Annotated in this window: 48 protein-coding genes, 1 other RNA gene and 3 pseudogenes; 26 read left to right on the top strand and 26 right to left on the bottom strand. The window is 57.2% G+C overall.

Translation table 11 applies throughout. The features are described 5' to 3' along the window. Window positions 1-55: 55 nt before the first annotated feature. Complete coding sequence (locus HA43_RS04000) at window positions 56-1,987, bottom strand: bifunctional 2',3'-cyclic-nucleotide 2'-phosphodiesterase/3'-nucleotidase (protein ID WP_425298522.1); 1,932 nt, start codon at window positions 1,985-1,987, stop codon at window positions 56-58. A 293-nt stretch (window positions 1,988-2,280) separates the two neighbouring features. On the opposite strand from HA43_RS04000, the gene cysQ reads away from it, so the two are divergent. Next, window positions 2,281-3,027 (top strand): 3'(2'),5'-bisphosphate nucleotidase CysQ, encoded by a 747-nt coding sequence (gene cysQ, locus HA43_RS03995; RefSeq protein ID WP_094111030.1) that lies wholly within the window; start codon window positions 2,281-2,283, stop codon window positions 3,025-3,027. A gap of 29 nt (window positions 3,028-3,056) precedes the next feature. Here cysQ and HA43_RS03990 read toward each other — a convergent pair whose 3' ends face one another. Beyond that, window positions 3,057-3,614, bottom strand: a complete 558-nt coding sequence (locus HA43_RS03990; protein WP_094111029.1) for a YtfJ family protein — start codon at window positions 3,612-3,614, stop codon at window positions 3,057-3,059. A 311-nt stretch (window positions 3,615-3,925) separates the two neighbouring features. Here HA43_RS03990 and HA43_RS03985 point away from each other — a divergent pair, with 311 nt between their 5' ends. Next, window positions 3,926-4,132 carry a DUF1107 domain-containing protein gene (locus HA43_RS03985; protein ID WP_039380586.1) on the top strand — a complete coding sequence of 69 codons (207 nt, stop codon included), beginning with the start codon at window positions 3,926-3,928 and terminating at the stop codon, window positions 4,130-4,132. Between the two features lie 98 nt (window positions 4,133-4,230). Here the strand turns inward: HA43_RS03985 and paeA are convergent, their stop codons facing one another. Continuing rightward, the gene (paeA, locus tag HA43_RS03980; protein WP_039380584.1) at window positions 4,231-5,568 is read right to left on the bottom strand and encodes a polyamine export protein PaeA; all 1,338 of its coding nucleotides are present in this window, start codon (window positions 5,566-5,568) and stop codon (window positions 4,231-4,233) included. A 451-nt stretch (window positions 5,569-6,019) separates the two neighbouring features. Between paeA and tamA the strand changes: the two genes are divergently transcribed. Genes tamA through HA43_RS03965 form a run of 3 tightly spaced genes read left to right on the top strand, consistent with a single transcriptional unit; the run spans window position 6,020 to window position 11,879 of the window. Next, the gene (gene tamA, locus HA43_RS03975; protein ID WP_094111028.1) at window positions 6,020-7,759 is read left to right on the top strand and encodes an autotransporter assembly complex protein TamA; all 1,740 of its coding nucleotides are present in this window, start codon (window positions 6,020-6,022) and stop codon (window positions 7,757-7,759) included. After that, window positions 7,756-11,523, top strand: coding sequence for an autotransporter assembly complex protein TamB (gene tamB / locus HA43_RS03970; protein ID WP_094111027.1), 3,768 nt, complete (start codon window positions 7,756-7,758; stop codon window positions 11,521-11,523). Before tamA ends, tamB begins: the two co-directional genes overlap by 4 nt. A gap of 2 nt (window positions 11,524-11,525) precedes the next feature. Further along, on the top strand, window positions 11,526-11,879 hold the full coding sequence (locus tag HA43_RS03965) for a gamma-glutamylcyclotransferase family protein (protein ID WP_039380578.1): 354 nt from the start codon (window positions 11,526-11,528) through the stop codon (window positions 11,877-11,879). A gap of 72 nt (window positions 11,880-11,951) precedes the next feature. On the opposite strand, the gene ppa is transcribed toward HA43_RS03965, so the two are convergent. Both ppa and HA43_RS03955 read right to left on the bottom strand, forming a co-directional pair. Beyond that, the gene (gene ppa, locus HA43_RS03960; RefSeq protein WP_039380576.1) at window positions 11,952-12,482 is read right to left on the bottom strand and encodes an inorganic diphosphatase; all 531 of its coding nucleotides are present in this window, start codon (window positions 12,480-12,482) and stop codon (window positions 11,952-11,954) included. A 101-nt stretch (window positions 12,483-12,583) separates the two neighbouring features. After that, window positions 12,584-13,033, bottom strand: a complete 450-nt coding sequence (locus HA43_RS03955; RefSeq protein ID WP_039380575.1) for a DUF441 domain-containing protein — start codon at window positions 13,031-13,033, stop codon at window positions 12,584-12,586. Between the two features lie 260 nt (window positions 13,034-13,293). Between HA43_RS03955 and HA43_RS03950 the strand changes: the two genes are divergently transcribed. Further along, on the top strand, window positions 13,294-14,853 hold the full coding sequence (locus HA43_RS03950; RefSeq protein ID WP_094111035.1) for a methyl-accepting chemotaxis protein: 1,560 nt from the start codon (window positions 13,294-13,296) through the stop codon (window positions 14,851-14,853). Window positions 14,854-14,908: 55 nt separating this feature from the next. Here the strand turns inward: HA43_RS03950 and fbp are convergent, their stop codons facing one another. Beyond that, window positions 14,909-15,916, bottom strand: coding sequence for a class 1 fructose-bisphosphatase (fbp, locus tag HA43_RS03945; RefSeq protein ID WP_039380574.1), 1,008 nt, complete (start codon window positions 15,914-15,916; stop codon window positions 14,909-14,911). A gap of 168 nt (window positions 15,917-16,084) precedes the next feature. Here fbp and mpl point away from each other — a divergent pair, with 168 nt between their 5' ends. Further along, complete coding sequence (gene mpl, locus HA43_RS03940; protein ID WP_039380571.1) at window positions 16,085-17,440, top strand: UDP-N-acetylmuramate:L-alanyl-gamma-D-glutamyl-meso-diaminopimelate ligase; 1,356 nt, start codon at window positions 16,085-16,087, stop codon at window positions 17,438-17,440. 55 nt (window positions 17,441-17,495) lie between these two features. Here mpl and yjgA read toward each other — a convergent pair whose 3' ends face one another. Then, window positions 17,496-18,038 (bottom strand): ribosome biogenesis factor YjgA, encoded by a 543-nt coding sequence (gene yjgA / locus HA43_RS03935; RefSeq protein WP_065648113.1) that lies wholly within the window; start codon window positions 18,036-18,038, stop codon window positions 17,496-17,498. Window positions 18,039-18,153: 115 nt separating this feature from the next. Between yjgA and pmbA the strand changes: the two genes are divergently transcribed. From pmbA to HA43_RS03880, 11 genes and pseudogenes are all read left to right on the top strand, one after another. Next, window positions 18,154-19,494 (top strand): metalloprotease PmbA, encoded by a 1,341-nt coding sequence (gene pmbA / locus HA43_RS03930; RefSeq protein ID WP_094111026.1) that lies wholly within the window; start codon window positions 18,154-18,156, stop codon window positions 19,492-19,494. A 71-nt stretch (window positions 19,495-19,565) separates the two neighbouring features. Further along, the gene (cybC, locus tag HA43_RS03925; RefSeq protein ID WP_071669184.1) at window positions 19,566-19,952 is read left to right on the top strand and encodes a cytochrome b562; all 387 of its coding nucleotides are present in this window, start codon (window positions 19,566-19,568) and stop codon (window positions 19,950-19,952) included. Between the two features lie 254 nt (window positions 19,953-20,206). Then, complete coding sequence (locus tag HA43_RS03920; RefSeq protein ID WP_071669185.1) at window positions 20,207-20,536, top strand: glycine dehydrogenase; 330 nt, start codon at window positions 20,207-20,209, stop codon at window positions 20,534-20,536. A 17-nt stretch (window positions 20,537-20,553) separates the two neighbouring features. Continuing rightward, window positions 20,554-20,910 carry an SFCGS family glycine-rich protein gene (locus HA43_RS03915; protein WP_039380562.1) on the top strand — a complete coding sequence of 119 codons (357 nt, stop codon included), beginning with the start codon at window positions 20,554-20,556 and terminating at the stop codon, window positions 20,908-20,910. A 3-nt stretch (window positions 20,911-20,913) separates the two neighbouring features. Further along, window positions 20,914-21,212 (top strand): annotated as a pseudogene (locus tag HA43_RS03910) (DUF4312 family protein). Window positions 21,213-21,289: 77 nt separating this feature from the next. After that, entirely contained in the window at window positions 21,290-22,066 is a 777-nt protein-coding gene (locus HA43_RS03905) for a DUF4311 domain-containing protein (RefSeq protein WP_071669187.1), read from the top strand. 10 nt (window positions 22,067-22,076) lie between these two features. Continuing rightward, window positions 22,077-22,724: a DUF4310 family protein gene (locus tag HA43_RS03900; RefSeq protein ID WP_039380556.1), complete on the top strand. Its 648-nt coding sequence runs from the start codon at window positions 22,077-22,079 to the stop codon at window positions 22,722-22,724. 90 nt (window positions 22,725-22,814) lie between these two features. After that, complete coding sequence (locus HA43_RS03895; RefSeq protein ID WP_094111025.1) at window positions 22,815-23,948, top strand: amidohydrolase/deacetylase family metallohydrolase; 1,134 nt, start codon at window positions 22,815-22,817, stop codon at window positions 23,946-23,948. Continuing rightward, a complete protein-coding gene (locus HA43_RS03890; RefSeq protein ID WP_094111024.1) occupies window positions 23,932-25,053 on the top strand; it encodes a DgaE family pyridoxal phosphate-dependent ammonia lyase in 1,122 nt (373 codons plus the stop codon). Before HA43_RS03895 ends, HA43_RS03890 begins: the two co-directional genes overlap by 17 nt. Beyond that, a pseudogene (gene dagF / locus HA43_RS03885) lies at window positions 25,050-25,789 on the top strand (2-dehydro-3-deoxy-phosphogluconate aldolase). Before HA43_RS03890 ends, dagF begins: the two are co-directional and overlap by 4 nt. 21 nt (window positions 25,790-25,810) lie before the next feature. Continuing rightward, the gene (locus tag HA43_RS03880) at window positions 25,811-27,721 is read left to right on the top strand and encodes a BglG family transcription antiterminator (RefSeq protein ID WP_071669189.1); all 1,911 of its coding nucleotides are present in this window, start codon (window positions 25,811-25,813) and stop codon (window positions 27,719-27,721) included. On the opposite strand, the gene HA43_RS03875 is transcribed toward HA43_RS03880, so the two are convergent. Continuing rightward, complete coding sequence (locus tag HA43_RS03875) at window positions 27,722-28,627, bottom strand: LysR family transcriptional regulator (RefSeq protein ID WP_039380543.1); 906 nt, start codon at window positions 28,625-28,627, stop codon at window positions 27,722-27,724. It lies immediately after the preceding gene. A 129-nt stretch (window positions 28,628-28,756) separates the two neighbouring features. Between HA43_RS03875 and HA43_RS03870 the strand changes: the two genes are divergently transcribed. After that, the gene (locus HA43_RS03870) at window positions 28,757-29,458 is read left to right on the top strand and encodes a pirin family protein (protein WP_094111023.1); all 702 of its coding nucleotides are present in this window, start codon (window positions 28,757-28,759) and stop codon (window positions 29,456-29,458) included. 40 nt (window positions 29,459-29,498) lie between these two features. Here HA43_RS03870 and dolP read toward each other — a convergent pair whose 3' ends face one another. Genes dolP through HA43_RS03850 form a run of 4 tightly spaced genes read right to left on the bottom strand, consistent with a single transcriptional unit; the run spans window position 29,499 to window position 33,071 of the window. Further along, on the bottom strand, window positions 29,499-30,071 hold the full coding sequence (gene dolP / locus HA43_RS03865; RefSeq protein WP_039380536.1) for a division/outer membrane stress-associated lipid-binding lipoprotein: 573 nt from the start codon (window positions 30,069-30,071) through the stop codon (window positions 29,499-29,501). Between the two features lie 14 nt (window positions 30,072-30,085). Beyond that, window positions 30,086-30,673, bottom strand: coding sequence for a DnaA initiator-associating protein DiaA (diaA, locus tag HA43_RS03860; RefSeq protein WP_039380533.1), 588 nt, complete (start codon window positions 30,671-30,673; stop codon window positions 30,086-30,088). Window positions 30,674-30,687: 14 nt separating this feature from the next. Continuing rightward, the gene (locus HA43_RS03855; RefSeq protein ID WP_071669191.1) at window positions 30,688-31,083 is read right to left on the bottom strand and encodes a YraN family protein; all 396 of its coding nucleotides are present in this window, start codon (window positions 31,081-31,083) and stop codon (window positions 30,688-30,690) included. Further along, the gene (locus HA43_RS03850) at window positions 31,041-33,071 is read right to left on the bottom strand and encodes a penicillin-binding protein activator (protein WP_094111022.1); all 2,031 of its coding nucleotides are present in this window, start codon (window positions 33,069-33,071) and stop codon (window positions 31,041-31,043) included. Before HA43_RS03850 ends, HA43_RS03855 begins: the two co-directional genes overlap by 43 nt. A gap of 62 nt (window positions 33,072-33,133) precedes the next feature. Between HA43_RS03850 and rsmI the strand changes: the two genes are divergently transcribed. Together rsmI and rnpB are read left to right on the top strand one after the other, a co-directional pair. Then, window positions 33,134-33,997, top strand: a complete 864-nt coding sequence (rsmI, locus tag HA43_RS03845; protein ID WP_039380525.1) for a 16S rRNA (cytidine(1402)-2'-O)-methyltransferase — start codon at window positions 33,134-33,136, stop codon at window positions 33,995-33,997. A 33-nt stretch (window positions 33,998-34,030) separates the two neighbouring features. Next, an RNA gene (rnpB, locus tag HA43_RS03840) (RNase P RNA component class A) lies at window positions 34,031-34,407 on the top strand. A 271-nt stretch (window positions 34,408-34,678) separates the two neighbouring features. On the opposite strand, the gene HA43_RS03835 is transcribed toward rnpB, so the two are convergent. The 11 genes from HA43_RS03835 to HA43_RS03785 form a co-directional block, all read right to left on the bottom strand. Continuing rightward, window positions 34,679-35,653, bottom strand: a complete 975-nt coding sequence (locus HA43_RS03835) for a glutathione S-transferase family protein (RefSeq protein ID WP_094111021.1) — start codon at window positions 35,651-35,653, stop codon at window positions 34,679-34,681. A gap of 79 nt (window positions 35,654-35,732) precedes the next feature. After that, window positions 35,733-36,143, bottom strand: coding sequence for a DoxX family protein (locus tag HA43_RS03830; RefSeq protein ID WP_039380520.1), 411 nt, complete (start codon window positions 36,141-36,143; stop codon window positions 35,733-35,735). Between the two features lie 203 nt (window positions 36,144-36,346). After that, window positions 36,347-36,634, bottom strand: a complete 288-nt coding sequence (locus tag HA43_RS03825; RefSeq protein ID WP_039380518.1) for a YqjK-like family protein — start codon at window positions 36,632-36,634, stop codon at window positions 36,347-36,349. After that, window positions 36,631-37,029 (bottom strand): phage holin family protein, encoded by a 399-nt coding sequence (locus HA43_RS03820; protein ID WP_039380515.1) that lies wholly within the window; start codon window positions 37,027-37,029, stop codon window positions 36,631-36,633. The genes HA43_RS03825 and HA43_RS03820 overlap by 4 nt, the downstream gene beginning before the upstream one ends. A 1-nt stretch (window position 37,030) precedes the next feature. Then, window positions 37,031-37,336, bottom strand: a complete 306-nt coding sequence (locus tag HA43_RS03815) for an ElaB/YgaM/YqjD family protein (RefSeq protein ID WP_039380513.1) — start codon at window positions 37,334-37,336, stop codon at window positions 37,031-37,033. A 35-nt stretch (window positions 37,337-37,371) separates the two neighbouring features. Next, complete coding sequence (locus HA43_RS03810) at window positions 37,372-37,743, bottom strand: DUF1090 domain-containing protein (protein WP_139239686.1); 372 nt, start codon at window positions 37,741-37,743, stop codon at window positions 37,372-37,374. A gap of 171 nt (window positions 37,744-37,914) precedes the next feature. Continuing rightward, window positions 37,915-38,283, bottom strand: coding sequence for an EnvZ/OmpR regulon moderator MzrA (gene mzrA / locus HA43_RS03805; RefSeq protein WP_094111020.1), 369 nt, complete (start codon window positions 38,281-38,283; stop codon window positions 37,915-37,917). Beyond that, window positions 38,283-38,957 carry a DedA family protein gene (locus tag HA43_RS03800; protein WP_039380506.1) on the bottom strand — a complete coding sequence of 225 codons (675 nt, stop codon included), beginning with the start codon at window positions 38,955-38,957 and terminating at the stop codon, window positions 38,283-38,285. Before HA43_RS03800 ends, mzrA begins: the two co-directional genes overlap by 1 nt. Window positions 38,958-39,515: 558 nt before the next feature. Then, window positions 39,516-40,751 (bottom strand): serine/threonine transporter SstT, encoded by a 1,236-nt coding sequence (gene sstT / locus HA43_RS03795; protein ID WP_094111019.1) that lies wholly within the window; start codon window positions 40,749-40,751, stop codon window positions 39,516-39,518. Between the two features lie 229 nt (window positions 40,752-40,980). After that, window positions 40,981-41,949: a TerC family protein gene (locus HA43_RS03790; RefSeq protein ID WP_094111034.1), complete on the bottom strand. Its 969-nt coding sequence runs from the start codon at window positions 41,947-41,949 to the stop codon at window positions 40,981-40,983. 256 nt (window positions 41,950-42,205) lie between these two features. Next, window positions 42,206-43,192 (bottom strand): Gfo/Idh/MocA family protein, encoded by a 987-nt coding sequence (locus HA43_RS03785; protein ID WP_039380502.1) that lies wholly within the window; start codon window positions 43,190-43,192, stop codon window positions 42,206-42,208. Window positions 43,193-43,329: 137 nt separating this feature from the next. Between HA43_RS03785 and HA43_RS03780 the strand changes: the two genes are divergently transcribed. Beyond that, the gene (locus tag HA43_RS03780; protein ID WP_094111018.1) at window positions 43,330-45,018 is read left to right on the top strand and encodes a chloride channel protein; all 1,689 of its coding nucleotides are present in this window, start codon (window positions 43,330-43,332) and stop codon (window positions 45,016-45,018) included. On the opposite strand, the gene HA43_RS03775 is transcribed toward HA43_RS03780, so the two are convergent. Further along, a complete protein-coding gene (locus tag HA43_RS03775; RefSeq protein WP_039380498.1) occupies window positions 45,015-45,515 on the bottom strand; it encodes a M48 family metallopeptidase in 501 nt (166 codons plus the stop codon). The genes HA43_RS03780 and HA43_RS03775 overlap by 4 nt on opposite strands. Before the next feature lie 82 nt (window positions 45,516-45,597). Between HA43_RS03775 and rlmG the strand changes: the two genes are divergently transcribed. Continuing rightward, a complete protein-coding gene (gene rlmG / locus HA43_RS03770) occupies window positions 45,598-46,716 on the top strand; it encodes a 23S rRNA (guanine(1835)-N(2))-methyltransferase RlmG (protein WP_094111017.1) in 1,119 nt (372 codons plus the stop codon). On the opposite strand, the gene HA43_RS03765 is transcribed toward rlmG, so the two are convergent. Further along, window positions 46,717-48,714 carry an NADPH-dependent 2,4-dienoyl-CoA reductase gene (locus HA43_RS03765; RefSeq protein ID WP_094111016.1) on the bottom strand — a complete coding sequence of 666 codons (1,998 nt, stop codon included), beginning with the start codon at window positions 48,712-48,714 and terminating at the stop codon, window positions 46,717-46,719. Between the two features lie 696 nt (window positions 48,715-49,410). Between HA43_RS03765 and HA43_RS03760 the strand changes: the two genes are divergently transcribed. The 3 genes and pseudogenes from HA43_RS03760 to idnO all read left to right on the top strand — a co-directional run bounded on the left by HA43_RS03760 (window position 49,411) and on the right by idnO (window position 52,073). Further along, window positions 49,411-50,109 carry a response regulator gene (locus HA43_RS03760; RefSeq protein ID WP_039380492.1) on the top strand — a complete coding sequence of 233 codons (699 nt, stop codon included), beginning with the start codon at window positions 49,411-49,413 and terminating at the stop codon, window positions 50,107-50,109. A 159-nt stretch (window positions 50,110-50,268) separates the two neighbouring features. Next, window positions 50,269-51,300 (top strand): L-idonate 5-dehydrogenase, encoded by a 1,032-nt coding sequence (gene idnD, locus HA43_RS03755; protein WP_094111015.1) that lies wholly within the window; start codon window positions 50,269-50,271, stop codon window positions 51,298-51,300. A gap of 9 nt (window positions 51,301-51,309) precedes the next feature. Further along, a pseudogene (idnO, locus tag HA43_RS03750) lies at window positions 51,310-52,073 on the top strand (gluconate 5-dehydrogenase). Between the two features lie 143 nt (window positions 52,074-52,216). On the opposite strand, the gene HA43_RS03745 reads toward idnO, so the two are convergent. Continuing rightward, window positions 52,217-52,930, bottom strand: coding sequence for a purine nucleoside phosphorylase YfiH/LACC1 family protein (locus HA43_RS03745; protein WP_094111014.1), 714 nt, complete (start codon window positions 52,928-52,930; stop codon window positions 52,217-52,219). Window positions 52,931-53,582: the final 652 nt, after the last annotated feature.

Here is a 53,582-nt window from a genome sequence, read left to right as displayed (position 1 = left end):
AGGCGGGTCGGTGTAGGGGCGCCATTAATGGCGCCCTGGTGACGGGCGGGCGGGGTCAGGGGTGCTGCAGGTTGACCTGCCAGATAGCAAAGCCCGTCTCGTCTGTGCTTACTGGCTTCATCGGATAGTCGGCATACTGGTTTATAAACTGCGTTGCTTTACTGCCCGGCGCTGTCTCAAAACGAATATCCAGCGGCGTCTCACTCTTAATGGGCGCTAAACGCCAGTTATGATCTGCCTGCGGCTGCACGGCGCCCTGTTGCTTACTTTGGCTGCTGATATAGGCTGCCACTACGGCGCGATTCTCATCCGGCGAGGCAAAGGCGACAAACCGGTCGCCGGTGCCGGCAAACTTACCGCCCCAGGCGCGATAATTATTGGTTGCCACAAGAAAGGTTGCTGCGGGATCAACCGGCTTGCCCTGCCACGTGAGCTCACGGATACGCGAGGCGTTTTGATTGATCAGGGCACATTCGCTGTCGTAGCGGGCTGGCTGCGTCACATCAATCTGATAATTCACGCCATCTATCACATCAAAATTGTAGGTGCGAAAATCCCAGTTAATCAGCGACTGCGGTTTGCTGCTGTGCGGGTCAATCTGATTGAACTGCGCAGCTGAACACTCCAGCCACTCTTTTACCTGAGCGCCGCTCACTTTCATCACAACCAGCGTATTGGGATAGAGGTAAAGATCGGCGGCGTTGCGAAACGTCAGCTCACCTTTCTCAACCTCCACGTAGCTTGCAGGATCGTTTTTGCGGCCGCCTGCTTTAAACGGAGCTGCTGCCGACAGCACCGGCAGGCGTCCCAGATCGGGATCGCCCTGAATAAAGCGTTCGGTATAGGCACGCTGCGCGTTATTCACAATCTGCACGGTGGGATCGTCCTGCACCAGCGCCAGATAGCTGTACATCACATCTGCTGCTTTGCCGATCGGTTTAGCGACAAACTCGCGCGTGGCGCGATGATCGTCTGCCAGTACCGCAACCAGTGCGGGATCCTCTGCCGCCAGCGATCGCTTCGCCGCTGCGTCATAAATCGGACGCGCAGCGGCAGTACCCTGCGTCACCTGCCACGATCCCCGATCGTTGCTCAGCACCAGATCGACCACGCCAAGATGATCGCCCCACATTCCTGGCATCACGGCGGGTATGCCGTTCAGCGTCCCCTGAGCAATATCAGCGCCTTTGATCGCAGCAAACTCTTTTGAGGGGAATACCGCATGCGCATGACCGAACATGATTGCGTTAATGCCCGGCACCTGGCTCAGATACCACACAGAGTTTTCCGCCATCGCATGATACGGCTCGCTGCTCAGGCCGGAGTGGGGAATCGCAACAATAACGTCAGCCCCTTTTGCACGCATTTCCGGTACATAACGCTTTGCTGTTTCAGTAATGTCCTCAACCCGTACTTTGCCCTGCAGATTATTACGGTCCCATACCATAATTTGCGGGGGCACAAAGCCGATATAGCCGATTTTCAATGTGTGCTGAGCGCCGCTGCGATCGGTAACCGTGGTCTCTTTAATCAGATAGGGCGTAAACAGCGGCTTACCGCTGGCTTCATCAATGATATTGGCATTCACATAGGGAAAGCGTGCACCTGCCAGCGCGCGCTGCAGATAAGGAAGGCCGTAGTTGAACTCGTGGTTGCCCAGGTTGCCGACCGCGTAATCCAGCGTGTTCAGCGCCTTATAAACCGGATGCACTTCGCCTGGCTGCAGCCCCTTTGCCGCCATATAATCGCCAAGCGGGCTGCCCTGAATGATATCGCCATTATCGACCAGCACGCTGTTTTTGCGCCCGGCGCGCGCCTGCTGAATCAGCGTGGCGGTACGCACCAGGCCAAACTTCTCCGTGGATTTATCTTTGTAATAATCAAAATCCATCATATTGCTGTGCAGATCGGTGGTTTCCAGAATACGCAGATCCACAGTCGCAGCCTGAGCGGTAGCGGCTGCCAGACACAGCGCCAGTAACGACATGTTCACTCTGAACACGGCTCTCTCCTTGTTTACCTAATAGGCTTCTCAAAATAATGTAAAACCGTGACAAATTATCAGTTCAATTTGTGATAGATATCGGGGTTTTGCTTTTTTTCCGCGACCGCAGGCGATTCAGCAATGCGCCATAGTTACCCTTTGCAATCTATGGTATTGATAATACGATCTATTATTGAATACGATGCCGGCAACAGACAGGCGGGGCTTTACCTGCCAGACTCTGAAGAGCAGCAGTCCGGGTCGGAAAGCGCATTTCTGCGAAAATGAGGTGAAGCATGTTAGATAAAATTTGCCAGCTGGCGCGCGACGCAGGCGATGCAATTATGCAGGTCTATGACGGCGCACAGCCGATGGACGTGACCCGTAAAGCGGATGATTCACCCGTTACCGCGGCGGATCTGGCCGCCCATGATGTGATCATACAGGGCTTAAAAGCGATCGCGCCCGATCTGCCGGTCCTGTCTGAAGAGGATCCGCCAGCCTGGGCGATCCGCCAGCAGTGGCAGCGCTACTGGCTGGTCGATCCGCTGGATGGCACCAAAGAGTTTATCAAGCGTAACGGCGAATTTACCGTCAACATTGCCCTGATCGATCAGGGTAAGCCGGTGATGGGCGTCGTTTATGCGCCGGCGCTGGGCGTGCTCTATTCAGCGGCAGAGGGTAAAGCGTGGAAAGAGGAGGCGGGGCAGACTACCCGCATTCACGTGCTGGATGCGCGGCCACCGCTGGTCGTCGTCAGCCGCTCGCACGCTGACAACGATCCGGAGCTGAAGGAGTACCTGACGCAGCTGGGCGAACACCAGACCACGGCTATCGGTTCATCGCTGAAGTTCTGCCTGGTGGCCGAAGGTAAAGCGCAGCTCTATCCGCGCTTCGGGCCTACCAATATCTGGGATACCGGTGCAGGCCATGCGGTTGCGCTGGCGGCGGGGGCCCATGTGCATGACTGGCAGGGGCGTACGCTTGACTATACGCCGCGCGAATCCTTCCTGAATCCCGGTTTCCGCGTTTCTCTGTTTTAATGCATCGGGAGGCGCACGCCTCCCGTTATTTACGGCTGCAGCAGAGAGTGAAGCAGCGTCATCACCTGTTTAACTTCATCCTGCGTCAGCGCTCCCTCTTTCGCAAAACGGATATGTGCCGTTTCATCCAGCACCACTACGGTCGACTCCCCTTTTCCCAGCTGCCAGGCTTTTCGCGCGCTGCCGTTGCTGTCGATAATGAACTGCGACCAGGGGAACTGCGCTTTGTTACTTTCAATGCTATTGCGCACAAACATGCCGGTCCCCGGAATGGCGTCATCGGTATCGACCAGCGTGGTGGTCTGATAGCGATCGTGTGGTAGCTGGGCTGCTTTGATCGCCTCAATCAGCGCCGCGTTTTGCTCTTTAGCTGAGATGCGTCCGGCGAGATGCAGGATCACCCGTACTTTGCCGCTAAGCTGAGCGCTGTTCCACGGCTGATAGCTGAACTTATCCTGCTGATACATCAGCTCGCCCCGATCGGCAACACCCACCGGCGGCACGCGTTCGCCGGTTTTAAAAGCGTGTGCTGCTGCCAGGCCAGGCAATAGCAGGGCGATCGCAAGCAGGGGAAGGGCCAGACGCATAGAGTGCTCCTTAGTGATCAGACCAGTTAGTCATATTTTTGTCATGGTAAGCGCGGATGATGCGCCTGTCGCGAAAACCTGGCAGCTTTGCAACCTGCGCCACAAATCTGTAACCAACAAAGGTTTATACTGGATTTTGTGAGCTGAATGACAGAGTTGTCTGTAATGATGTGTCAATTCAGTAAAAAATTCATGTTTCCGGAACCCGGATCAAAAATCCTGTTCTATATTTAGGCCTCATTTGCGCTTCATGAGTTCGTACCCATTTGGCAACGGCGAAGCGTATTACATCTGTTCAGGAGTTAAACAGCATGAAGATCTTCCAGCGATATAATCCGCTGCAAATTGCGAAATATGTGAAAACGCTATTTAAAGGAAGGTTGTATATCAAGGATGTTGGCGCGTTTGAGTTTGATAAAGGCAAAGTGATTTTGCCGCGCGTTAAAGATAAACAGCACCTCAGCGTAATGTCAGAAATCAATCGTCAGGTGCTGCGACTGCAGGCTGAGTATAACTAAGCGTTAAAATCAGGCAGTAAAAAGGGCGCCGCTGGCGCCCTTGATGTTTCTGCTGTTTCTGTTTTAGCGCTGTGGCTTCACGGCCATGCGCTTATCGATCAGGAGAGCGATGGATTTTCATCATCACTGGTTTTCACGCTGAGCGCCGGCGGGCGTTCATCAATACGCGTCACCAGCAGCTGATCGATACGGTAACTATCGATATCCACCACCTCAAACTTATAGCCGGAGAACTTCACGAAGTCGGTGCGTTTCGGGATTTTGCGCAGCATATACATCATAAAGCCGCCGATGGTCTCATAGTTGCCGGACTGCGGAAATTCATCGATATCCAGCACGCGCATAACATCATCAATCGGGGTGCCGCCTTCGACCAGCCAGGAGTTTTCGTCGCGCGCAACAATCTGTTCTTCCAGCCCCTGACCCACCAGGTCGCCCATCAGCGTGGTCATTACGTCATTCAGCGTGATGATACCTACCACCAGCGCATACTCATTCATGATCACGGCAAAGTCTTCGCCGGCGGTTTTAAAACTCTCCAGCGCTTCCGACAGCGTCAGCGTATCCGGCACAATCAGCGCCGAGCGGATCTGGACGCCGCTGTTAAGCGCCATGCTCTGATTACCCAGTACGCGCAGCAGCAGCTCTTTAGAGTCAACGTAGCCGACGATATGATCGATATCGCCGTCGCACACCAGGAACTTTGAGTGCGGGTGCTGGGCGATTTTGGTTTTCAGGCTCAGCTCATCTTCACGCAGATCGAACCAGACGATGTTCTCGCGCGAGGTCATGGAAGAGGGAACGGTGCGCGACTCCAGCTCAAACACATTCTCAATCAGCTCATGCTCCTGCTTGCGCAGCACGCCGGCCAGCGCACCCGCCTCTACCACCGCATAGATATCGTCAGAGGTAATATCATCTTTGCGTACCATCGGCAGCTTAAAGAGACGGAAAAAGACGTTGGCGAGGCCGTTGAACAGCCAGACCAGGGGCCGCATGACCAGCAGGCAAAAGCGCATCGGATTGATGATACGCAGCGCGACGGCTTCCGGGGCGATCATGCCGACGCGCTTGGGCGTCAGGTCAGCAAACAGAATGAACAGGCTGGTTACGATGGTAAAGGAGCAGATAAAGCTGAGCTTTTCCGCCAGCTCAGGCTCCACAAAGCGGTTGAACAGGCTGCTGAAAGCGGGGGAGAACGCTGCGTCACCAACGATACCGCCCAGAATCGCGACCGCGTTCAGGCCGATCTGCACCACGGTAAAAAACATGCCGGGCTGTTCCTGCATCTTCAGCACGCGCTGCGCGTTGATATTGCCTTCATCAGCCAGCAGTTTAAGTTTGATCTTGCGGGCGGCCGCCAGCGAGATCTCCGAAAGAGAAAAAAAGGAACTGATGACAATCAGTAAAAGTATGACAAGCAGGCTATCTAGCATAAAAGATCCGTTGAGTTAATCACTTGTCATTTTTGGCCTGGGCAGCGCGAAGAGGGGTACGTCCGGTACACACCAGTCTGACAGGGCTATCCGTGCCAAAAATGTCTGCGCCAGTTCGACAATAGAAAGTAACGTCGGGGCAGAATTGAATGCAGGCAGGGCCTGCTGGTCGGTGATTATAGCAGCAGCGCCTGTCATGCCGCCAGAGGCACGATCGGTGACATCAGATTTATCCGACAGCAGCGCAGCGGCGCACAGAAGCACGGCATCCCGGTTGTATCACCGCGATCAATTACCGACAATAGCGATCAATTTGGCTTAGTCGTGGGTTTAACGTAGCCGCTTGCCTTAAAAGATGGCTATGCTGATGGGTAAATGGGAGAAGTGAAACCCTGCCTGACTGATTAACGCCCCTGCGGAAGGGGGGCAGGCATTGATAACAGGAGTACGCGTGCCGCGATTTCATGCTTATTGTTTGGCCAGCCTGCTGCTTGCTGCGCCTGCCGTTGAGGCAGCGAAAGTGCGACTGCAGGTAGAAGGTCTTACCGGGGATTTAGAAAAAAATGTCAGGGCGCGCCTGTCCACTATTGGCAGTGATGAAGTCTCCAGTGACGGGCGCTTTCAGGCGCGCGTCTCAAATGCCATTAAAGAGGGACTGCGCGCGCTCGGCTACTATGAACCGCAGATTGACTTTGAATCGCGTCCGCCCCCGCCACAGGGTGGTCGTCCGGTTCTGATTGCCCATGTGACAGCCGGCGAACCGGTAAAAATCGGCGGCAGCACCATTGTGATCGAGGGCGAAGCGAAAGAGGATCCGGACTACCAGGCGTGGGTAAAGCAGGGCAGACCAAAAGTGGGATCGCAGCTGAACCACGGCACCTACGATAAATTCAAAAGCGGTTTCTCTAACCTGGCGCTGCGTAACGGCTATTTTGATGGTGATTTCAAAAAGAGCCAGCTCGGCGTCTCTGCAGAGCGGCGGCTGGCTTTCTGGGATATCGATTACGACAGCGGCCCGCGCTACCGCTTTGGCGACGTCAGCTTTGAAGGCTCGCAGATAGATGAAGCCTATCTTCATAATCTGGTGCCGTTTAAGAAAGGCGATCCCTACAGTTCACGCGAGCTGGCTGAGCTGAACCGCCGCCTTTCCGCCACCGGCTGGTTTAACTCTGTCGTGGTGGCCCCGGATTTTGATAAAGGGCGTAAAACCAAAGTGCTGCCGCTCAGCGCTGCACTTTCGCCGCGCGTGGAAAATACCATCGAAACCGGCGTAGGCTACTCTACCGACGTCGGCCCGCGCCTGAAAGGCACCTGGCGAAAACCCTGGGTTAACGATCGCGGCCACAGTCTTGCGGCCAGCGCCTATGTCTCCGCGCCGGAGCAGCAGCTCGATCTCAGCTACAAAGTGCCGCTGCTGAAAAGCCCGCTGGAGCAGTACTACACCTTTTCCGGCGGCCTGAAGCGTACCGATCTCAACGATACGAAATCGGATACCACAACGCTGGCGATGTCGCGTAACTGGGACAGCAGCTCCGGCTGGCAGAAAGCGGTTAACCTGCGCTGGAGTCTCGATCACTTTACCCAGGGTAACGTAACCAATACCACCATGCTGCTCTATCCGGGCCTGAGCCTGAACCGCACGCGGTCGCGCGGCGGGCTGATGCCCACGTGGGGCGATTCACAGCGCTATTCGGTCGACGTTTCTGATACCACCTGGGGTTCCGATGTCGACTTCCTGATCCTGCAGGCGCAGAACGTCTGGATCCGTACGCTGGCGGATAAACATCGCTTTGTCGCACGCGGCAACCTGGGCTGGATTGAAACCAATAATTTTGAAAAAGTGCCGCCCGACCTGCGTTTCTTTGCCGGCGGGGACCGCAGCATCCGCGGCTATAAATATAAAAATATTTCGCCGCGCGACGAAGAGGGCAAGCTGACCGGTGCCTCGAAACTGGCCACCGGATCGCTGGAGTATCAGTACAACGTCTCCGGCAAATGGTGGGGCGCGGTATTTATCGACTCCGGTGAAGCGGTTAACGATATTAAGCAGAGCAACTTCAAGACGGGTGCAGGCGTAGGCGTGCGCTGGTCTTCGCCGGTCGGGCCCATTAAGTTTGATATCGCCCGGCCTGTTGGCGATGACAAGGAGCATGGATTGCAATTTTATGTCGGACTGGGGCCGGAACTATGAAGCTGTGGAAAAAGGTCCTGATCGGCCTGATTATTTTTCTGGTCGTTCTGCTGGGCAGCGTGGCGCTGCTGGTTGGCACGACGCCGGGTCTGCATCTGCTGCTGAAAGGTGCTGATCGCTGGGTACCCGGCCTCTCAATTGGCAAGGTTGAGGGCGGCTGGCGCAATCTGACGCTGAATAATGTGAAATATGAGATGCCGGGCGTCAGCGTGGATGCCGGGCGCTTTCATCTCGCACTGGATCTCAACTGTCTGCTGCACTCGTCGGTCTGCGTTAACGCGCTCGCGCTGCAGGATGTCAGTGTGGTGGTCGACAGCAAAAAAATGACGCCGGCCAGCGAGCCGCCGCCGGAGGAGCCGGGCAGCGCTAATCTCAGTACGCCTTACCCGATCGCGCTGCGGAATGTCGCGCTGCACAATATCAACGTTAAAGTTGATGATACGGCGATTTCACTGCTCGATTTCAGCACCGGTCTGCAGTGGCAGGATCGGGCGCTGACGCTCTATCCTACCCGTATCCAGAGCCTGCTGATTGCGCTGCCAAAAGCGGCTCAGGTGGCGAATGAAGAGATTGTTCAGCCGAAAGTTCAGCAGCCGCAGCCGGACGAAAAACCGCTGGGCGAAACGCTGCAGGCGCTGTTTGCCAAACCGCTGCTGCCGGAGCTGCCTGACTTCCGTCTGCCGCTGGATATCACCGTCCAGTCGCTGCTCGGCGAGCAGCTGCGCATTACCGGGGATACGGATCTCACTCTCTCGCGCCTGCTGGTAAAAGCCAAAACGGCAGATACGCATCTGCAGCTGGAGACGTTTGATATCGATTCACCCCAGGGCCAGGTGAGCGCCCGCGGTGACGCGCAGCTGGCGGGCAACTGGCCGGTTAACTTCACGCTGAACGGCGCGCTGAATATCGATCCGGTAAAAGGCGAAAAAGTGAAGCTGACGCTGGGCGGTGAAATGCGCGACGAGCTGCAGCTGGGGCTGAACCTCTCCGGACCGGTGCGCGCGCAGCTTGCGGCGACGGCACAGCCTGCCGTCGCTGAACTGCCGCTGTCGCTGACGCTGACCAGCCCGCAGCTGCGCTGGCCGCTGACCGGACCGGTGCAGTACCAGGCAGATAATTTCGACTATCAGTTCAAAGGCAAAGCCACCGACTATGTGATGTCGCTGCGTACGGCGGTAAAAGGCGAGGCGATCCCACCGGCAACGATTACGCTCGATGGCAACGGCAACGAGCAGCAGTTTACGCTGGATAAACTGCGCGTCGCCGCGCTGCAGGGCAACATCGATCTCTCGGCGCTGGTGGACTGGCGCAAAGCGATTAGCTGGCGCGGCGAGCTGACGCTGGCCGGTATCAATACGGCGAAGCAGTATCCTGACTGGCCTGCGAAGCTGGATGGCAAAATCACCACGCGCGGCAGCCTTTACGGCGGCAGCTGGCAGCTGCGCGTACCGAAGCTGGAGCTTAACGGTAACGTGAAGCAGAATGCCGTACGCGCGCAAGGCTCCCTGAGCGGTAACAGCTACAACCAGTGGAAAATTCCGGGCCTGAATGTGGCGCTGGGACGTAACTATCTGGATGTAAAAGGCGAACTGGGCGATACGCTGAATCTGGATGCGATTGTGGATGCACCGCGTCTCGACAATGCGCTGCCGGGCCTTGGCGGCGTCGTCAAAGGGGCTATCAACGCGCGCGGCACGCTGCAGGCGCCGCAGCTGCTGGCCGATCTCACCGCTACCGGCCTGCGCTGGCAGCAGCTGCTGATCCGTCGCGCCACGCTGCAGAGCGACATTAAGTCGGGTGAGCAGGTGGCCGGCAAGCTGCAGCTGCGCGTGGAACAGCTGCAGCAGGAGGCGCTGAAAATCAACCTGCTGACGCTGAACGCCGACGGCAGCGAGAAGCAGCATCAGCTGAAACTCAATGTTCAGGGTGAGCCGGTTTCAGGTCAGCTGGCGCTGAACGGCAGCTTTGATCGCCAGGCTGGCCGCTGGCAGGGGTCGCTGAATAATACCCGGTTTGATACGCCGGTCGGCGAGTGGCGCCTGACGCGCGCCATGGCGATTGACTATCTCAACAGCAAGCAGAGCGCAACCATTGGCCCGCACTGCTGGCAGAACCCCAATGCACAGCTCTGCGTACCGGAACCGATAGAGGCGGGCGCGAGCGGCCGGGCGCACGTTGTGCTGAATCGCTTTGATCTGGCGATGGTGAAGCCGTTTCTGACCGATGCCACCCGGCTTAGCGGTCTGTTCAGCGGGGATGTGCGCGTTAACTGGAGCGCGGACGGCGCGCTGCCAACCGGCACCGTGGCGCTGAAAGGCAGTGGCGTAAAAGTCGTGCAGGATGTGCAGGGCAATGCGCTGCCGATAGCGTTCGATACGCTGAACCTCAACGCGGCACTGCGTGACGGACGCGCGCAGCTCGACTGGCTGATCCGTATTGCTAACAATGGCCAGCTTAACGGCAATGTGCAGATCAACGATCCGCAGAACCGGCGACAGCTCTCCGGCAACATCGGCATCAGCAACATCTCCCTGGCAATGCTGAATCCGGCGCTGTCGCAGGGCGAGAAAGTGCAGGGCAGGCTCAACAGCAATCTGCGGCTGGGCGGGACGCTGCAGCGTCCGCAGGTGTTTGGCCAGCTCGGCCTGAGCGATGTCAACGCCCAGGCAAGCTTTATGCCGGTGACGCTGACGTCGGCTAACCTGAACATGGTATTCAACGGCATGAGCTCTACGCTGAATGGTCTGATTCAGACGCAGCAGGGCAGCCTGAATCTGGGCGGAAATGCTGACTGGAGCCAGCTCGATAACTGGCGTGCGCGTGTCACGGCGCAGGGCAGCCGCATTCGCGTTACCGTGCCGCCGATGGTGCGCATGGATGTCTCGCCGGATCTGGTTTTTGAGGCGACGCCTGCCGCGTTCAGCCTGGACGGTAAAGTGGATGTGCCGTGGGCGCGTATCACCGTACAGGAGGTGCCGGCGAGCGCTACCGGCGTCTCATCGGATGAAGTGATGCTGGATGAGAACCTCAAACCTATAGCGCCAAAAACGGCTGCCATCCCGATTAACAGTAATCTGGTGATCCACGTCGGCAATGATGTGCGCCTCTCCGCGTTTGGCCTGAAAGCGCGCCTCAGCGGCGACCTGAAGCTGGTACAGGATAAAACCGGACTCGGCCTTAACGGGCAGATCAATATTCCGTCAGGCCGTTTCCACGCCTATGGGCAGGATCTGATCGTCCGCAAAGGTGAGCTGCAGTTTGCCGGCCCGCCGGATCAGCCGTATGTTAATCTGGAAGCGATCCGCAACCCGGATGCCACTGAAGATGATGTCACGGCGGGTCTGCGCGTGACCGGTCTGGCGGATGAGCCGAAAGTAGAAGTGTTCTCCGACCCGGCCATGTCGCAGCAGGAAGCGCTCTCTTACCTGTTACGCGGTCAGGGACTGAACAGCGACGGTGACAGTAATGCATTAACCTCCGCGCTGGTAGGTCTGGGGGTTGCACAAAGTGGGCAGGTTGTGGGTAAAATCGGTGAGACGTTTGGCGTCAGTAATCTTGCGCTTGATACCACAGGCGTAGGTGACAGCCAGCAGGTTCAGGTCAGCGGCTATGTGCTGCCGGGGCTGCAGGTGAAATATGGCGTAGGTATCTTTGACTCACTGGCGACGCTGACTCTGCGTTATCGCCTGATGCCAAAACTCTATTTGGAAGCTGTGTCTGGTCTCGATCAGGCGCTGGATTTGCTCTATCAGTTTGAGTTCTAGCAATGCGAATAATTGTCTACGGCAGTTTACGGCGCAAGCAGGGAAATAGTCACTGGATGACCAATGCGCAGTGGCTCGGCGAGCACCAGATTAAGGGGTTTGACCTCTATAATCTGGGGCTTTACCCGGGTGTGGTGGAGGGCGAAGGAACCGTCCTGGGTGAGGTATACCGCATTGATGCCAGCACGCTCGGTGAGCTGGATGCCCTGCGCTGCAAGAACGGCGAGTATAAGCGTCAGCTTATTCAGACGCCCTACGGCAGCGCCTGGCTGTACGTCTACCAGCGCTCAGTTGCGGGGCGACCGCACATTGCCAGCGGCGACTGGCTGCAACGCGATGACGCTGCAGATGCATAAATAAAAACACCGCCGTAAAGGCGGTGTTTTTATATCGGTAACGCGCATCTCAGCCGGTCTGCCCGGCAAAGATTATTTCTGCTGCGCGCGCTCGAAAGAGGTGATGATTTCAGCTTTGGCCGCTTCTGCGTTATCCCAGCCGTCAACCTTCACCCATTTGCCTTTTTCCAGATCTTTGTAGTGCTCAAAGAAGTGGGTGATCTGCGCTTTCAGCAGCTCTGGCAGGTCGTTCACATCTTTGATGTGATCGTACTCTTTGCTCAGTTTGGTATGCGGCACCGCCACCAGTTTGGCATCTTCGCCAGACTCATCGGTCATCTTCAGAACGCCAACCGGACGGCAGCGGATCACTGAACCCGGCACCAGCGGATAAGGGGTTGGCACCAGCACGTCAACCGGGTCACCATCCAGTGACAGCGTGTTGTTGATGTAGCCGTAGTTGCACGGATAGAACATGGCGGTAGACATAAAGCGGTCTACAAACAGGGCGCCAGACTCTTTATCCACTTCATATTTGATCGGATCGGCATTCGCCGGGATCTCAATAATTACATAGATATCTTCTGGCAGATCTTTACCTGCAGGCACCTGGTTCAGACTCATCTGGCTTTCCTTCATTAGTCGTATGTTGAGTGACGGCTATTATAGCCAACTGACTCTGAAAGTATGCCCCCTTTTTGGCGTTTCGGAATGCTCCAAGCCCGCTACTTCGCCGTCACAAATAGCGAGACAATGCCCGCCGCAATCAGCGGCCCTACCGGCACGCCGCGAAAGAACGCCACGCCAATCACGGTACCAATCAGCAGCCCGGCAACCACCGATGGCTGAATGCTCATAAAGCTGACGCCGCGCCCGCCGAGCCACGCAACAAATACGCCAACCAGAATTGCCACGATGGACTGCCAGCTGGCAAATGATTTCAGCAGGGCGCTCACCGGCAGGGTGCCGCTTGCCAGCGGGGCCATGACGGCGACGGTCAGAATAATAATTCCCATCTGAATACCCTGTTTCTCCACGTAAGGGAAAAACTGCGCCAGCGGCGTGAGCTTGATGGCCAGCAGGATCAGAATCGAAATCGTCACAGCGCTGTTATGAACAAAATAACTCAGTATGGCGAGACAGATAAGGATCAGCGTTGAGGCGTAGGGGGCCATGATTTCTCCATAAATAATCAGCAGGCTGACAATGAGCCGTGCAACGGTTTGTCTGCTGTCCTTTATCAACCATCAGAAAAAATGGCGCAACCGGCTTATGCATAATTATCTCTGCTGCAGTAAAGAAAATTCACAGCATGAGCGATCATCATTCGCCCGATCGTCAGGCACCGGTAAAGTTTCCGCACGTCACAGCCGATAATTTCTTCGTTTAGGGTCACTGGATTCTCCCTTTTTTACCACATACGGGAATTATCATGATTGCTCAGCTCTCGCTTCGCACTGCCTTACTTTCGCTGCTTATCTGCATGACGCTGCTGCTGCTGGCCGTCAGCGGCATGGGCATTTACGCCATCAATGCCGGTAATCAGTCGCTTAACGCCATCAATCGTATTCAGGGCATTGAACTGAACAGCCTTTATCAGAGCAACGCCGACCTGATGCGCGCACGCGCCAGCGCCGCGCTGGCGGTGCGCAAAATTGAGATTGGTCTGCTGGATGAGGGGACCGCCGTCACGAAGCAGGCCGCCGCGGACGTCGCCAGCTCGCAGCGGCATCTGCAGGCGTTTATCGACGCCGGCACCGTAACGGCTCACGGCAAAACGCTGGCGGAGGCGATCGCCGCCGCCTATAAAGCGTATCAGCAGGGTGCAGTTGCGCCGATGATGGCCGCGCTGGAAAAGCAGTATACCGATGAATATTACCAGGTACTGGAGGGCAATGTATCGCAGCTTGCGGCCCGCTATGCCGGTGCGGTTAACGCATTCAGCCTTTACGCCGATGAGGTCTCTGCCGCACGGCTGGCGCAGGCGGCGCACAATGAGTGGCAGATGAAAATCCTGATCGGCATTGCGGTGGCGCTCACCCTGCTGCTGACCGGCCTGGCCTGGCTGCTGCTGCGTCAGGCGCTGCTGCATCCGCTGGAGAGCGCCGTCCGGCATCTTGAGCAGGTGGCGGCAGGCGATCTGTCGCAGCCGCTGCCGGCTGCCGGTCACAATGAGATTGGCCGTCTGAATCAGGCGCTGGCCGTTATGCAGCGCGCGCTGCGCCACTCGGTGAGTCAGGTGCGCGAAGCGAGCCTGCAGATCGATACCGGCAGCCGCGAGCTGGCGGCCGGTACGGTGCATCTCTCACAGCGTACCGAGGAGTCTGCCGCATCACTGGAGCAGACTGCTGCCAGCATGGAACAGCTCACCGCCACCGTGCGGCTCAACGCCGTTAATGCGCAGCAGGCAAATCAGCTCGCCAGCAGCGTCTCTGACACCGCCGGCCGCGGTGCCGAAGTGGTCTGCTACGTCATGGAGAAGATGCAGGAGATCACGCAGAGTTCCAACCGCATCGCGGATATCCTTAGCGTGATTGACGGTATTGCCTTTCAGACTAATATTCTGGCGCTTAACGCCTCGGTAGAAGCGGCGCGCGCTGGCGAGCAGGGCCGGGGCTTTGCCGTAGTGGCGAATGAAGTACGCACGCTGGCAGGACGCAGCGCCAGCGCGGCGAAAGAGATCCGGACATTGATCAGCGAGTCGCAGACGCGGGTTAAAGAGGGCAGTGAAATGGCGACGCGCGCGGGGGCGACCATGGATGAGATCGCCGGTGAAGTGATGCGCGTAACGACGCTGATGAAAGAGATCTCCGGTGCATCTGACGAGCAGAGTCGCGGTATTGAGCAGGTCAATATGGCGGTGACGCAGATGGATGAAGCGGCGCAGCAGAACGCGGCGCTGGTGGAGCAGGCGGGAGCCGCCACCCGGCTGCTGGAAGCGCAGTCGCAGCAGCTGCAGGCCTCAATGGCGCAGTTCCGCATCGCCGCGGCGTAAGCGCAAACCATAAAAAACCCGCTCAGCGGCGGGTTTTTTTACTGTCCGGCACGGCTCAGGCGCCGTGGTTATCCGGATATTCGCGGATAAAGCGCTCAACATCATCGACCATCGCTTCGTTACCACAGAAGAACGGGCAGCGCTGGTGCAGCGTTTCAGGCTGCAGGTCAAGAATACGGTTTTTACCGTCGCTGGCTTTACCGCCCGCCTGCTCGGCGAGAAACGCCATCGGGTTGCACTCATAAAGCAGGCGCAGCTTGCCGTTGGGATGGCTGGCGGTGCTTGGGTAGAGGTAGATGCCGCCTTTCAGCAGGTTACGGTGGAAGTCTGCCACCAGCGAACCGATATAGCGCGAGGTATAAGGACGATGCGTGTCGATATCCTCTTCCTGGCAAAACTTCAGGTATTTCTTCACGCCCTGCGGGAAGCGAATGTAGTTACCTTCGTTAATGGAATAGGTGTAGCCCTTTGCCGGATAGGTCATGCGCTCGTGGCTCAGGCAGAAAACGCCGAGCGACGGATCATAGGTAAAGGCGTGCACGCCGACGCCGGTGGTATAGACCATCATGGTTGAGGAGCCATACACCACATAACCTGCGGCCACCTGCTGATTCCCCGGCTGCATAAAGTCCGCTTCTGTGATCGGCGTACCGGGTTCACTGATACGGTGATAGATAGAGAAAATGGTTCCGACAGAAACGTTTACGTCAATGTTGGATGAGCCATCCAGCGGATCCATCAGCACCACATATTTGCCATCTTCCGAGCCTTCAAAGATAACAAACTCATCCTCTTCTTCAGAGGCGATGCCGGCAACCACACCACGCGCTTTCAGGGCAGCTTTCAGTTTTTCATTCGCGAAGAGGTCCAGCTTCATCTGCTGTTCGCCCTGCACGTTTTCCACGCCGCTGGCACCCAGAATATCCACCAGACCCGCTTTATTAATATCGCGGTGAATGATTTTAGCGCCCAGCTTAATGGAGGAAATCAGCGCCGTCAGTTCACCTGTGGCGTGAGGAAAGTCGTGTTGCTTCTCGACGATGAATTCGCCTAACGTTTTCATAACACATTCCCTGAATCTACGATGGAGTGGCAGCAGCTGTAACAAACTGCCAACGTATGCGTACGCAGTTTAGCCGATTGAACTTTAAAAACCATAGTCCTAATCCGTTTCTTCCCTTCAGACTCGGGGTTACACTGTGCGCCGAACTTTCAGTTAATGGATCTATTTATGCGCATTCACATCCTCGGCATTTGTGGCACTTTTATGGGCGGCCTGGCTATGCTGGCGCGTTCGCTGGGACATCAGGTAACCGGCTCGGACGCAAATGTTTACCCGCCGATGAGTACGCTGCTTGAGCAGCAAGGCATTGAATTAACTGAGGGTTACGAGGCGTCGCAGCTCGATCCGGCGCCAGACCTGGTGATTATCGGTAACGCCATGACGCGCGGTAATCCCTGTGTTGAAGCCGTGCTGGAGCGCAACATTCCCTACCTCTCCGGGCCGCAGTGGCTGCACGATTTTGTGCTGCGCGATCGCTGGGTGCTGGCCGTAGCCGGAACGCACGGTAAAACCACTACTGCCGGCATGGCAGCGTGGATCCTTGAGGCGTGCGGCCTCGAACCAGGCTTTATTATCGGTGGCGTGCCGGGCAACTTCGACGTCTCGGCAAAATTAGGAAAAAGCCCATTCTTTGTCATTGAAGCGGATGAGTATGACAGCGCCTTCTTCGACAAGCGCTCCAAGTTTGTGCACTACTGCCCGCGTACGCTAATCCTCAATAACCTTGAGTTTGACCATGCAGATATCTTCGACGACCTGCGCGCTATCCAGAAGCAGTTCCATCATCTGATCCGCATCATACCCGGCCAGGGCAAAATCCTGCTGCCGGAACACGATCACAACCTGAAGCAGGTGATGGCGATGGGCTGCTGGAGCGAGCAGGAGACCACAGGCGAACATGGCCACTGGCAGGCGAAAAAGCTGACGCCAGACGCCGCCCGCTGGGAAGTCTGGCTGGAGGGGGAAAAAGTGGCCGAGGTGAACTGGGGGCTGGTCGGCGAACACAATATGCATAACGGCCTGATGGCGATTGCCGCCGCGCGCCACGTGGGTGTGAAACCGGCAGATGCGGGCGAGGCGCTCAGCAGCTTTATCAACGCGCGCCGCCGGCTGGAGCTGCGCGGTGAGGTCAACGGTATCAAGGTCTATGACGATTTTGCCCACCACCCGACGGCGATACACGCCACGCTGGCGGCGCTGCGCAGCAAAGTAGGTGGCAGGGCGCGCATCCTCGCGGTACTGGAGCCCCGCTCCAACACCATGAAAATGGGGGTCAGTAAAAACGATCTGGCGCCGTCGCTGGGCCGGGCAGACAAGGTCTTTCTGCTCCAGCCGCACCATATTCCGTGGCAGGTCTCCGACGTGGCAGACGCCTGTATTCCGCCTGCGCAGTGGAGTGCGGACGTCGATACGCTGACGGAAATGATTGCGAAAGAGGCGCAGCCAGGCGACTCAATTCTGGTGATGAGCAACGGCGGTTTTGGCGGGATCCATCAAAAACTGCTGGAGCGACTGGGACGCTAAGGCCGTGGCGTCCTGCAGGACGCCTCCGGAGAGCGTGCGGCCGGCAGGCCGCCTCTTACGCTTCAGCCAGCTCGCGCAGATACTGGAAGATCTGCCGGGCTGCTTTTGGCGTTTTATTCGCCGCCTTCTCTTTCTGCGCGTTGCGGATCATGCTGCGCAGCTGCTGCCGATCGGCCTGCGGATAGAGCGTGATCACCTCGGTCATCGCGTCGTCACCCTGATCGATCAGGCGGTCGCGCAGATGCTCCAGCTTGTGGAACAGCGCCACCTGCTGGTTGTGACGGTTTTTCAGCTTATCCAGCGCCTGACGGATCGGATCTTCATCGCGCTGGCGCAGCATTTTACCAATCAGCTGCAGCTGGCGACGGCGACCCTCTTTCTTAATACGCTGCGCCAGCTCAATCGCGTTGCGCAGATCCTCATCGAGCGGGATCTTATCCAGGGAGTTTTTCCCCAGATCAACCAGCTCGGCACCGAGGCGTTTTAGCTCTTCGGCGTCACGTTTAATTTCACTTTTGCTGACCCAGATAATCTCTTCATCTTCTTCTTCCTGATTATCCGGTACATCGTCGAGCCAGTCTTCGGGCTGCCTGGTCATCTCTTGGCTCCTTAAAAAAAGAGGCTAATCCTACCAGTTTATCGGGCGACTGCGAAATTGTTCTCTGAGTCTGATAGACTCAACAGATTCACACTTAAGATTAGACGGCAGGTCGATGAACGTATCTACTCAGGTTGCAGAACAACGTAAAGCGCTGGAACAGGCTGTCGCCCAGGCGCTGGAACTGGCTAAAGCCCACACCGATGGTGCTGAAGTTGCGGTGACAAAAACCACCGGCATCGGTGTCAGCACGCGCTATGGTGAAGTGGAAAACGTCGAATTCAACAGCGACGGTGCGCTTGGTATCACCGTCTATCATCAAAACCGCAAAGGCAGCGCCTCATCGACCGATCTCAGTCCCGATGCCATAAAAAGCACCGTGCAGGCAGCGATCGACATTGCGCGCTACACCTCACCCGATCCTTACGCTGCACCGGCAGAGCGTGAACTGCTGGCGTTTGATGCACCCGATCTTGATCTCTACCATCCGTGGGAGATCGATGCCGATCGCGCCATCGAGCTGGCCGCGCGTGCTGAACAGGCGTCGCTGCAGGCGGACAAGCGCATTACCAATACGGAAGGTGGCAGCTTCAACAGCCACGTTGGCATCAAAGTGTTTGGTAACAGTCACGGCATGCTGCAGAGCTACTGCTCCAGCCGCCACTCGCTGTCGAGCTGTGTCATTGCCGAGCAGGATGGCGATATGGAGCGTGACTACGCCTATACTATCGGCCGCTCGATAGACGATCTGCAGAGCGCAGAGTGGGTCGGTAACGAGTGTGCCCGCCGCGTGCTGGCCCGCCTTGCCCCGCGCAAGCTGCCAACCATGAAAGCACCGGTGCTGTTTGCACCTGAGGTCGCCACCGGATTGTTTGGTCATCTGGTTGGTATGATCAGCGGCAGCAGCGTCTATCGCAAATCGACGTTTCTGCTCGACTCGCTGGGCCAGCAGATCCTGCCCTCATGGCTGACGATTCAGGAGCAGCCGCATCTGCTGAAAGGACTCGCCTCGACGCCGTTTGACAGTGAAGGCGTGCGAACCGAAGCGCGCGATATTATCAAAGAGGGTGTGCTGCAGAACTGGCTGCTGACCAGCTATTCAGCGCGCAAGCTTGGCCTGCAGAGCACCGGCCACGCGGGCGGCATACATAACTGGCGCATTGCCGGTCAGGGCCACAGCTTTGATGACCTTGTTAAACAGATGGGACGCGGCCTGATTGTCACTGAACTGATGGGTCAGAGCGTCAGCGCCATGACCGGCGACTACTCGCGCGGCGCGGCGGGCTTCTGGGTTGAAAACGGCGAAATTCAGTATCCTGTGAGCGAAGTCACAATTGCAGGAAACCTTAAAGAGATGTGGCGCAATATGGTTACGGTCGGTAACGACATTGAAACCCGCAGCAATATACAATGCGGATCGGTGCTGCTGCCGGAGATGAAAATCGCCGGACAATAACGACATCGCTTCCAGAAAGCAGCCGGCAAGGCTGCTTTTTTTTGCCCGATAATAATTAAAAGGAACACGTCATGCGTAAGCATTTAATTGCAATGTTGTCTCTGTCGTTACTGTTCTCTTCTGCCAGCGTGCTGGCGGCAGATCTTGAACAGGATATGGATACGCTGAAAGAGAACCTGAGCGTAGTGAAGAAAACGGATGACGCGCAGGAGATGCATACTGCGCTCGGTAAAATGCGCCAGGCCGCGCAGGATGCCAAAAATTCCACGCCGGACAAGCTGGAAGGGCAGCCGGCGGATAGCGCACAGATCAAAGATTATCACGCCGGTCTTGACGCACTGATTGCGCAGATTGACGTGGTCGACAAGCTCGCTCAGGCCAGCAAGCTGGATGAGGCAAAAGCCGAAGCGAAAAAACTGGAAGATATCCGCAATACCAACCATAAGAAATTCCGCTGATACTCGGGGCCAGCCTGCGTGCTGGCCCGCTTTACCGATCCTCCCCTGCACACTCCTCTGCAAATATATAACTTTCCCGCACGCCTGATGCATGCCAGCCGCTGGCATGCGCGATATGTGCTGTCTGCGATCTGACGCACCGCGCGTTGCCACATTTCCGTTTCAGGGTGGAAAAAGTGCGTCTCCACACGGCCGGACGGAACGCGTAGTTTGTTTTTTAACGCGAATTATCTGCCGTAAACAGGAGTAGAAGGGTGAGGAGTGATGCTGTCCCGCTGAACGCAGAAGCCGTTCAGGCGCTGGCGGATCGCATATTAAGTCAAATCGCGATCCTCTATACCGCGCACCAGATTAGCCCCACACCGGTGCAGCAGCAGATGCTGAATTCGCACGTTCAGGCGATGGCCAGCCGCTCGCTAAACGGCGAGGCGCTGCCGGAGGTAGAAGCGGAGCTGTTTGATGATATTCCGCCTGACAGCCTGCAGCTGGCGCAACAGATCGTCGATCTGTTCGGCAATCTGCCGGTGGAAGAGGCCTGGCTGCTCTCGGTGCATATTGAAGTGGCGAAAAGTAACGACGCATAAACAGAGAGGAAGTGAACATGGTGACAGTGGTGATTGGCGATCGTCTGGGTAAAGGCCAGAAAGTGGCTGCCGGCATTGAAAAAGCGGGTGGACGCGCGGTGGTGGTGCCGGGCGTGGCAGCCGATATGAAGCTGGGTGATGTGATGAAAGCGGAAAACGCTGATTTCGGCATCTCTTTCTGCGGCAGCGGCGGCGCGGGTGCTATCACCGCGCAGAACAAATATGGCTACCGGGCGAAACATGGCATGCGCTCGGTAGACGAGGGCGTAACGGCGATCAACGAAGGGGCAACCGTGCTGGGCTTTGGTTTTATGGACAAAGAGGAGCTGGGCGAACGGCTGGTGCAGGCCTGGAACAAGAAGCACGGCAGCTGACGTATGAAACAGCACTATGAGACGCAGGTTATCGTGCAGGGGAAAGGCGATACCAAAGCAAAAGCCTTTGCCGATGCGCTCAGCAGCGTGCAGCAGCAGGTATTGCGCAACAGCCAGAAGCTGCTGCTGCGCATTGAGCCGCTGGATGTGCGGGTGCTGCACGCCAGGGTGCGTACCCGGCGGGAAAAATTTCTGTTTTTTTCCTGGCGCGCGAGCGGCATCACTACAGCGTTGAACTGGAAATCAGCGTCAGCGTCACCGTTATCGATATGGAAAGCGTGACATTTACGGCGACACCCTGAACGCGCTGGTCTGGTCGTTATCCCGCCAGGAGAGCGGGCTTACCCGGCGCAACAATGACAATAAAGGGTACAACACTATGTTTCTCATCATTTTGTTTAAGTCGTTAATTATCGGCGGGCTGGTCGGCGTCGGGGTGGGAGCTGGCGCAGCGCGCATGTTCCACGCACCGGTCACACAGGGCATGGGTGCATTTCGTACCCTGGGCGAGCTTAACTCGTGTGAAGGCGACCCCGCTTCCCATTTCTCTTTTGGTCTCGGCTTCTTTTTCAACGCCTGGGCGTCCTCTGTGGCGGCTGGCTCCTTCACGCAGGATGTGGATCACCGCATTCTGCCGAACTGGGGTGCTGCGGCGCTGATGGTCAAAAATCGCAATGTGGCAGAGACGCTGCATAACCCGAAGCGTATGGCGATAGCGTGCGGCATCATCGGCATGATCGTCGTGGCTTTTCTGAACAGCACCGCCTCAGCCGTACCGGCTGCGCTGCAGGTGACGGCAGTCAAAGTGCTGGTGCCGGCGGCTAACCTGCTGGTAAACACCGTCATGCCGGTCATTTTCTGGCTGGCAGCCATCGACGCCGGCAAAAAATCGGGCTTCTGGGCCACCATCTTTGGCGGCCTGGCGCAGCTGATTATGGGTAATGCCGTACCGGGGCTGGTGCTGGGGATCCTGATTGGGAAAGGGGTAGAGGAGAGCGGCTGGAACCGGGTGACGAAAGTCATGATGGCGGCAATTGTGCTGCTGTTTGTACTGAGCGGCTTCTTCCGCGGGTTCGATATGAAACTGCTGCAATCTTTCCAGCTCGGCGTCCCTGGCTGGCTTGACATGATCCACAACAGCCTGAGCGGCAAATAAGGAGCCATCCATGAACGAACATGAAAATCGCGGCTTCTGGTATGCCGACTGGTCCTTCCCGATTTTTGTCGGCCTGCTCTCATCCGGCGTATTTGCCGGTACGCATATGTACTACCTCTACGGAATCGGCGCCTTTAACGAAGTGGCGTTTGTGTCGATGCTGCGCGCCGGCATGGAGACCGGCGTCTATGGCGCGGTCGCCGCGTTTGGCGCCAGCTTTCTGTTTGCCCGCATCATTGAAGGCTCGCTGGTCGGTATTCTGGATATCGGCGGTGCGATCCAGACCGGCGTCGGGCTGGGCGTGCCGGCGCTGCTGCTGGGCGCAGGCATTGTGTTTCCGGTCGCGAACTTTGCGGCTTCGCTGGTAACCGGTCTGGTGATCGGGGTGGCGATTGGTTACGTCATTATTCTGGCGCGCAAATTTACCATCAACCAGAGCGATTCCACCTATGGCGCCGATGTGATGATGGGCGCAGGCAACGCCTCCGGACGCTTTCTCGGCCCGCTGATTATCCTGTCGGCGATGGCAGCCTCCATTCCCATTGGCCTGGGCTCGCTCGCTGGCGCTCTGCTGTTTTACCTGTGGAACAAGCCGATTACCGGCGGCGCAATTCTGGGTGCCATGGTGCTGGGTGCGATGTTCCCGATTTCGCTGTAACAGGGCGGGCGCCATGAATGGCGACCCTGGGGTAAGGATGTAGGGGGCGCATTCATGCGCCCCTGGCCGCAAACGCAGTAAGGAGTAACCATGTTTGATCTGATTCTGCGCCGCGCACGACTGTGCGATGAGCAGCTGGTGGATATCGCTCTTCGCGACGGCAAAATCGCCGTCGTCGGCAACGTCACGGGCACCGCGCAGCAGGAGCGCGATCTGGCCGGGCGCTGGTACGTCAGCGCAGGCTGGATAGACAGCCACGTACACTGCTATGCAAAATCGCCTGTCTACCACGATGAAGCGGACGCTGTCGGCGTTGCGCAGGGCGTCACCACCGTGGTGGATGCCGGCAGCACCGGCGCCGACCAGATCGATGACTTCCGGCAGCTGACGCGCCACGCCGCCACCGACGTCAGGGCGCTGATCAACGTTGCCCGCACCGGGATAGTCACCCAGAACGAACTGGCGGATATGCGCCAGATTGATGAAGCAGCGGTGGTGCAGGCGGTCACGCGCCATCCCGGTTTCATTGTTGGTCTGAAAGCGCGCATGAGCAGCAGCGTGGTCGGGGAAAACGGCATTGCACCGCTGATCCGCGCCAAAGCGATCCAGCACGCTGCCGGCGATCTGCCGCTCATGGTACATATCGGTAACGATCCGCCGGTGCTGGAGGAGATCGCTGAGCTGCTGACCGCCGGCGATATCATTACCCACTGCTTTAACGGCAAACCTAACCGCATTCTCTCCGCGCAGGGTGAGCTGAAAGCGGCGGTCAGTCAGGCGCTGGCGCGCGGCGTCACGCTCGATATCGGGCACGGCAGCGCCAGCTTCAGCTTTGCGGTGGCGCGACAGGCGATCGCCCGCGGCATTCTGCCCGATACCATCAGCTCCGATATCTACTGTCGCAACCGCCTGCACGGGCCGGTACACAGCCTCGCGCACGTGATGTCTAAGTTTCTTGCGCTGGGCATGACGCTGCCGCAGGTGATCGCCTGCGTGACAACCCAGGCAGCAGCGGCGCTGCGCCTCAGTGGCAAAGGCGATCTGACGCCGGGCAGCGATGCCGATCTGACTATTTTCAGTGTGAATCAGGAGACCCGTCCGTTTACCGATGCAGAGGGCGAACAGGTGGCGGGAGAGCACCATTTTTTGCCGGTGGCTGTGACAGTGGCAGGCCAGTGGCATCTGACCGAAGAGGGAAAGCGTCATCATGTTTTCAGTTTATGAAAAATATCACCTGAAACAGGTGATCAACGCGTCAGGCCGTATGACTATTCTGGGCGTCTCGACGCCGGCACCGGAGGTGGTGGAAAGCGTCAGCTATGGCCTGAACCACTACTTTGAAATGAAAGATCTGGTGAACCATACCGGTGACTACATTGCCGGACTGCTGCAGGCAGAAAGCGCCGTCGTGGTCTCCTGCGCCTCGGCGGGTATCGCTCAGTGTGTGGCCGGGGTCATTGTGAAAGATAACGCCTGGCTGCTGGATAACCTGCACGCGGCGCCGCTCACGGTTCCGCATGAGATCGTCGTGCCTAAAGGGCACAACGTGAACTACGGCGCGCCGGTCGGCACCATGGTCGCGCTGGGCGGTGGCCGGCTGGTGGAAGCGGGCTACAGCAACGAGTGTTCCGCCGCGCAGCTGGCAGCGGCGATCACGCCGGCTACGGCAGCGCTGCTCTACGTAAAATCGCACCATTGCGTGCAAAAAAGCCACCTCAGCGTGGCGCAGGCGGCAGAAGTCGCGCAGCAGCATGGCATCCCGCTGATTGTGGATGCGGCGGCAGAAGAAGACCTGCGCTGCTACTACCAGATGGGTGCTGACCTGGTGATCTACAGCGGTGCCAAGGCGATAGAGGGTCCCTCCAGCGGACTGGTGGTAGGGCGCAGCCGCTGTGTCGAATGGGTAAAACGGCAGAGCAACGGCATCGGTCGTGCGATGAAAGTGGGCAAAGAGGGGATTCTGGGCCTGACGCAGGCCATTGAGCGCTACCTGTCGCAGCCAAAAATCAGCGGCAGCGAGATGGTTCAGCACATGACGCCATTCATCGACCAGCTTAACCAGCTGCCGGGCGTCACCGCGCGGGTGGTATGGGACAGCGCCGGGCGCGATATTGCGCGTACAGAAATTCATCTCGATGAAGCGCTGACCGGCTGGGCAACCGGCGATCTCGTCCAGGCGCTGAAAAACGGCGACATCGCTATCTATTTTCGCGGCTATAAGGCAAACGAAAGCATTATCGAAGCCGACGTGCGCAGCGTCACTGCCGCGCAGCTGCAGACTATCTTCAGCCGTATTGACGCGCTGCTGGCAAAAGGAAACCGTGCATGAAGCTGACCCCCGATTTTTATCAGGATCGTCTCTGTCTCAACGTACTGGCGGGCTCAAAGCAGAACGCACGCGACATCTGGCTGGCAGCAGAAGGGCATGTGCTGGTTGGCGTGCTGTCAAAAATTATGCCAGCCACGACGCGGCGCTGGCTGACATGCGCGATTACGCCGCGCTGATTGATAACGCGCTCTCTATCGGTCTCGGGGCCGGCGATCCGCGTCAGTCTGCTATGGTGAGCGAACTGGCAGCGGTGCTGCAGCCGCAGCATGTCAATCAGGTGTTTACCGGAGTCGCGACCAGCCGTGCGCTGCTGGGACAGTCGCAGACGGTGGTAAATGGTCTGGTCTCCCCCAGCGGAACGCCAGGGAAAGTGAAGATCTCAACCGGTCCGCTAAGCTCACAGGCGGCGGAAGCGATTGTGCCGATCGACAGCGCCATCGCCATGCTGCAGGACATGGGCGGCAGCTCGGTAAAATATTTTCCGATGGGCGGTCTGAGCGCGGTGGCGGAGTATCGCGCGGTCGCAGAGGCGTGCGCCCGGCGCGATTTCTGGCTGGAGCCCACCGGCGGTATCGATCTGCATAATTTTGCGGAGATCGTGCAGATCGCGCTGGAGGCGGGCGTCAGTAAAGTGATCCCGCACGTTTACAGCTCAATTATCGACAGCGCAAGCGGTGAGACGCGCATTGACGATGTGCGCCAGCTTCTGGCAACGTGCAAGGCACTGCTGCAATAACTTCGTTACGGGTGAGGCTTTGTGAGATTTCCTAATCAGCGTCTGGCGCAGCTGTTTGCCGCACTGCAGCATGAAACGCTGCCGCAGGATGAGCTGGCACGGCGTTTCTCGGTCTCTACGCGCACGGTGCGCACCGACATTGCGGCGCTGAACGCGCTGCTGGAGCAGCACGGCGCACAGTTTGTGCTGGCGCGCGGCGCCGGCTATCAGCTGCAGGTGGCTGACGCGGCACGCTTTGATTCGCTGCAGCAGCAAAGCAGCGCGCCGCTGCGGGTGCCGCGCACCTCGCAGGAGCGGGTTCGCTATCTGCTCAGCCGCTTTCTTACTGCGGCCTGGTCACTGCGGCTGGAAGATCTCTCGGAAGAGTGGTTTGTCAGTCGCGCCACGCTGCAGGGGGATATGGCAGAGGTGCGGGAGTGGCTGGGGCGCTATCATCTGCATATCGAAACTAAACCGCGCTACGGCATGAAGCTGTTTGGCAGCGAGACGGCTATCCGCACCTGCCTTACCGATCTGCTGTGGCAGATCGACCAGGAGACGCCCGACAGCCCGCTGCTGAGCATTGAAGTACTGCGCAGTGATATGCTGACGCAGCTGCAGCCGCTGCTGCAGCACTGCCTCAGCCGTTACGCTATTCGTCTCAGCGATGAGGGCGAGCGCTACCTGCTGATCTACTGCGCGGTAGCAGTACGCCGCATCAGCGAAGGCTTTCCGCTCAGCGATCCGGGCGCAGAAGAAGTAGGCGAAGAGGTGCGTGAGGCGGCGCACGCGCTGGTGCATCAGCTGCGACCGCTTACCGGCAAAGCCTTATCGCGGGCGGAAGAGAACTGGCTGCGCGTCAATATCGCCGCGCGTCAGATCCAGGCGCTGGAGCCAAGCACCATCAATGCAGATGACGCTGACGCGCTGGTGAGCTGGCTGCTGAGTTATATCAATACGCATTATGCCTACCAGCTGCAGCACGACGAGCAGCTGCGCGCCGATCTGCTTACCCATATCAAATCGATGATCACCCGGGTGCGCTATCAGATCCATATTCCCAATCCGCTGCTGAGCAACATCAAACAGCACTATCCGCTGGCGTGGGATGTGACGCTGGCCGCCGTCAGCAGCTGGAGCAAATATACTCCTTATACGCTGAGCGAAAATGAGATTGGCTTTCTGGTGCTGCATATTGGCGTGGGGCTGGAGCGGCACTATGACGTTGGCTATCAGCGCCACCCGCGCGTACTGCTGGTGTGCGATAGCGGAACCTCAACGCTGCGGATGATTGAGGCGCTGCTGCTGCGCAAATATCCGCAGCTGGTGGTCACCGCCCGGCTGACACAGCGCGACTACGCGCTGCGCGAGCGGATTGAAGAAGATTTTGTTATCTCTACGGTGCGGCTGCATGAAAAGAACCGGCCGGTGGTAGTGATGTCGCCCTTTCCGACCGGCTTTCAGCTGGAGCAGCTCGGCAAGCTGGTGCTGGTGGATCGCACCCGGCCGTGGATGCTGGAAAAATATTTCTCCGCGCAGCATTTTATGGTGCTGGATCAGCCGCTGACGCAGCAGGCGCTCTTTCAGCTGCTGTGCGATCGCCTGCAGGAGCAGGGCTTTGTTGCAGCAGACTTTTATCCATCCGTGGTTGAGCGTGAAGCGATTGTCAGCACGCTGCTCGGGGATGGCATTGCGTTGCCGCACGCGCTCGGCCTGCTGGCGCAGAAAACCGCGGTCTATACCGTTATTGCGCCGCATGGCGTCAGCTGGGGTGATGAGACCGCCTGCGTGATCTTTCTGCTGGCTATCAGCAAACGTGAATATGAAGAGGCGATGGCGCTCTACGATCTGTTTGTCACCTTTTTGCGCGAACGTGCCATGCCGCGCCTGCGGGAGTGCCGTGACTTTGACCATTTTAAAACCGTGGCGATAGAGTGTCTGGGCCGCCCCTGACTAGGCCTGATTGCGCTTAGCCAGCAGCTTCGGGATTTCACGCAGGCACCAGGCTTTGGCTTCACCCATGCTGTCGCGACGCCAGGCCATAATAATATCCACTTCCCGCGTATACTCAGCGCTGACCACGCGCAGCCGGCCCTCGGCAATATCTTTCTCTACCATCGGATAAGGCATGGTGGCAACGCCCAGTCCCGCCAGCAGCGCCCGCCGCTTGTCATCCATGCTGCTGACCGTAAGACGCTGCTGCTTATCCAGCAGCTGTACCGTCAGCACCGGACGTTCACGCGCCGTGTCAGCGACGGCAATGCCGCGATATTTCACACGCGTGACTTCCGAAAGCGGCTCTGCCTCCTGATGAATAGGGTGGTCAGGACTGGCGACATAGACGCTCATAATGGTGTAAAGCTTGCGGGTATTGATTTCGCTGGAGGCGCGGAAGTGCAGGTCAGGTGCGATGACGATATCCGCCCGGCCCTGCTCCAGACGTTCCCACGCGCCCGCCAGCACTTCAGTGATCAGAGATATCTGCGTGTTGGCTTTTTCTGACAGTTTGCTGACCAGCGGAAACAGCAGGTCGGTGGGGATGAGTGCCTCCGCTACGATAGTCAGCTGCGTTTCCCAGCCGCGCGCCAGCGCTTCTGCGTCGGTGGTGAGCTTGTCTGCGGCCTCCAGCAGTACGCGGCCGCGCTCCAGCAGCATCCGGCCAACGTTAGTGAATTTGGTGCGATGACCGGAGCGATCGAACAGCACCACATCCAGCTCCTCTTCCAGCTTCTGCATGGTATAGCTCAGCGCAGAGGGAACGCGACCCAGCTCATCTGCCGCGGCGGCAAAGCTGCCGCGCCGATCGATCGCATCCATCACCCGTAACGCTTCTAACGTTAATGCACGCTCTTTAGCCATACTGATTCTCTGTCAGTAAATTTGAATATGCCAGGCAGATTAACTGGCTAACATTCCGCCGTCCAGCCTTTTACCATAAACCGATTAAGCCTGCAGTGAGCGTCTCCTGCAGTGCACCGGAGGTATAGCATGATGACAACCCGCTGCGCGTCCGCATGTGGCCAGGCTGATTTTGGCTGGTTGCAGGCGCGCTATAGCTTCTCTTTTGGCCACTATTTTGATCCCAAACTGATGGGGTACGCCGCGCTGCGCGTGCTGAACCAGGAGGTGCTGGCGCCGGGTGCCGCTTTTCAGCCCCGCACCTATCCGCAGGTTGATGTGTTAAATCTGGTGCTGCAGGGCGAGGCGGAGTATCGCGACAGCGAGGGACAGCGCCTGACCGTACGGGCAGGTGAGGCGATGCTGCTGTCTGCGCGGCAGGGCGTAAGCTACAGCGAGATAAACCTCAGCAAAGATCGGCCGCTGACGCGCCTGCAGCTCTGGCTGAGCGCCTGTCCGGAACGGGAAAACCCGCTGCAGCAGCGGATGACGCTTAATGGCGCATCGCCGCTGCTGCTGGCTTCGCCTGATGGGGCAGACCAGAGTTTGCAGCTGCGTCAGGATGCGAGAGTGTATCAGGTGACGTTAGCGCCGGGAGAGGAGCAGATTGTGCAGCTGCGCGGCGCGCGCGCGTACCTGCAGTCGATTCACGGCACGCTGGATGTGCGCAGCAGCAGCGCGAACCAGCAGCGGCTGCAGTGCGGTGACGGTGCATTTATTCGTGATGAGCAGCAGCTTATCCTGCAGGCAGAGACGCCGCTGCGTGCGCTGGTGATCGATTTACCGGCATAAAAAAGGGCGGCCAGCGCCGCCCTCACAGGAAGAATGAAGATTATTTCAGAATGGTAAAGGCGGTTGTCACGTGCTTCACGCCGCTGACCCGGCTGGCAACATCTGCCGCCGCCGTGGCTTCTTCCTGCGTGACCAGTCCCAGCAGGAAGACTTCCCCGTTTTCCGTCGTCACTTTCACGTTAGACGATTTGACCTGATCGCTGCCCAGCAGCTGCGAGCGGATCTTGGTCGTGATCCAGGTATCGGAAGAAGAGGTGCCAAGGCTGACCTTCTCTCCGGTGCGGATCTCATTGTAGACCTCTGTTGCGCCGTCGACGCCCATAGCGATCTGTTTGGCACGGCTGGCGAGATCGGCAGACGGTGCCTGACCGGTCAGCAGCACTTTGCCCTGGTAAGCGGTAACAATGACCCGCGCCTGCTTCTTAATCTGTTCATCTTTTGCCAGCGCGTTAGAGACGCGCAGCTCCAGCGTACCGTCATCAACCTGCGTACCCACGGTGCGGGGGTCAGTGGCGGTTTTGGTGGCAACAGCGGCACCGCCGGCAACCACTGCCACGCAGCCCTGCAGCAGCATGGCCGTTAACAGCAGGGCGATAGCGTTCAATGCTTTCATGTAAGCTCCTTCAGTCATTCCTGGTGGGGAAAGAGGGTGTTATCGATCAAGTCGCACAGGCAGTTCAGCGTCAGCATATGCATCTCCTGAATGCGCGCACTGTGATGAGAGGGAATGCGGATTTCCACGTCGTGAGGGCCGAGCAGGCCAGCCAGCTCGCCGCCGTCGTGTCCGGTCAGCGCGACAATAGTCATATCGCGCGTCACTGCCGCCTCAACCGCTTTAACGATGTCACGGGTATTACCCCGGGTTGAGATCGCCAGCAGCACATCACCCGCCTGACCCAGCGCCCGTACCTGTTTGGCGTAGATCTCATCATGCAGCCGATCGTTACCGATGGCGGTGAGCATAACGTTATCTGCGCTCAGCGCCAGCGCCGGCAGGCTGGGACGCTCGGTTTCAAACCGGTTAATCATGCTGGCCGCAAAGTGCTGCGCATTGGCCGCTGAGGCACCGTTACCGCAGCTGAGAATTTTATGACCATTCAGCAGCGACTGCACCAGCGTCATCGCGGCGCGGGAGATCGCATCCGGCAGCGCTTCGGCTGCGGCAATCTGCGTCTGAATACTTTCAGTAAAACACGCTTTAATTCTGTCCTGCACAAGACCACCTGGTTCTATTCATCGGCATTAAAAGCAGCGGGCAGCCACGTCAGTTCGCGCCCGGTAATGGCAATGATGTCAAAACGGCAATTGACCGTCTCAAAACTGCCGCCGCGCGTCAGCAGCCAGAGCGCCGCTGCCCGCAGCAGCTTCTGCTGTTTCTGACGCGTCACGCTGGCGGCTGCTCCGCCGTAGCGCGCATCGCGCCGGTAGCGCACTTCTACAAATACCCAGCAGTCGGCGTCGCGCATAATCAGGTCAAGTTCACCTCCGCGAAAGCGGACGTTACTGGCGACCCACTTCAGCCCGGCGCGCTCCAGATAGTGACGCGCCTGCTGTTCATGCTCCGCGCCGATACGCTGGCGGTTTACTGTACCGGAACGACCTGTCCCTGGCGATACTGGTTCCATGCCAGCTTCCTGTTGATGACACAATCCGTGTCGGCGCTCAGCTTACCGGTGTTGCCATCAATGGCAAAGCCGGCTACCTGCCGCATCTGGTTAAACTGCGTTGCCAGCGTCCAGGCATCAATGCCCATCGCGTAGAGGCGCACCAGCGAATAGTCGTTGTTAAACGTCTTCGCTGCCTGCTGCATCAGGCCAGGGTTAGCGCCGGAGAGCAGCGGAATATCGCTGTACTGCAGGCCTTCCATCTCCAGCCGGAAATCGGGACCGGCGCCCGCCTGCGCGCTGCGCGAGCTGGCATAAAGCGCCGTGCTGTTGCGGCTGCTGGTGCGCATGGCGATCATCGGTTTGATCAGCTGCAGCTCATTCTGGCTGGCGACGATGTAAACGGCGTCCACGCTACCGCCACTGCTGTCAGCTGCCGGTGCCGGGGTGCTGCTCTGCGGCGCCGGGATCGTCAGGCCTGCAATGGCCACGCTTTGCGGCTGCTCCATTTGTACCGTCAGCGGCGTGCCGCTCAGCGCAATACCGGCTCCGCTGTTAATGCCCTGTTTCAGCTCGGCCACGCCACCAAAGCGCTGCTGCAGCACCGTGGCACCACCCAGCTGCTGCCACTCTTCTGCAAACGCTTTTCCGACCCGGTCGCCATAACTGCTGCGCGGCAGCAGCAGCAGCGGCTGGCGCTTGCCCTGCTCATAGATATGGTGCGCTGCATCACGCGCTTCGTCTTCAGGAGAAAGCGCAAAATAGCAGATATTCGGATGGTTCTGGATCTGTTCCGGCTCGTTTAGCGCCAGTACGTTGAGCGGGGTCTGGCTGTTTGCTACTTCTTCCACATGATTTTTCAGCAGCGGGCCAACGACCAGCGTGGCGCCATCCTGCTGCGCCTGCTGCATGACCTGAGCGATCGGCTGGCTGCTGGTATCGTACACTTTAATCTGTGCGCTGCTGGCGGCTGGCTGAGAGGTTGGTGCAGCAGGCTGCTGCTGCGTGTTCTCCTGCGCAGGCATGCTGGCGGCCGCCGGGCTAACCACGCTGTTGGCCGCTCCGCTATCCGCTGTCGCGTCCGGCGCAGGCTGGGCAGTGGCGCTTTCCGGCGCGCTGCTCTGTGCCGGGGCAGCCGCGCTCAGCACGCCATTTTTTGCATCGTTAAAGCCTTTCTGAATCGCATTCGCAAACACCTGCGCCTGACCGTTCAGCGGCAGCAGCAGGGCGATGGTGCTGGTGGAAGCCTGGCTGAAGTTTTTGACCTGGCTTAGCTGCGCTGGCAGCGTTTTTGCCGCCGGGTTTTGCGGGTAGCGCGTCTGCCAGTCGCTAATGGCCGCCTTCAGCATCTGCGGATCCTGGCTGTTAGCGTGCCAGGTATTGAGCAGATCGAGCCAGCCCTGCAGGGTATTTTCATCGGCATTGATGACAACGCTGTTAAGCTGGTCCTGCGTCAGCTGGGTCAGCGCCTGCCAGGTCGCGTCGATGTTACTCTGGTGTTCGTCACCTTTTAAGAGCGGTTCCTGCGCGATATAGGCGCGCAGCAGCGCCAGCGATGGCCGGTTCTGCGCCGCGGCGATCTGCAGTGCGTAGTAGCGTACCTGCTGATCGGAAGAGAGATCGGCCACTTTAATCGAGCTGAGCTGCTGCTGAGCGCCGCTGTAATTCTGCTGCGCAATCTGCAGCTGCGCGCGCAGCAGCTGCAGCTCCTGCTGCTGCACATCAGAGAGCTGCTGCGGCAGCTGGCCAAGCTGCGTTTGTGCCTGAGGATACTTTCCTTCCTTCAACAGGGCACGGATGGCAAGTAATTGCCAGTCGGTCTTGCTATCATCGCTGCTTTGCTGTGCCTGCTGCAGATAATAGTCAGAGCGTCCGGTTGCGGGCCCCTGAATATTGACGTTAGAGGTTTGCTGCGGACCCTGACCGCTACAGGCGGCCAGAATCAGCCCGGCGAGAAGAACAGGTACAAAGCGTCCTGCTTTACGACGTACGACTTTTGAAGGAAGCATACTGTATCCAGTGATGTTTTTTTCTTGATGCTCAATATTAAATCGGCAATTCGGATGAGACAATGAAACAACTCGATCGGGCAGAGATTTCTGCCAGTACGCTCTATATCGTTCCTACCCCGATCGGTAACCTGGGTGATATCACACAGCGTGCGCTGACGGTGCTGGCGAGCGTCGATCTCGTTGCAGCGGAAGATACACGTCATACCGGGCTGTTGCTACAACATTTCGCCATCAATGCGCGACTGTTCGCACTTCACGATCATAACGAACAGCAGAAAGCGGATGTGCTGCTGGCGAAGCTACAGGAGGGGCAGAGTATCGCCCTGGTCTCCGATGCCGGCACGCCGCTGATCAACGATCCGGGCTACCATCTGGTGCGTCGCTGCCGCGAGGCGGGCGTGCGCGTTGTGCCGCTGCCGGGCGCCTGTGCAGCCATTGCAGCATTAAGCGCGGCGGGATTACCGTCCGATCGATTCTGTTACGAGGGGTTTCTGCCGGCGAAAAGCAAAGGGCGCTGCGATGCACTGCGTGCGCTGAGCGAAGAGCCGCGTACGCTGGTGTTTTATGAGTCGACCCACCGACTGCTGGATACGCTGCAGGATATGGCAGCCGTATGGGGCGCAGCGCGCTATGTGGTACTGGCGCGCGAGCTGACCAAAACCTGGGAGTCGATCTATGGCGCGCCGGTGGGAGAGCTGCTTGCCTGGGTGCGGGAAGATGAGAACCGGCGCAAGGGCGAGATGGTGCTGATTGTTGAGGGACATAAGGCAGATGAGGAGGCGCTGCCAGCCGAGGCGTTGCGTACGCTGGCGCTGCTGCAGGCGGAGCTGCCGCTGAAAAAAGCCGCTGCGCTGACCGCGGAGATCCACGGCGTGAAAAAAAATGCGCTGTATAAATATGCGCTGGCGCAGCAAGAAGAGTGACAAACGTGGTCAGATCGCCTATTATCCTGCGCCGAAGCTGACCAGACAGTCGCCGCTTTGTCGTCGTCCCTTTCGGGGGAGACAGGCAGAGGGGAGGAAAGTCCGGGCTCCACAGGGCAGGGTGCCAGGTAACGCCTGGGGGGCGCAAGCCTACGACCAGTGCAACAGAGAGCAAACCGCCGATGGCCCGGAAACGGGATCAGGTAAGGGTGAAAGGGTGCGGTAAGAGCGCACCGCGCGGCTGGCAACAGTCCGTGGCACGGTAAACTCCACCCGGAGCAAGGCCAAATAGGGGTTCACATGGTACGGCCCGTACTGAACCCGGGTAGGCTGCTTGAGCCAGTGAGCGATTGCTGGCCTAGATGAATGACTGTCCACGACAGAACCCGGCTTATCGGTCAGTTTCGACTTTTCAAATGAAAAGCCCCGCCCCGGCGGGGCTTTTTGTTTTGTGAGCCGCGAGTGCAGGTATTTCCGTTTCTCTCTGCGGCCAGGGGCGCATGGATTCAGCCAGGGACGCATGAATGCGTCCCCTACATCTAAACACCCCGGGGCGCAAGAATGCGCCCCCTACGGTTATGCGTAGGGGCGCCATTAATGGCGCCCGTTTCGTATGCAGGTATTCGGTTCGCGGTTGTTTGCGGCCAGGGGCGCCATTAATGGCGCCCGTTTTACATCCGATTAACCGCGGCCGTGGGGTTCATCCCAGTCAAATGCCGGACCGAGTGAAATCACGCCGTTCGGGTTGATGGTTTTATGGCTGCAGTAATAATGATGGCGGATCTGCGGCAGATTCACCGTCTCTGCAATACCGGGCATCTGGTAAATATCGCGCAGAAAGCCATTCAGATTGCGATAGTCACTAATGCGGTGCCTGTCGCACTTGAAGTGAGTAACATACACCGGGTCAAAGCGTACCAGCGTGGTCCACAGGCGCAGATCGGCTTCAGTCAGGCGATCGCCGGTGAGATAGCGATGCTGTCCCAGGATCTGCTCCAGCCGCGTCAGTGAATGAAACAGGGCGGTAACGGCTTCATCGTAAGCGGCCTGAGAGGTAGCAAAACCGCTCTTATAGACGCCATTATTGACCGTATCGTAAATCCAGCCGTTAAGTTCATCGATCTTATCGCGCAGATCGGCAGGATAGTAGTCGCCGGCTCGTGCGCCCTGTGCATCAAAGGCGCTGTTGAGCATGCGGATAATGTCGGCCGACTCATTGCTGACAATGGTGTGCTGCTGCTTGTCCCACAGCACCGGTACGGTCACGCGGCCGCTGTAGTGCGGATCGGCATGCAGATAGAGCTGGTAGAGAAATTCATGCTGATACAGCGTGTCGCCGGTTGCCTCCGGAAAGCTGTCATCAAACGTCCAGCCGTTCTCCAGCATCAGCGGATGAACCACGGAAACCGATATCATCTCTTCCAGCCCTTTAAGCTTGCGCATCAGCAGCGTGCGATGCGCCCACGGGCAGGCAAGTGAAACGTACAGATGGTAGCGATCGCGCTCTGCTGCAAAGCCGGACTTACCGTCAGGGCCGGCGCTGCCATCAGGCGTGATCCAGTTACGCCACGCTGACTCTGAGCGTTTGAAACGCCCTCCGGTTGACTTTGTATCGTACCAGGTATCGTGCCAGACACCCTCAATCAGCTGTCCCATATGCCCTCCATAGAAAAAAGGGGCGAGGATGATCCTCTGCCCCTGTATTCAGTATATCTGCTGTAAGCTACCTGCGCGCTTAACGGGCGGCGGCGGGCGCCATGCGCTGGCGGATCAGACGATCAATACTCCAGGCGCCTGGTCCCACCAGACCCAGAACCAGGAAACCGCCAGCAATGCTGAGGTTTTTCATAAACATCAGCTGGTTTACGCCTTCTGCAAAGTTGCTGTGAAACAGAAATGCGGTCAGCAGAGTAAAGCCTGCGGTAAACAGCGCGGTAAAGCGCGTCAGGAAACCAAACAGAATAGCCAGGCCGCCACCCAGTTCCAGCAGGATCACCAGCGGCAGCATAAAGCCCGGCACGCCCATGGCCTGCATATACTGCTCAGTGCCGGCATAAGCGGTAATTTTGCCCCAGCCGGCCGTAATAAACAGAATAGTCATCAGTACACGCGCGGCTAACAGTCCTGCATCTTCGAATTTTTTCATCATCTACTCCAGCGTAATTTTGTGGCAGGCTGAAAACCTGTCCGTTAATTTCCCGCTGCAACGCAGATAAACGTTCACCGGGCTGATGGAGAGAGATAATAATCGCGGCGCGAAAGGGTTGTAAGCAAGATAAACTGTCGAAGTTATTCAGGAATTCTGACGAAAAAAAACCGGACCTGCTGGTCCGGTTTTTTATAGAGCGGTTAGCGCCCCGGCATGGATGATTTAATCATACGCCAGGTGCTCCACAGGCCGAAGCCACGTTTAACGAGGCGCAACAGCCGGTTAGGGCTGCGTACTGACCAGATAGCCAGCGCGCTGCTTCCTATCGCCAGATAGCGGCGACAGCTTACCAGCGTCAGCCAGCCGCGGTCATAGCGGGCTGTATTTTCCAGCCAGTCACGTCCTGCTGCGCTTAAATCGAGCCGCTGCTGCTGAACCGTATTAAGGAGTTCATGAATGCGGGCTTCGCGTTCATGGCGACTGCTCATGAGCGGTCCTCCTCCAGTAGTTTACGATCGGAATCGAGCTCTTTACGGGTATGACGCAGCAGCGTCGACTGACGCGATTTACGCAGCGTCCACAGACCGAAAATCAGCGCAAGCAAAAACAGTACGCCTGTGGTCACTCCGATCGCCATCAGCCGGTATTGCGCGTCAACCGCCCAGATGATCAACACCATCAGACTCATCAGCCCAAATGCCGTAAACAGCATGGTCAGGCCAATCATGATCAGCATCTGGATCAGATTGGCTTTCTCTTCTTCCAGCTCGACAACGGCCAGCCGGACACGCGTCTCGACCATACTGACCAGCGTAGTTACCACGCGCTGACCGATGTTAAAGACCCCTTTGCCCGGGCCGTGGCTTTGCTGAGAATCGTTCATATCAACGACGCGAAATCAGAATGCCAATCAGCACGCCCACGGCTGCGCCAACGCCAACGCCGTGCCACGGGTTCTCACGCACATAGTCTTCCGCTTTCTCTGCGGCTTCACGCGTGGATTTGGCAATACGCTCACCGGAATCACCCAGACGCTCGCGTGAACTTTCCAGTGCGCCGCGCGCTTTATGACGCAGGCGATCCAGCTCGCTGCGGGATTTGTCTGCAGAGCTGCTTAATACTTCTTCCAGGGTGTCGGCCAGATTTTTCAGTTCGGCGCGCAGATGTTCAGATGTGGTGTCTTTAGCCATGAGAGTTCTCCATTACTTCAATTATTTATGTCCGATTAGTAAGGCTCTGCAGCAAGCTTTTTCAGCTCCTGTCGTGCCTCATCCAGCTTGCGTTCACGTTTTTCAATTTTGTCTTTGTCATCCCTGTCGTCGCGCGCTTTCTGCAGCTCCTGCTCGCGCTCGGCCACCTTGTTCTGCTGCGACTTCAGACGTTCTGAGTGCGCTGATTTCAGCTGCCGATCGCTGCAGCTGGCGCGAACTTCTGTCAGCGCCCGTTCCAGTCCGTTTACCCGGCGCTGATTATCATGTTGTTTTGCCATAGCAATCTCGTGCCGGATATCGCGCTCTTTTTGCTGACACAGCGACTCTGCCGCCAGCAGAGAGCCAGAGCAGGAGATAAGCATGGCACCCAGAAGAAGTTGTTTCATCACGTTCACACCTTCCATTGTTGATGAACTGCCGCCTGCCAGACAGGAGCGTATCCCGGCGTCGCGTCGGCTTGTGCTAACGTTAAGCATAGTCAGCCGGGGCAAAAATTCAAAAAAGACGAAGAGATAGCGGAGAAAAAGTATCGTCTGACCGCAGGTCAGACGATCGGATTAGCTGTAGGTCGGGGGATTGGCGTCGCGCGGTTGCTGTGAGGCCTGCGGGCCAGCGGCCACAACAAAACCCTGTGGTAATAAGCGGCGTAATACCTTCTGCGCCGCCAGACTCTGTTCTTCATCTTCAAAGTGGATCACCAGCGCATCTCCTGCTGGCGTAATACTTTTAATGCGCACGCCCTGGGCAGAGAGCTGCTGATAAAGATAAAAGCCATCCGGCAGATTGGTGCCGCTATGCGCCACGCGAATTTGTACCACGGTTTCATGTTGCCACAGCAGTGGAGCAGCCCCGGCCGCGAGCAGCAGCAGCAGGCCGCCGCACAGCCACGGCAGCAGCGGTCGGGTAAAGAGACGTCCTGTTTTCATTACTGCGCTTTCCCGTTTTGTCCTGCCTGACGCTTACGCCACAGTACGACCAGCGAGCCGATCAGGCCGATGACCAGCAGCGCCAGCGGCAGCATCATCAGAAAAAACATCAGCTCATCTTCATAACGGCGAAACAGCGGTGTTTTGCCCAGTGCAAAGCCAAGTACGGTCAGGATCAATACCCACAGGAAGCCACTCATCCAGTTAAAGAACTGAAAGCGCGCATTACTCAAACCAGATAACCCTGCAATGGTGGGCAGCAGCGTGCGTACAAACGCAATAAAGCGCCCAATCAACAGGGCAGAGAGACCGTGACGATGGAACAGGCTGTGGGCGCGCTGGTGGTATTGTGCCGGCAGGTGCGAAAGCCATTTCTGTACGGTAGGGGTATTACCCAGCCATCGCCCCTGGATATAACTTACCCAGCAGCCGAGGCTGGCACCTGTGGTGAGAACCAGCAGCGTCAGGGGAAAACTCATTGTGCCTTTGGCAATCAGCACGCCGACAAGGATCAGCAGGCTGTCACCGGGCAGGAAGGCGGCAGGAAGCAGGCCATTTTCAAGAAACAGGATCATGAACAGTAAGCCGTAGATCGCCCACACCAGCGTGGGGTCAGAGAGCATCTCATAATCCTGCTGCCACAGGGCATGCAGCAGTGCTTTCAAAATATCCATCAATCTTTCCCGAACATCATTGTTAAACGAGCCCATCAGGGGCTAAAGCGCAGGCAGAGGTGAGTTATACATTTTGGGTATGCCACCTGAGCAGGGGTCCGTATCCATGCGGCTATGCGTGTTAAATCAGCGACTTTCTGACGCCCTTGTCGCAAATGGTAAAAAAAGGGCGATAACTGTAACAAATACTTCCCAATTCAGACAGTGCATTATGTCCGTTGTAGTGGAGTTTTACCCTTTGCTGCCAGGAGTAAAAGGAGCTTTACACGAGCTGACACTATTGCAGATTATCTGACCCCGTCTGCAGGTTCAGAATGTACAAACGTGGCCGTTTTTACGCTGTTCGGCTTGATTCGCCGGCCTGCGGCAAACAAGTTGCAGTTACGGGCAGAAGCCGTGTGATTTAGCGTAACGTTGCGCCGCCACCGCTTAGTATTTTCCAGATATGGCAACATTGCCAGTTTATGGCAGCAGTTTGTTACATGAGGCAGAAGGGAAGGATGGCAGCACAGCGGCTATGAAAGCGCGCGGCGCACAGTGTGCGCCGCAGAGGAGAGGTCAGGTCGCGGTGCCGGGCTGGCGTTCTGCTTCTGCCTGGCAGACAGCCGCAGTAAACAGAATGTCGGTTGAGGAATTCAGGGCCGTTTCTGCTGAATCCTGCAGCACACCGATAATAAACCCAACGGCCACCACCTGCATGGCCAGGTCGTTAGGAATGCCGAACATATTGCAGGCCACCGGGATTAACAGCAATGAGCCACCCGCTACGCCGGAGGCACCACAGGCGCACAGCGTGGCAACCAGGCTTAGCAGAATCGCTGTCGGTACATCGACATTGATGCCCAGCGTATGCACCGCAGCCAGCGTCAGTACGGTAATCGTAATAGATGCGCCCGCCATGCTGATGGTCGCACCCAGCGGAATTGATACGGAGTAGGTGTCTTCATCAAGGTTGAGTCGTTTTGCCAGCGCCATGTTCACCGGGATATTGGCGGCCGAGCTGCGGGTAAAGAAAGCCGTCACGCCGCTTTCACGAATGCAGGTAAATACCAGTGGATAGGGATTACGCCGGATTTTCTGATACACCAGCAGCGGGTTCACAATCAGTGCCATGAACAGCATGCAGCCAATCAGCAGGACCAGCAGGCTGCCATATTCCCACAGCGCCCCAAAGCCGGTAGAGGCCAGAATGGAGGCGACCAGGCCAAAGATGCCCAGTGGCGCGCAGCGGATCACACAGCGTACGACCCAGGTTGCCGCGTGTGAGGCGTCATTTAAAAAATCTTTGGTGCCGGGACTGGCATGACGAAATGCAAGGCCAAGGCCCAGCGCCCAGACCAGAATGCCGATGTAGTTCGCGTTCATCAGCGCTTCGAACGGATTAGCCACCATGCTCATCAGCAGGCCATGCAGCACCTCGGTGATCCCGGAAGGTGGCGTGATTGTCGTATCGCCAGCAACGAGTGACAGCGTCTGCGGAAAGAGGTGGCTGAAAATCACCGCGATCATCGCGGCAAACAGGGTACTGAGCAGATAAAGCATAATGATGGGACGGATATTGGTTTTCTGTCCCTGCTGATGGTTAGCAATGGACGCGATGACCAGCACCAGAACCAGCAGCGGCGCGACGGCTTTCAGTGCCCGGACAAAGAGTTCACCCAGCAGGCCGGCGGCTAATGCGGCATCGCGCGACAGCCACGCCAGCGCTACGCCAGCGACCAGGCCTACCATGATTTGTTTGACCAGGCTGCCTTTAAACAGCACGCCTGCCACTCTGGAAAGGTTATTTTGCATATCGTGATCTTTTACTATCGGTCATGAGTGTGGTGCGCGTTTATTCCGCGCCAGAGGGTTTGCCCGGCGGAGTATAAGGAAAAGTGCTGGTGAGAAAAGCGATAATTCCGGCTTTGCGTGCGGGATCGATTTTTCAATCTGCTAAACAGAGGAAGTGTGACAGAGATAAAAAAGGGAAAGTTTCATTGAGGCGAAATAAAGCAGGGGCGATTTACGCCCCTGCAGAAGATTATGGCGAGATGCGCCGGCGGTCATTTCGCCGGTTAACCCAGGCGTTGATCAGCAGCGTTCCACCCAGAATAATGCCCACCACGCTGAGTGAGACAGCGACCGGAATGTGGTAAAACTCGACGATGAGCATTTTGATGCCGATAAACACCAGCACGATAGCCAGCCCATATTTCAGCATAGAGAAGCGCTCAGCCACATTCGACAGCAGGAAATACATGGCGCGCAGGCCGAGTATGGCAAACAGGTTAGAGGTCAGCACAATTAAGGGATCGGTGGTTACCGCAAAAATAGCCGGAATACTGTCGACAGCAAAAATCACATCGCTGAGCTCGACCATAATCAGAACCAGCAGCAGCGGGGTGGCAAACAGTACGCCGTTACGGCGAATAAAAAATTTCTCACCCTCCAGCGAATCGGTCATGCGCAGATGCTGACGCAGCCAGCGCACCACCGGCTTATCACCCACGGCCGTGTCATCCTCGCGCGCCAGCGCCATCTTAATGCCGGTAAACAGCAGAAACGCGCCGAAAATATAGAGGATCCAGCTGAACTGCATGACCAGCCAGCTGCCGGCAAAGATCATGATGGTACGCAAGACAATGGCACCCAGCACGCCGTAAATCAGGACGCGCCGCTGCAGCTGGGGCGGAATAGCAAAGTAGCTGAACAGCATCAGCCAGACAAAGACGTTATCCACCGCCAGCGCTTTTTCCAGCACGTATCCGGTCAGGAAAGCGAGCGTCTGCGTAGTGGCAACCTCGCGCCCGGCGTGCGTATCGAGATACCACCAGAAAGCGGCAGCAAACAGCAGTGAAACGGAAACCCAGATCAGCGACCAGATAGCCGCCTGTCTGAACGACATAGTTTGTGCGCCGCGCCGGCCCTGCAGCAGCAGATCGATCGCCAGCATAATCAGCACAACAACGGTAAAGCTGCCCCAGAGTAACGGTGTGCCTATCGATTGCATAATGGTGTCCTGTGCGAAAGTTAAAAAAAACGGCTCCGTCAGAAGACGTAAGCCGCTTTCATTACGCTGCAAGCGCTCCTCGCCTTCCGGCAAGGTCTCACTTACAACACAGAATCACTTCCGGGTTGCCTGACGACCGGATGCGCTACACATCGTAATGACGATCAATCAGCTGACAAGTTACTCCCCTTTGCTTAGAAAAAAATAGCGCAGCCGCACTCCGATGCAATGCAGGACCAGTCATATTTAGCAATATTTACACTTCCTGGCGATCGGCGGGAAATATCACGCCGGTCTGCTGGCGGATGGTGGTCAGCAGCGCTGCTGTCAGCCGCGAAATTTCGAGGCCAGGGTGTGCGGTCTGCTGCGTTTCCACCAGACTGGCAAACACCTCTGCTTCATAGCGCATCGTATTGCTGTGCTGCGGCTGCGTCAGATTCTGCTCAACACCGCTGCGTGGCAGTAGCCGCAGCTGCTGGCACTCTGCCAGTTTCTCAATAAGCAGCGAACCCTCCTCTCCCTGAATTTCGCTCGGAATAGCGGAGTTGCTGACTTTGGAGTGCAGCAGAGTGACGTCGAACTCGCCATAGTGAAGTATCACGGTGCCGTGCGCATCTGTGCCGCTCGCCAGCAGCGTGGCTTCAGCCGTGACGCGCTGTGGCGCACCCCACAGCGTGACGGCAGCAGCGAGGCAGTAATAGCCGATATCCATGATGGAGCCATTGGACCAGCGCGGGTCAAACGTATTCGGGTTTTCACCGGCAAGATAGCGCGGGTAACGGGAAGAGTACTGACAGTAGCTGAACAGCGCCTTACGCAGCGTGCCCAGCTGCGGCAGGGTGCGCTGCAGCTGCAGAAAATTAGGCAGGCTGGCGGTTTTAAAGGCTTCAAACAGCACAACCTGATGCTGTTGAGCGCAGGCGATCATCGCTTCGGCTTCACGCAGCGTGGAGGCCAGCGGTTTCTCGCAGATCACATGCTTACCGTGAGACATAAACAGCAGCGCCTGTTCGCAGTGCAGTGCATTCGGGCTGGCGATATAGACCGCGTCGATATCCTGGCATGCCGCCAGAGCCTCCAGTGAGGTGAACGTGAGCGGACAGGCGTAATCTGCGGCAAAGGCGTCAGCCTGCTGCTGGCTGCGTGAATAGACTGCGCTGAGCGTAAACCTGCCGCTCTCATGTGCTGCGTCAATAAACTGACGGGTAATCCAGTTGGTGCCGACAATGGCAAAGCGAATCACAGGTCTGCTCTCCTGACAAAATAAAGCCGCAGGGTAGCACGCGGCGGCAGGAAACCTGCCGGCACTATTTGATCCTGCGATCCGCATTCCAATATAGTGAGCCCCTGTGTCTGAAAGCCTGCGAACGGGAGAGCCGGGTGAGCGGAAGCAAACATGCATTAAACTGGACCACGCTGCTGATCGCCATTCCGGTGGGGCTGATGGCCTCGCTGGTGACGCTGGCGTTTCGTGGCATTATCGATGTGATTAACCAGCTGCTGTTTAACAGTGACCATGAGATCACCGTGGCGATGCACGTCTGGCCGTGGATCTTCTGGCCGCTGCTGGTGGGCGGCGGCGGCGTACTGGCGGGCTGGTTCCTGCGCTATGCCGTCGCAATTGAGCAGCAGCAAACGGTAAAAACAGACTACCTGGAAGTGATTAACGCCAGGCTGGATGCCGTGCCGACGCGCACCTCACTGTTTCGCGCGCTCTCTTCAATCGCCAGCATTGGCAGCGGCGCTTCAATCGGTAAAGAGGGGCCGATGGTACAGCTCTCAGCGCTCAGCGGCAGTCTGCTGGGACGCTGGCTGCCGGCATCGCTCAATCTGCGCAACAGCGACATTGTCGCCATGGCGGCAGCAGCGGGCCTCTCCTCGGTTTACCACGCGCCACTTGCCTCGGCGATCTTTGTTGCTGAAATTGCTTTTGGTATTTCAGCCCTGCAGCGACTGATCCCGCTGATTGTCGCCTCTGCGGTGGCGGTGATGACCATGTGGGCGCTGGGTTTTCGCAATGCGCTTTATCCGCTTGCCGATACGCTGTTTCAGATGGATGGAGTGAGCCTGCTGATGACAGTGCTGATTGGTCTGATAGCAGGCGTTGCCGGCTGGCTGCTGATCGCGCTGATTGGCCGCAGCCGGCGGCTATTCAGCCGCGTGCGATCGCTGCCGCTGCGGCTTGGCGCAGGAGGCGTCGCTGTCGGCCTGCTGGCGCTGCTCTCCACGGATATTCTCGGCAACGGCTATGAAGTGATTGTGAAGATCATTGAGGGGCACTATGTCATCACCGGACTGCTGCTGCTGCTGCTGCTCAAAACCCTGGCGACAACCCTCTCCGTAGGCTCAAATGCCGTCGGCGGACTGTTTACGCCCTCGCTGCTGATTGGCGCCCTGCTCGGGGTGATTCTGGCGCAGAGCGCAGCCGCGCTGCAGCTGCCGGTGGGCGATACGCTGCTCTATGCAGCAATAGGCATGGCCGCCGTGCTGGCCGCTGTCAGTCAGGCTCCGCTGATGGCGATGCTGATGGTACTGGAGATGACGCTTAACAGCAGCCTGCTGTTTCCGCTGATGATCGCCTCGGTCCTGGCTTCAATGGTGGTCTACCGCCTGCAGTCCGCCAGCACCTATCCGGTGGTCAGCCATCACCTGAGCCGTTCTGAAGCCTGGTATGATTTTGACCATATGCGTGTCGACCAGCTGATTATTCCCGGTGCAGCGCTGCAGCCGGAAGAGTCGGTCGGACAGGCGCTGGCGGTCAGCTCGCTGAAGCGTGAACGCTATGTTTACGTACTGAATCAGGCGGGGCAGTTTCTGGGCGTGGTCTCCATTCACGAGATCTCGCGCAAGGTACTGGCGCAGGAGATCACTCTGGACTCGCCGGTCAGCACCGTCATGGATAGCAACTTTCCCTGCATTTTTCAGGGACAGAGCATGCGCGAAGGGTGGGAGGCATTTTCACGCGTGACGCTCGAGCGGCTGCCGGTGCTGAATAATCCGCAGGAGCGTCGTTTTATGGGCGCCCTGACCAAAACCAGTCTGATTCAGAAAGCACAGGAGTTTCTTTAAGCTGCGTTGCCGCGCATCGCCTGATCGGTCATCCACAGGCGCGCGTCAAATTCCAGCTGATGATAGTCAGGCTCCATATGGCAGCAGAGCTGATAGAACGCTTTGCTGTGATCTTTCTCTTTGAGGTGGGCGAGTTCGTGCACCACAATCATGCGCAGGAAAGGCTCAGGAGCAAGGCGGAAAAAGGTGGAGATGCGGATCTCCGCTTTAGCTTTCAGGTTGCCGCCCTGTACGCGGGAAATGGCCGTGTGCAGCCCCAGCGCATGCTTCATCACTTTGATTTTATTATCCCAGAGGATTTTGCTTACCGGAGGTGCGCTGCGCATATAGCGATTTTTTATCGCCTGCGTGTAGTCATACAGCGCGCGATCGCTGACCACATCATGCGTCTCGGGATAGCGCTGCTGCAGGAACGCGCCTAATCGCTGATGATCAATCAGCATTTGCACCTGTTCGAGGATATTTTCAGGGTAACCCTGCAGATAAATTAATGACATTGGGATTCCTGACGAAAGACAGTATACTGCGCCCCCCTTTTCAGGGCGAAAATTGCGCAAAGTGTACCACGCCGGAGATCCCATGAGCCAACTTGAACTGACCCATAGCACCCTTACGCTGGAGCGCTTTCCGCCGATGCGCGAAGAGAGCCCGTTACAGGCGTGGGATGCTGCCGATGAATATCTGCTGCAGCAGACGCTGCCGGAAGGTCCGGTGCTGGTGTTCAATGACAGCTTTGGGGCATTAACCTGTGGCCTGCAGGATCGGGAGATCTGGCACGTCAGCGACTCCTGGCTGAGCCAGCAGGCAGCCAGACAGAATCTGCGCTTAAATGGTTTGTCTGACGATCGCATTCACTTTATTGACAGCCTGAGCGCGCTGCCTGCGGCGCCTGCTGCTGTCTTAATCAAAATTCCCAAAGCGCTGGCGCTGCTGGAGCATCAGCTGCGTGCGCTGCGCAGCGTGGCCACGCCAGAGACGCTGATTCTGGCGGCAGCCAAAGCAAAAGATATTCATAACTCCACCCTGCAGCTGTTTGAGCGAATTCTGGGTGAGAGTAAAACGTCGCTGGCCTGGAAAAAAGCGCGTCTGATCTACAGCCGTTACAGCGCCCCGGCGCTGGCTGAGGCGGCGGACACTACCGTCTGGCCACTCGATGAGACGCCTTACCAGATCCATAACCACGCCAACGTCTTTTCACGCACTTCGCTGGATATTGGCGCGCGGCTGTTTATGCAGCATTTGCCACACAATATTGAAGGCGAAATCATGGATCTCGGCTGCGGCAACGGCGTGATTGGCTTAATGGCACTGGAGCAGAATCCGCAGGCTGAGGTACTGTTTTATGATGAATCTTATATGGCGGTCGCCTCCAGCGAGCTGAACGTCAGGGTTAACCGCCCGCAGGATCTGTCGCGCAGTCAGTTCCGCGTTAATAATGTGCTGAGCGGCTTTCCCTCCGACCGGCTGCATGCGGTGTTGTGCAATCCGCCGTTCCACCAGCAGCATGCGGTTACCGATCACCTGGCGTGGCAGATGCTGCGCGACGCAAAGCGTTGCCTGCAGTATGGCGGTGAGCTGCGCATCGTGGGCAACCGGCACCTCGGCTATCACCAGAAGATGAAGAAGCTGTTTGGTAACTGCGAACTGGTGGCGTCCAGCGCCAAGTTTGTGGTGCTGCGCGCGGTCAAACTGCGCTGATCACAGACTCAGCGCCAGCGCGGTAGCCTGTGCAATAGCCCGCCGCGCGTCCAGCTCCTGCGCCACATCTGCGCCGCCGATCACCCGCACCGGTTTGCCGCGTGCGGCAAGCTCGTCAGCCAGCAGGCGCAGCGGCTCCTGACCGGCGCAAACCACAATATTATCCACGGCCAGCGTGACCGGTTTACCCTGGTGACGCAGATGCAGCCCTGCATCGTCAATGCGCAGATATTCCACATCTCCCCACATCTCTACGCCGTGCGCCTGCAGGCTGGTGCGGTGGATCCAGCCGGTGGTTTTCGCCAGGCCCGCTCCGGGCTTCCCGCCTTTACGCTGCAGCAGCCAGATTTGCCGGCCGGGAGAGGGGGGCCGGGCAGGAACAACGCCGCCGCGCGCCTGCAGCGTCCGATCGATTCCCCAGCGCTGGTAAAAATCCTCTGATGAATGGAGTAAATAGGCGGCCGTATCAAAACCGATGCCGCCTGCGCCGATAATGGCGATGCGCTGACCCACCGGTTTTTTATGGCGCAGAAGATCCAGATAGCCGATCACGCTGGCATGATCGATGCCGGGAATAGAGAGCTGACGCGACGTTACGCCGGTAGCGATGATAATTTCATCCGCGTCTGTCAGCTCTTCGGCACAGACCCGGTGGTTAAGCCGCAGCGTCACCTTCGCTGCCGCAAGCTGATGGCGGAAGTAGCGCAGGGTTTCGCTAAACTCCTCTTTACCCGGGATCTGTCGGGCGATACCAAACTGCCCGCCAATCTCCGCCTCCGCTTCATAGAGCGTTACCTTATGCCCGCGCTGAGCCGCCTGCAGGGCAAAAGCCATGCCTGCCGGACCGGCGCCAACCACAGCCAGCTGCTTCGGCTGCGTGGCTGGCACAACCGGCATCAGGGTTTCGTGGCAGGCGCGCGGATTGACCAGGCAGGATGTCACGTTGCCTGCAAAAATCTGATCGAGGCACGCCTGATTACACGCAATACAGGTATTGATAGCTTCAGGCTGACCCTGCGCCGTTTTGGAGACAAACGCGGCATCCGCCAGAAACGGCCGTGCCATTGAAACCATATCAGCAGTCCCGTCGCGCAGCAGGGCTTCAGCCACGTCAGGGTGGTTGATCCGGTTGGTGGCAATTACCGGCACGGATACGCGTTCGCGCAGGTGGCGGGTTACCCAGGCAAAGCCGGCTCGCGGGACACAGGTGGCTATCGTCGGGATGCGCGCTTCATGCCAGCCAATACCGCTGTTGAACAGCGTCACGCCACACGCTTCCAGCGCTTCAGCCAGCATCAGCGTTTCATCCAGCGTGCTGCCGTGCTGCACCAGGTCGAGCAGCGACAGCCGGAAAATAACAATAAAGTCTTCGCCTGTGGCGTGGCGTACCGCCTGCGTCACTTCACGGGCGAAGCGCTGCCGGCGCTGCACATCGCCTCCCCAGGCGTCAGTGCGCTGGTTAGTCTGCGCCGTCAGAAACTGATTAATCAGATACCCCTCGGAGCCCATGATCTCTACGCCATCATAGCCCGCCTGCTGTGCCAGACGGGCGCAGCGGGCAAAATCGGCAATCGTCTGTTCAATTTCTGCTTCGCTCAGCGCATGCGGAGTAAAAGGATTGATAGGCGCCTGGAGTGCGGAAGGGCCTACCAGCGCACGCTGATAGCTGTAGCGTCCGGCATGCAGTATCTGCAGCGCGATTTTTCCGCCCTGCGCATGGACCGCCGTCGTGATCTGACGATGCCAGCCGCACTGACTTTCATCGGTCAGCATCGCACCACCCTGTGCCACCACACCCTGCGCATTCGGCGCGACGCCGCCGGTTACAATTAGCGCCACGCCCTCGCGTGCGCGCTCAGCATAAAAAGCGGCCAGTCGCTCCGCCCCGTCAGGGTGCTCCTCCAGTCCGGTATGCATTGAGCCCATCAGAAAACGATTTTTTAACCGGGTAAATCCCAGATCGAGAGGCGTAAATAAGCAGGGGTAGTGCTCGATCATGATCGGGTACTCGAAAGTGGTCGGATGAGTTAACTCTAACGGTAATCGCGCATGATGGAAGAGGGGGACGCTGAGCTTGTGAGAGACGTCAAAAAAAGCAGGGCGGCAGGTTACGTACGAAGTATCAGCTTGTCTTCGTTACGCACGGGAAGGACCGGCGCGCCCTGAAAGGGCCAGAGTACAGGGCTAATGACTTAGCACTTTTTATATATCATCATGGATTCCTTTTTCCGGAAACGCCGGGTAATTATTAGACCGCGGCAACCTGTGTTCATCGCAAATCGCCTGAGTTTTAAATATTATAGCGGGAAAGTAATCTGGAAATAAGTCTTCAGATAGAGTCAGACAGAGAATTTATCATTTTAACCGCTATTTTAATGTTATTAATGATGCTTGTTAATCATAGCGCGCAGCTGAATGGTGCGATCGGATGAGTGATATATTTATTGCGCGCCAGCCCGCACAGTTAGCGGCAGCCAGCAGCCGGGGTGCCTTTTTTTCTGGATGGATTATTCTTTATTTTATTTGTGAAGCAGTTAATTCCATATCTTAATAATTTTTTATTTATCGGTTTCATATAATTACCTGAATAATCACATTGTGAAGGTGATTTTCCTGCTATTACCACTGAGTTAACTGAAAAGGTTAAACGATATAGCCCTTTTACCTGTCATATACTTTTAGAGGAGAGGCAGATTGGATTTAAACACTCAGCCAGTCCGTATTGCTGTTCTTGACGGTCATCCTATGATTCGTCTGGTTTTTGAGCTATGTCTGAAAAACCATCCCGATATTCACCTTGTTGCTGCCTGGTCTTCCGGCAGCGAGCTTTTCAGCGCGTTAAGTACGCACAGTGTTGATGTTCTGATTCTGGATTTCCTGCTGGGCGAGCGTGAAATTGATGGCCTGACGCTAATAAAGCAAATACGTAATCACTATCCGATGCAGAAAATGCTGGTTTTAACCTCTGCCGAAAGCCCGGCGGTAGCAAGAATGGTACTCCGGGCCGGCGTAAACGGGTTTATCGGTAAAAGCCATCCCTTTGAAGAGGTACTGGCGGCGGTCAGATCCGTTGCTGAGAATAACCTGTTTTTAGCCACGCACCTTGCTGAAGAGATCCAGACGCTGTATGCCATTTCCGGAAAAAAGGCGGACGATGATTTCTGTATCAGCTGTAAGCCGGTTCTTCACGAAAAAATAAGATTATTAAGTCCGCGTGAAGCAGAAGTGATCCGCTGCTTTCTTGATGGCATGAGCGTTTCACAGATTGCGGCCAAGTTCAGACGAAGCCGGAAGACGGTAAGCGGACAGAAGCAGTCGGCGCTGAAAAAGCTCGGCGTCCGTTCAGATTCGGAACTATTTAAATATAGCCGGGAGCTGCTGTCAGCCCGGTAATCGCGCAGGGCGGCCGCGCCCGAGCGCAGCAACCTGATAGCCAGTTCACGTTCCCGGTAACATCTTTTCTGTAACATCGTTCTGAGTGATGTTCATCACAGTTTTATCCTGTTTAACCCGTTTTTATAGTCGTCACATTATCAGACTCACAGGATAAACATGAATATTGAAACGCAATCCTGCGTTATTACCGGCAAAAAGCAGGTCAGTGTCGCACAGCAGCAGGTGCAATGGGATGGCTCCGGCACGCTGGTGCGCATTACGCGCGGCGGAATCTGCGGCTCCGATCTGCACTACTACCAGGAGGGAAAAGTGGGCAGCTTTGCGCTGCAAATGCCCATGATACTCGGGCATGAAGTGATTGGTTACGTCATTGAAAGCGACGATCCCCGCCTGCAGCCGCAGCAAAAAGTGGCTGTCAATCCAGCTAAACCCTGCGGTGAATGCAAATATTGTCAGCGCCAGCAGGAGAACCAGTGTACCGCCATGCGCTTTTTTGGCAGTGCAATGTATGTCCCGCACGTCGATGGCGGATTTACCCGGCACAAAGTGGTGGCGAGCAGCCAGTGCGTGCCTTTTCCACAGGATGCCGATGAAAAGGTGATGGTGTTTGCTGAGCCGCTCGCGGTCTGCATTCACGCCACGCATCAGGCTGGCGATCTTACCGGTAAGCGTATCTTTATCTCCGGCACCGGGCCAATTGGCTGTCTGATTGCCGCTGCCGCGCAGGCGCGTGGTGCTGCAGAGGTTGTCTGCAGCGATATCAGTGAACGTTCGCTGGAGATGGCGCAGCAAATGGGTGCCACGCAAATAGTTAACGCGGCAAGCGGCGATTTCACCGGCTGGATGGCGGATAAGGGCTACTTCGATGTTGCGTTTGAAGCGTCCGGCCATCCGGCGTCACTGCAGAGCTGCCTGGAAGTTGTGTGTGCCAGAGGCACGGTGGTGCAGGTAGGAATGGGCGGCGCATTTCCTGATTTCCCCCTGATGACGCTGATTGCCAAAGAGATAAATCTGACGGGATCGTTCCGTTTTACGCATGAATTTAATACGGCAGTTGAGTGGCTGGCGCAGGGCGTTATCAACCCGCTGCCGCTCTACAGCGGGGAATACCCGCTTCAGGATATCGATGCGGCGCTGCAGTTTGCCAGCGATAAAACCCGCGCGGCAAAAGTTCAGCTGACTTTTTAGGGAGATACTATGAACGCACTCTTTTCTCTGGCCGGCAAGCGTGTACTGCTGACCGGTTCAGCACGCGGTATCGGGTTTCTGCTGGCGCAGGGCCTGGGTGAAGCCGGCGCCGAAGTGATTATTAACGCGACCACAGCTGAAGGGGCAGAGCGCGCCGCCGTCGCCTGCGTGAGCAGGGGATCGTCGCCCGGGCCAAAGCGTTTGACGTAACCGATTCCGGCGCGGTGCATCAGGCGATCGATGAAATTGAAGCACAGTGGGGCGCCATCGATATTCTGGTAAATAACGCCGGCATCCAGCGTCGGCGGCCTTTTCTGGAGTTTCCTGAACAGGACTGGCACGACGTAATTGCGGTAAACCAGACCGCCGTGTTTTTTGTCTCGCAAAAAGTGGCGCAGCAGATGGTAACGCGCCAGCGCGGCAAAATTATCAATATCGGTTCAATGCAGAGTGAGCTGGGCCGCGACACCATCACGCCATATGCGGCCTCTAAAGGGGCGGTCACCATGCTGACGCGGGGAATGTGCGTCGAGCTGGCGCGCTACAACATTCAGGTTAATGCGATTGCGCCGGGCTACTTTGTCACCGAGATGACGCAGCCGCTGGCTGACGATCCCGCGTTTACCGGCTGGCTGACTAAGCGTACGCCTGCTGCGCGCTGGGGTAAGCCGGAAGAGCTGATTGGTGCCGCCATCTTTCTGGCCTCTGCCGCCTCAGATTTCGTTAACGGACATCTGCTGTTTGTCGATGGCGGTATGCGCGTAGCCGTGTAGTGCGTGGCCCGAGAGCCTGCCTGGCAACATTTTAAACAGTGGAGATTCAGAAGAAAGCGCCAATCTCGCCGCCTGGAGCCGCGGCTCTGCTGACGCTTAGCGCGCTTATCCACGGGCCGGCTGCTCACAGGGCAGCAAAGCGATTAACGACGGCGGATCCACGAAAAGCGCGACTGGTATCCACTACTGAAGTGGGTATTGCGCCGGTAGCTGGATCCCGCCTCGGCCATACAGTAGGTACATACGTTGACCGCATCAATCTGTGCCGGCCCGAGTCCGCGCTCTAGCAGGATGCTGCGCGCCAGCCCGGGCAGGCTGAACCACGCCCCCTGCTGCTGCGCCTGCGCCTGCGCACGTACCGCCTGCGGATTCACGGGTTGCTGATGCGTCCACTGCAGCGGCGGCAGATCGCTGAGCTGCTGCATCTGGCGGATACGATCCTCGCCCAGCTCATAACAGCAGGGGCCAATGGCCGGACCGATAGCGACGCAAAGCGTATCGATACTCGCGCCGCGTGCCAGCAGGACATCCAGCGCGCTTTGCAGAATTCCGCTAAGCGTGCCGTTCAGCCCGGCATGGATCGCCGCCACCTGCTGCTGCACGGGATCGGCAAACAGCACCGGCAGGCAGTCGGCAGTATAAACCGCTACCGGACGGTTATCTTCAGCAATCACACCGTCAGATTCACAGCTTTTTGGCGGCCGGTTTTGTCCCGATAACACCACGCGGGCGCTGTGACGCTGATGTCCGTAAGCGGCAGCCTCAGGTGCAGGCAGACCCGCAGGCTGAAAGGCATACTCCAGCCATGTCAGGCTATCCAGCAGCGCTGAACGCGGACCGCAGATTTTACTCTCCATACTTCTCTCCTGTGACCTGAACGTAACCGGCGACTGCGCACAGCTTACGTTAACCGGTACGTTTTTACAGCGCTCTGGCAGATATCTTTCTCATCACGGCTAACGTCATGCGTTCAGCTTATAGCTGCCCGTATCACAGCGCTGTGTTTCACGATGGCCTGCGCTGAGATTGCCGCGCAGAGCCGGAGTAACTGCATAAAAGAGTGGAACGGTAAATAATTTGACCACTGAAAAAACACCCGGCGGCGCAGGGGATTACGTTTTACCGTCAGAGCCACGCATATTTACATTTTGCGTTAGCTGCCAGGCGCTGGCGGCATTTCATGATATATAACCTGATTTTACGCCAGCGATGAGTGGATAATTTTGATGTTTTCCGGATAATACAGATTATTGCGCTAAGCATTAATTTTAATAACTAAGAACTATCCTGGTTATAGTGCGATTATTAGCCAGCGCGGTGCACGCTGCTGCCAGGTAATATGTATATTTTTGTCAGCCAGCTTCTTGCGTTATTTTTTATAGATTTTTATCCATTGAAATATAATCGCTTTAACTAATTATCCTCTTTTAAATATGCTTGCTTAAACTGACTTATTAATTACCTTTCCTGACTTTTATTTTACAAAACGGCTGCCGTCCCGCGGCGTTA

The sequence above is a fragment of the Pantoea eucrina genome (genome assembly GCF_002095385.1).
In the GTDB taxonomy this organism is placed as follows: domain Bacteria; phylum Pseudomonadota; class Gammaproteobacteria; order Enterobacterales; family Enterobacteriaceae; genus Pantoea; species Pantoea eucrina.
Note: the sequence above shows the minus strand (reverse complement) of the source record. Positions and strands in the feature narration are given on the sequence as shown.

Coding starts and splice junctions, on each gene's coding strand:
- HA43_RS03915 (WP_039380562.1), top strand. CDS start 20,554: ATGGTGACAGTGGTGATTGGCGATCGTCTGGGTAAAGGCCAGAAAGTG.
- yjgA (WP_065648113.1), bottom strand. CDS start 18,038: ATGACCAGGCAGCCCGAAGACTGGCTCGACGATGTACCGGATAATCAG.
- HA43_RS03820 (WP_039380515.1), bottom strand. CDS start 37,029: ATGAACGATTCTCAGCAAAGCCACGGCCCGGGCAAAGGGGTCTTTAAC.
- dolP (WP_039380536.1), bottom strand. CDS start 30,071: ATGAAAGCATTGAACGCTATCGCCCTGCTGTTAACGGCCATGCTGCTG.
- cysQ (WP_094111030.1), top strand. CDS start 2,281: ATGTTAGATAAAATTTGCCAGCTGGCGCGCGACGCAGGCGATGCAATT.
- idnD (WP_094111015.1), top strand. CDS start 50,269: ATGAATATTGAAACGCAATCCTGCGTTATTACCGGCAAAAAGCAGGTC.
- fbp (WP_039380574.1), bottom strand. CDS start 15,916: ATGAAAACGTTAGGCGAATTCATCGTCGAGAAGCAACACGACTTTCCT.
- rlmG (WP_094111017.1), top strand. CDS start 45,598: ATGAGCCAACTTGAACTGACCCATAGCACCCTTACGCTGGAGCGCTTT.
- HA43_RS03775 (WP_039380498.1), bottom strand. CDS start 45,515: ATGTCATTAATTTATCTGCAGGGTTACCCTGAAAATATCCTCGAACAG.
- pmbA (WP_094111026.1), top strand. CDS start 18,154: ATGAACGTATCTACTCAGGTTGCAGAACAACGTAAAGCGCTGGAACAG.
- HA43_RS03830 (WP_039380520.1), bottom strand. CDS start 36,143: ATGAAAAAATTCGAAGATGCAGGACTGTTAGCCGCGCGTGTACTGATG.
- HA43_RS03905 (WP_071669187.1), top strand. CDS start 21,290: ATGTTTCTCATCATTTTGTTTAAGTCGTTAATTATCGGCGGGCTGGTC.
- HA43_RS03955 (WP_039380575.1), bottom strand. CDS start 13,033: ATGGCCCCCTACGCCTCAACGCTGATCCTTATCTGTCTCGCCATACTG.
- HA43_RS03985 (WP_039380586.1), top strand. CDS start 3,926: ATGAAGATCTTCCAGCGATATAATCCGCTGCAAATTGCGAAATATGTG.
- HA43_RS04000 (WP_425298522.1), bottom strand. CDS start 1,987: ATGTCGTTACTGGCGCTGTGTCTGGCAGCCGCTACCGCTCAGGCTGCG.
- HA43_RS03765 (WP_094111016.1), bottom strand. CDS start 48,714: ATGATCGAGCACTACCCCTGCTTATTTACGCCTCTCGATCTGGGATTT.
- HA43_RS03870 (WP_094111023.1), top strand. CDS start 28,757: ATGATGACAACCCGCTGCGCGTCCGCATGTGGCCAGGCTGATTTTGGC.
- HA43_RS03835 (WP_094111021.1), bottom strand. CDS start 35,653: ATGGGACAGCTGATTGAGGGTGTCTGGCACGATACCTGGTACGATACA.
- HA43_RS03850 (WP_094111022.1), bottom strand. CDS start 33,071: ATGCTTCCTTCAAAAGTCGTACGTCGTAAAGCAGGACGCTTTGTACCT.
- tamB (WP_094111027.1), top strand. CDS start 7,756: ATGAAGCTGTGGAAAAAGGTCCTGATCGGCCTGATTATTTTTCTGGTC.
- HA43_RS03815 (WP_039380513.1), bottom strand. CDS start 37,336: ATGGCTAAAGACACCACATCTGAACATCTGCGCGCCGAACTGAAAAAT.
- HA43_RS03800 (WP_039380506.1), bottom strand. CDS start 38,957: ATGGATATTTTGAAAGCACTGCTGCATGCCCTGTGGCAGCAGGATTAT.
- paeA (WP_039380584.1), bottom strand. CDS start 5,568: ATGCTAGATAGCCTGCTTGTCATACTTTTACTGATTGTCATCAGTTCC.
- HA43_RS03810 (WP_139239686.1), bottom strand. CDS start 37,743: ATGAAACAACTTCTTCTGGGTGCCATGCTTATCTCCTGCTCTGGCTCT.
- cybC (WP_071669184.1), top strand. CDS start 19,566: ATGCGTAAGCATTTAATTGCAATGTTGTCTCTGTCGTTACTGTTCTCT.
- HA43_RS03825 (WP_039380518.1), bottom strand. CDS start 36,634: ATGAGCAGTCGCCATGAACGCGAAGCCCGCATTCATGAACTCCTTAAT.
- ppa (WP_039380576.1), bottom strand. CDS start 12,482: ATGAGTCTGAACCAGGTGCCTGCAGGTAAAGATCTGCCAGAAGATATC.
- HA43_RS03895 (WP_094111025.1), top strand. CDS start 22,815: ATGTTTGATCTGATTCTGCGCCGCGCACGACTGTGCGATGAGCAGCTG.
- HA43_RS03855 (WP_071669191.1), bottom strand. CDS start 31,083: ATGGAACCAGTATCGCCAGGGACAGGTCGTTCCGGTACAGTAAACCGC.
- mpl (WP_039380571.1), top strand. CDS start 16,085: ATGCGCATTCACATCCTCGGCATTTGTGGCACTTTTATGGGCGGCCTG.
- HA43_RS03875 (WP_039380543.1), bottom strand. CDS start 28,627: ATGGCTAAAGAGCGTGCATTAACGTTAGAAGCGTTACGGGTGATGGAT.
- HA43_RS03965 (WP_039380578.1), top strand. CDS start 11,526: ATGCGAATAATTGTCTACGGCAGTTTACGGCGCAAGCAGGGAAATAGT.
- rsmI (WP_039380525.1), top strand. CDS start 33,134: ATGAAACAACTCGATCGGGCAGAGATTTCTGCCAGTACGCTCTATATC.
- HA43_RS03990 (WP_094111029.1), bottom strand. CDS start 3,614: ATGCGTCTGGCCCTTCCCCTGCTTGCGATCGCCCTGCTATTGCCTGGC.
- mzrA (WP_094111020.1), bottom strand. CDS start 38,283: ATGAAAACAGGACGTCTCTTTACCCGACCGCTGCTGCCGTGGCTGTGC.
- HA43_RS03790 (WP_094111034.1), bottom strand. CDS start 41,949: ATGCAATCGATAGGCACACCGTTACTCTGGGGCAGCTTTACCGTTGTT.
- HA43_RS03900 (WP_039380556.1), top strand. CDS start 22,077: ATGAACGAACATGAAAATCGCGGCTTCTGGTATGCCGACTGGTCCTTC.
- sstT (WP_094111019.1), bottom strand. CDS start 40,751: ATGCAAAATAACCTTTCCAGAGTGGCAGGCGTGCTGTTTAAAGGCAGC.
- HA43_RS03745 (WP_094111014.1), bottom strand. CDS start 52,930: ATGGAGAGTAAAATCTGCGGTCCGCGTTCAGCGCTGCTGGATAGCCTG.
- HA43_RS03890 (WP_094111024.1), top strand. CDS start 23,932: ATGTTTTCAGTTTATGAAAAATATCACCTGAAACAGGTGATCAACGCG.